Source organism: Aerococcus sp. Group 1 (assembly GCF_000193205.1).
Taxonomy (GTDB): Bacteria; Bacillota; Bacilli; order Lactobacillales; family Aerococcaceae; genus Aerococcus; species Aerococcus urinae_A.
The window spans coordinates 288,358-346,028 of sequence record NC_015278.1; the positions used below are offsets into that span (position 1 = coordinate 288,358).

The window sequence follows — 57,671 nt, forward strand, 5'->3', positions numbered from 1 at the left end:
AGATGCTAATGAAATCGAAGGCTTTAAAAGTATGACTGATTCCAAGTATAAAGGCATGCCAATGATCCCAAGTCCCTTGTATTCAGGAGCGGCTTCTCTAAACCTATCGATCTTGACCCAGGATGGTAATTTGGGTTGGGATTTCTATGAAGACCTTAAAGCTAACGATGTCTTTGTCGGGCAAGGGAATGGGACTGTTCGAGATGCGCTACTTAATGGTCAGCAAGGCATGGGGATGTTAGTGGATTATATGGCAATCCGCGCCAAAAACGATGGGGCACCTATTGAATTTGTTTACCCAGAAGAGGGAGCTCTCTATGTTACAGAGCCGATCGGAATTATTAATGGGGCGAAAAATGCAGAATTAGCCCAATATTTTGTTGATTTTATTCTTTCACAAAGAGGCCAAGAAGTCACTGCAGAAATTGGTTACACACCAGTTCGTGAAGGCGTTCAAGCACCTGAGGGGCTAAAAGGGGTTTCTGATATTAAAACCATGGGCTATGACTCTGATAAGGTATTGGAAACACGTGATGCAGATAAGGAAAGATTTGCAGAATTATTCGGTCAATAAAAATTATTTAATTGAATAGACAGAGGAAAAGGTTAAGGAAGGTTTTGTCTTTAGCCTTTTCTTTATATGAAAGAGTGAACATCATGCAAAAGCAACATTCCAAATTATCTTGGCGATTTATCTTTTCCTTTATTGCCTTAATAGTTTTTATCTTCCCCTTACTTACCATAATAATGAAGGGGATTGAGACACCAACCGGGCTTGGTTTTGACAATTTTTTGCTTATTTTCGAATCAAACCGTACATTTCAAGCCATTAAAAATACTTTAATATTAGGCATTGGATCAACCTGTATTTCCTTTATTTTGGGTCTATTGGTAGCCATCATTGTTGCCTATACCAATATTCGCTTTAAAAGAACTTTTGAACTATTAACCATTCTGCCATTTGTTATTCCGGGTTATATTATGACGCTATCTTGGACATCTGTTTTTGCCTTTAATAGTCCAATTAATAGCCTCTTAACTCAGTTAGAACTTCCTATTGTCAATTTGTATTCAATGGGGGGAATGATCTTTATATTAGGACTTAGTAATGCCGCTCTTGTCTATTTAAATGTCATTGATATCTTAAAGAAAATTCCTATTGAACAAGAATGGGCTTCGCGTGTATCTGGATATAACATGGTAGCAACGCTTAAAAATATCAACTTGCCCTCCGCTAAGTATGGAATAGCAAATGGGATTATTTTAGCCTTCTTAAGTGCTATTGATAATTTTGCTATTGTTTCTACATTGGGAACGCCTAGTGGGATTCCTGTGTTAAGTACCTATATTTACGAAAAAGCGATTGGTTTTGGGTCGCATAGCTTTAATGAGGCTGCCGTTCTCTCTATCATTTTGTCAGTTATTGGTTTTACTGGAGTAGCCTTTAGGGCTTATATGCTAAGAAAATCTCTTGTTATTGATACGCAGAGACCTCGCGCTAATGATCGTATTCAGTTAAGTTCTAAATATAGAAGAACGCTCGAAGGAATAATGTTTATCATTTTACTCACATTAAACATTCTTCCTTTAGTAACTATGTTCTTCTCATCCTTACAAGTTGGTTATAGCAGAAGTATTTTTGATATATCCAATATGGCTTTGGACAACTATGCCTTTATCTTCCAAACTCCTTCCATGTATAACGGCTTTTGGAACAGCTTTATCTTAACGACCTTAGCCATTTTAGTCTGTTTAATGTTAAGTATTTTTGCCACCTATTACAAGTCACGCATCGATTCAAAAGCAACATCCTTATTGGAGCTGGGCGCCTCGATTACTTATTCAACGCCTGGGATTGTTCTGGCTTTAAGCATGATTCTTTATTGGAGTAACATCCCTAATGTTTATGGCAGCTTATTGATCCTATTTATTGCTTACATCACACGCTACTTCCTGGTGATTTTTAACGGCTCATCCACAGCGATTACTAGTATTCCTTTCTACTTGGAAGAAGCGGCACAGATTTCAGGGTCAAAGAAGCCTCAAATTTGGCGCAGGATTATTTTACCCTTGATGAAAGGGCAACTATTATCGAGTTCCTTCTTAATGTTTAGCAGTGCATTGACGGAATTAACTTTATCCTCCTTGTTAGCTGTTGCCAATACGAAAACGATTGGATTAACGATTTATAATTTACAAACCAGTGGCGATGTCAATACTGCTCAAGCTTATTCTGTTTTACTGACCTTATTCATTTTATTACTCTTATATTGTAGAAATTATTTACTAGGCAAGGAGGAAAAATCAATTGACGGATCAAATGAAAATTACTCAGTTAAGTAAGACCTATGGGAATAATGTGGCATTGAATAATATATCTGTTTCATTTGATAAGGGTGAATTCATTGCTATTTTAGGGCCTTCAGGTTGCGGGAAGACGACCTTCTTACAGTCAATCGCTGGTTTTTTAACTCCAGATGCAGGCACCATTCAATTAGGGGATAAACTTCTCTATCAGGAAGGTGAAAGTGTGCCTGTGGAAGAAAGAGGGTTTGGCATGGTATTCCAACATTTTGCTCTTTGGCCACATATGTCAGTCTTTGAGCATTTACTATACCCATTAAATAGCTCTGTACTTGAGAAGCAATTTAGTAAGGAAGAAAAAAAGCAACGAATCAATAAAACTTTAGACATGCTCCAACTACAGAATCTTAAAAATCGCTATCCTCATGAATTATCTGGGGGACAAAAACAGCGTGTCTCTCTGGGAAGAGCTTTGGTTTCTGGCCCAAATGTTTTACTCATGGACGAGCCCCTCAGTGCCTTAGATGCCTATTTAAAAGATTCCATGATTCATGAAATTAAAAAATACACCAAACCGTTGGAGCTACTTTTCTCTACGTGACACATGATCAATTAGAAGCCATGGCTTTAGCAGATCGCATTGTCGTGATGAACAATGGCGAAATATCTCAAATAGATACCCCTTATAATCTCTATCATGCCCCGGCTAATGACTTTGTCGCCCAATTCATCGGGAGATCGTCCATAGTGAAAGGAACATGGAATAGGGGAGAATTCACCCCTGAAAATGGGGTAAAGGCCCTGTGGAAGAAAAAGCAAATTGATAATTATTTTGTTGAGCGTAATATCTATCCGGTTAAAGCAGAAGAATTTATTCTCAACAAGCAAGAAAAGGGGATCCCAGGAATAGTTACAGACAAGCAATTTATGGGGCAATATATCAAGTATTTAGTTCAGTTCAAATATGAGAAGGAAATGGTCGTTGAGGTTATTTCCTCTGCTGATGATATAGCTGTTGATGTCAATGACCTAGTATTTTTGGACGTGGAATAATGGTCAGTTACTGAATAGCTGCTAAAAAATAAACCAGCGAAGATCCTGAGACTTTTGCCCCAGACTCTGCGCTGGTTTTTATATTTTATTTTTCTAATTCATTTTTTACTTCTATTAAAGAAGCATAAACACCGACTAAATAGGCTTCATCTATCTGTTCCAAGTCTTCATCCTTTAGTGGAACTTCTGGCACATAATAAGTAGGAATCTTAGCCCGGGTACTTGCCAGTAAACCATTCAAAGAATCTTCAAAAGCAACTGCTTTTTGCCCGTTTAATTGGTAATGTTCTAAGACTTTGAGATAAATATCGGGATTTGGTTTGCCACCTTCAACCTGATCACCGTAAATTGCAAAATCGATATATGACATTAGACCACTGCTTTTTAAGACGCTTTCTCCGCGATCTTGTGGTGAAGAAGTCGCCACAGCAATTGGGATGGCTTTTTCTTTTAGATATTTCAATAGTTCTAAAGCTCCATCTTTACGGTCAATTTTCCCCTCACTAATAGCATATTTAAAGTAAACGTTCCGTTTTTCTCTTGCTTTCTTAGCTAAGTCTTCATTTCCGCCTAAGAGATTTTGAATAATATGATTATTGTGTTGGCGGTTTCCTCCCCGCATCTGATCCAGGATTTCCTGGCTAATACTTACCCCATAATCCTTTAAGACATGGCGCCAACCAGCGTGGTATATCTTCTCTGTATCTACTAAGGTGCCATCGAGGTCAAAAATGACTAATTTTATCTTCTTACTATCAAGCATCTTTAATTCCTTTTCTATAAATTGGCATGATTTAAACAAAACTATCCCGTTCATGGATAGCGGTCCAGTCGGCAGAAAAGTCAGTGACCGCTTTTTGAATGTTGGCGTTATCCACAAATTTATCCACAACGTCGTCCCCAACGGTCACGTATTGAGCCCCAGCTTCTAGGGCGCTGGTCACTTGGTTAATATTCTTAAAGGAGGCTGCAAGAATTTCGGTTGCACTATTGGTCCGTGCTAATTGATAAGATACGGAAGAAATCACTTCGTAGGGGTCGGTATCTAAATTGAGCATGCGGTTCACATAAGGCGCGAGGAAATCAGCCCCCAGTTCGGCAGCTAGGAGGGCTTGGATTTTAGAATAGATGCCGGTAGCGGTAATGCGGACACCTTCTGCCTTTAAGGTTTTGATGGCCTGCAAGCCTTCCTTATTCACTGGAATTTTCACACATACTCGGTCATTAACCGCTTCTAAGATATCATGGGCATCCTTCACAATGCCTTGGTAATCCTTAGCCACCACTTGGACATGGAGGTCTTTATCGGCACCAATCACTTCTTGGATGGCATTCAGTCGTTCGACCACATCAATTTTACCTGCCTTCTTCAAGATGCTGGGGTTGGTGGTGACGCCCTCTACAGGTAAATAGGCCACATAGTCTTTGATTTTATCTAAGTTGGCGGTATCTAAAACAAGTTTCATTCAACTCTTCCTTTCTTCGAATCCTTCAGAAAACTTCACTCGAAACCTTTCCCAAGCAAAGTTTCCCATCACTTCTATCTATAGTTTACTAAAAATATCAAAAATGTCAGCGCTTTTATTGAAAGGATTAGTCAAAGACTTTTTTTATCGCGGGAAAAAACCTTGTATTAATTTTGATAGCGCTTACCGCTACAATAATAAGCGTAAAGAAAAGAACAAAAAAATTTAGAGAGGTGAATCGATTATGGAAAATTGGTTAGGTATTGAAGGTAAAGTGGTTATTGTCACAGGGGCTTCCTCAGGGATTGGGGCAGCCGTGGTGGAAGAACTCTTGAATGATGGCTGTAAGGTAGCCAACTTTGACATTTCAGATAACCATGTCGAACACGACAACTTACTCTTCGTTCAAACCGACGTGTCATCACGAGAAAATGTAGAAGCCAGTGTCCAAAAAGTGGTGGACCACTTCGGTACTGTGGACGCTGTGGTTAATAATGCTGGGATTAATGTGCCCCGTTTATTAGTTGATCCTAAAGATCCTAAAGGAAAATATGAATTAAATGATGAATTATTTGATAAAATGGTAGCTATCAATCAAAAAGGTGTCTTCTTGGTTGCCCAAGCGGTGGGTCGGATCTTAGTAGACAAGGGTCAAGGCGTGATTATCAATATGGGGTCTGAATCAGGACTGGAAGGTTCCGAAGGCCAAAGCCCTTATGCAGCAACGAAAGCAGCAGTTTACTCCTTCACCCGGTCATGGTCTAAGGAATTAGGTAAGCATAATGTGCGCGTGGTTGGTGTAGCACCTGGGATTTTGGAAGCAACTGGTTTGAGAACTTTAGCTTATGAAGAATCACTTTCTTATACTAGAGGGATTACTGTGGACGACCTCCGTGCAGGTTATTCAAAGACCACAACAACGCCACTAGGCCGCAGCGGGAAACTGAGTGAAGTCGCTGATGCGGTAGCTTACTTAATCTCTGACCGTGCTTCTTATATCACAGGCGTAACCCTCAATGTCGCTGGAGGCAAAACAAGAGGCTAGTTAAGGAGTGGTGTTATGACACTTGTTGATCGTTGGTATGAAATTTTAAATAATTTATATATGCACCCCAAAATTTCCCAAGCGGAGTTTGAAGCGGGGCTGAAGACAAGTCGCCAAACCTTAAAAAAGAACATCCAACTTCTTAACCAGGAGCTGGAAGGGATTGCCACAATCACATTAGAAGATAAGGTCTATCATTTGACTATTGAAGATTTTGCTGCTTTCAAGAAAATTCTGGCAGGGAAATTTCGCCAAGAGACCGACTTTAATTCTTCGAATAAGCGGCAAGCCTATATCCTTAAAGAGCTGATTGAAGACCAAGAGCCAGTCATTATTGATGACCTGGCTGAAGTGACCATGGTTAGTCGTGGGACGGTGAATAATGATATCAACCACCTCCGCCAAATCCTGTCTGACTACAATCTCACCATTGTGGGGACGCCCAATAAGGGCTTGACCCTGGAGGGCGATGAGCTCGATATCCGAACGGCCTACGTTAATATTGTGCTTTCTTACTTCAAGGAAGACCAATTTATTATAAAAGATAAGACGCATTTGTTGAATTTGGCCCCTAATTTTAATATGACCAATTTTACCAAGGATTTACTCTTAAAAGTTGTTTATGTCACTCTACTCCGTGTCCGTCAAGGGCACGGTTTGATGAGTGAGATGCCTCATTACCAGAATTTCTTACAAGGACAAGAAGACTACGAAGTCTTTATTGCTGAAATTGAAGATTATTTCAACCTCACCCTAAGTCATTATGAATACCAGTACTTGGCCTATCCTTTTAATATTTACAATAAGGAAGACATTGTGCCGGATAGCTTTAACTCAGCCTTTGTTGACCAGGTTTACCAAAAAGTGCTCCAAGCGATTCAACGTGACTTAGCTATTGAATTTGACCAGGAAAAGTTATACCAAGCTATGCGCAATCATTTAATATTTCTTATTCATCGCTTGTTATTCCGGGTCAATAGTGATGATCTCTTCTTCCATGAAGTCCAGCAACAATACCCGCTATCCTTCACCCTGGCAGAGATTACTGGCCAGGTCTTGGAAGAAGTCTTAGACCGTGAGGTACCAGGCATTGAGCTGTCTTACCTGAGTCTTTACTTCGAATTGGTCATCAGCCGGCAAGTGAGTTTGAAAAGTCAAAAAATTGCCATTGTGTGTCACACCGGTAAGGGGACAGCTCGTTTGATCAAGATGCAGATTCAACGCATCTTAGGGACCAGTTTAGAGCTATCCACTTTCTCAGAAGGGGAGTTTAGCCAGGAAGATCCTAGTCAATACTTTGCCATCTTCACGACGATTCCCCTGGATAAGGCCAAGATCAAACGGCCCATCATCCAGTTAGATAACTTATTCGATGAGTCCTATATCCGCTCACAGTGGTATAGTGTCCAACGGCATAATCCTCTCTTCTCCCAGTTGGTTTACTTGGACTTTGTTACTTTAGACCAAGGGGAAAGTTACGAAGACTTGCTCCGAGTGATGACTGACCAGGTGATTGAAGAGACTGGGATTTCATCGGATTTCCAACAAGCTATTTTTGACCGGGAGGCCATTAGTGATACGGTCTTTGACCAGGGGATCGCCATGCCGCATACAGTGGTTGATGATTTTGGTCAGATTATCCTATTGATCGGCCAAGTGGAAGCCGATATCCAAGAAAAGGGTCGGCCCATTGACCTGGTCTTTCTCTTAGGAATTCCTAGTCAGACCAACCAAGTCATGGATGAGTTACTGATTAATATCTATGAAGCTATTTTTTCGGTGGCTAACAACCAGGACTTAAAGGCCTTATTAAAAACTACGCATTCGCTGGAAGACATTCAAGATATTTTACAAGGAGATGACGGATTGTGAGCTTTATGATCGTATTTGGAGGGATGGCCTTACTGGCCTACTTAGGCCAAGCCTTTCTTGGTTTTCTGCAAATCAAACACTTTAACCAAGTTTACCAAGACCTGCGTAAACAAGGCAAAGTCGCCATCGGGAGACGGTCTGGCAAGGTTCGCCAGGGCACGATCGTCATGTTTGCGGTCGATGACCAAGCCAAGATTCTTGATGCCTATAAGATGCAAGGGGTTACAGTTTTGGCTAAATTTAAACGTCTCCCCCAATATATTGGTCAAGATCTCTATCTGATCGATCGCAAGCATCCCTTGGTACAGAAAGAAAATAAATTAACTCAAATTGCCATGGAAGACGCCCGTGAAGTCTACATTCGGGTGGAAATCGGTGACTACAAGGAAGAAAAACCGCAATCCACCTTCAAACAATTAGGCAATTTTGCCACACAGATGAAATACACACTGTCAAATAAAGTTAAAGGACGTGGATAAAAAATGGAATATATTGTTAAATTTGCGGAAGGGTTCATGAACCTCTTCCAAACCGGTGCCGATAACTTCATCGCCTGGATGGGGTCCATTGTTCCCCTAGTATTAATGTTAATGGTTGCCATGAACGCTGTGATTAACCTCTTAGGGGAAGAACGCGTGACCAGCTTAGCCCGGGTGGCCTCTAAGAATGTCTTTACCCGTTACATGATCCTACCCTTTGTGTCTGCCTTTATGTTAGGGAACCCCATGTCAATGACTATGGGACGTTTCCTGCCTGAATTCTATAAACCCGGTTACATTGCCGCACAAATGCAATTCTGCCACACATCCAACGGGGTCTTCCCTCATATTAACCCTGGTGAATTATTCGTTTGGCTAGGGGTTGCCCAAGGGATTGAAGCTTTAGGCTTGAACCAAATGGAACTAGCGATTCGTTACCTCTTAGTGGGGTTAGTGATGAACTTTGTTGGTGGTTGGGTCACCGACTTTATCACCGCGCGTGTATGTAAACAACAAGGGATTACCCTTTCAAAAACCGTTGATGGGGACATTAATTAAGGAGAATTATCATGAGTGAATACAAAAGCATAAAAATTGTTAAAGGGTCAGGTGGCTTCGGTGGTCCCCTAGTCATCACCCCAACTGAAGAAAAACACAAATTCATTTATGTGGTTGGTGGCGGCGAACGTCCAGCCATTGTGGACCGTATTGAAGAACTTTCTGGGATGGAAGCGGTTAACGGTTTTAAAACCTCGATTCCTGATGAAGAAATTGCCCTAGCTATTATTGACTGTGGAGGAACCCTCCGCTGCGGGATCTATCCCAAGAAGGGGATTCCTACCGTTAATATTATCGCTACTGGGAAGTCCGGTCCTCTTGCCCAATACATCACTGAAGAGATCTATGTCTCCAATGTTGGCATCAACCAAATTGGCCTAGCCGATGGGAGTCAAGAACCAGTTAGTGAAGTAGCGGCTAGCCAAGCAGCTGACCAAGCGGAAGGCAGTGGAGAAAAGGCTGGCTACGACACCTCCAAGAAGATTACCGAACAAACTGAAAATCCTAGCTTTATCGCTAAAATCGGGATGGGTGCTGGTAAAATTGTTGCCGTCTTCAACCAATCCGCCCGGGAAGCCATTGAAACCATGTTACATACCGTGATTCCTTTCATGGCCTTTGTTTCCTTACTGATTGGACTTATCCAAGGGTCAGGGGTTGGTGACTGGATCGCCCGGGCCCTAACCCCACTGGCTGGGAATGGTATTGGTTTAGTAGTCATTGGTTTTGTCTGCTCCCTCCCATTCTTATCACCATTACTCGGACCGGGAGCGGTAATCAGCCAAATCGTTGGGACCTTAATTGGGGTGGAAATTGGTAAGGGCAATATTCCTCCACAACTAGCCCTACCTGCTCTCTTTGCCATCAATACCCAAAACGGTTGTGACTTTATCCCGGTTGGTTTAGGTTTAGCTGAAGCTTCTTCTGAAACCGTTGAAGTCGGCGTGCCTGCTATCCTCTACTCCCGTTTCCTAAACGGTGTACCTCGTGTCCTAGTGGCATGGTTAGCAAGTATTGGCCTTTATAGCTAATCGAAGAAGAATTGCGCTCATCAAACAAAAGTACAGAAAGGAAATCTACGATGACTATTTATCAAACAGAAGTAAAAAATATTGGTGCCGATGCTGAATTATTTAAAAGTGAAAACATGATCATCCTCTTTGGAGAAGACGCCCCCGCTGATTTAGCTGACTATTGCTATAATATCGACGTTAATCCTATCCAAGGGACTATTGAAGCAGGGCAAACCATCTCCTTTGATGACCAAGACTATAAAATCACTGCTGTTGGTAGCGTCGTAGAGAAGAACCTGACTGACTTAGGCCACATCTCCGTACGCTTCGATAATTCCACTGAAGCGGACTTAGCCGGAACCATCTATGTGGAACACAAAGAGCTTCCAGAAATTACCATTGGTACCAAAGTAACGATTCACTAAGAGAATTCAAAAAGTCCACTCATCCTTTGTTTATGAGTGGACTTTTACTTATTAGTAAATGGTAGAAGAAATCAAACCAACAAAAAACCAGCGCCCCCTAAGCTCATTCAAGCTTTGGCAGGCGCTGGTTTTAGGCTTTTATGCTATTTTAAGCAGCTCCAAGAAGTCTTCCTCACTGATCCTTCTAGTTGAGTTCAGACGCCAGTCTTGAAGTCGCTTCAGAAAATTCCAACGCACAGTGTCCTGTGCTTATGGTATTTTCCTCCAGCGATTCAAGCCTCTAGCGGCGTCCTCACATCCTATTTTAAAGCGTCTACAATGGCTTTGTTGAAGGCAGGAAGGTCATCTGGGGTCCGACTGGAGATTAAACCAGAGGAGTCGATCACCACTTCTTCATCAAAGTAGTTGGCACCGGCATTCTTCACGTCAACAGCAACTTGGGCAACGGAGGTAATGTCTTTACCGTGGAGCACATCCGCGTTGACTAAAAGTTGTGGGGCGTGGCAGATAGAGAAGATGGGTTTATGTCTGTAAGCGAAGTGACGGACAAAGTTTAAAACGTCTTCATACTTACGGATTTTATCTGGGGAGTAGCCACCAGGAATCAGTAAGGCGTCGAAGTCTTCGCCCTTGGCGGTGTCAATGCCCACTTCAATTTCCACCTCGGTTCCATCACTCTTACCGGTTACGGTAGCGCCTTTTTCTAAACCGACAGGAACCACTTGATGACCAGCTGCTTCGAGCGCTTCCTTTGGTGAGGTGTATTCAGAATCTTCGAAGAGGTCGGTCATAATACTTGCAATTTTTGCCATAAGTTTGTTTCCTCCTTATTGGTCTTTGTGCGTCAGTGATAAAACGTGTGCCACTGACAGACAGCTTGTCTTTTTACGACTACATTTTTATCCTAGCATGACTCACTTGTAATTGCGAATCATGTGCTTGGTGAAAGTTGGTGTGAAGTAGCTTAGCACAAACTAACCTCACTCAATATTAGTACTCACTTACTTGTTCTTTAATCGAATAAAGACATCTTTATGTTGTTTAATTTGCTTTTTAATTAATTTTAATTGACGTTTTTGTATAGCCCGTTTGCCTTCTTTAATTTTTGACATAATCAATCATCCTCCTCTAAAGAAGCACATCGAGGGCCCTTCATTTTGTTAAATTCTTCTCAGTAGAAGGCATTGCTAAATATTTTAATGAGCTTGTTATTAGTCCAATAGGTTTAGTTAAATGGATCTTCTTTATCTCATTATATGTATCACTGGATAAAACCACAACAACAAGGCTTTACTATTTTTCGTTATTAATACTTAAGATGTTTACCTAATTCTTAAATTCCAAGTTTTTCTTTTCTTTTGCAGAAAATTAATTCATAATAAAGAAAACGCTATCTTAGAAAGGGTGGATTTGATGATTGAATTGCTTAAAGGAGTGAAGGTAGTTGACTTTACAACCATGGTGGCAGCGCCGGCAGCGGCTAAGTTAATGGCGGACTGGGGTGCTGATGTGGTGAAAGTGGAGGCTCCCGGTGGGGAAGTCCTCCGTGTCCTTGGAGCGAGTATGGGGGCACCAGCCAAGCCGGAAGAAAATCCAATTTTCGATCTCTATAATGCTAATAAGAAGGGCATGACCTTAGATTTAAAAACTGAAGCCGGCCTAGATGTGATGGTTAAATTGATTGCATGGGCGGATGTTTTTATTTCCAATGTGCGTTTAGAATCGCTCAAGAAGTTAGGCTTAGACTATGAGACTTTGTCTGCTAAGTACCCCTCTTTAGTATGGACCCATTTTTCCGGTTATGGCTTACAGGGAGACGAAGCAGGACGTCCGGGTTACGATATGGCGGCCTATTGGGCTCGTGGAGGCTTTGTGGCGGACCTGTCCCCTAAAGGAGAACACCCTCTCCACCTACCAACAGGGATTGGGGATGGCATTTGTGGCCTAGCACTTCTTAGCGGTACTCTTGCTGCCTTGCGTCAAGCTGAACAGACAGGTCTGGGACAAGAAGTCCGGGTCTCCTTATATGGAACAGCTATTTATGCTAATGGCGTTCAAGTGATTTCCACCCAATATCAAGATGTCTTTCCTAAGCCTTACCACCGGCCAACTAGCCCACTCATGCATTCTTACCGGACTAAGGATGGTGAAATTATGGTCATTGTTCTTCCGGTTCATGATAAGGGGTATCCGCAATTGATGAAGCTATTAGACCGTGAGGACCTGATTGATGATGACCGCTATGCAACTCAAGCGGCTATGGCTAATCCCCAACATAAGGAGGAACTGACTCATATTTTAGAAGAGGCTTTTGCGCAATTTGACAGTCAGACTCTTTCCGAACGCTTTCTAGCTGCTGATATTACTTTTGAACGAGCACGTCACTTTGAAGAAATTGCCCACGACCCTCAAGCTCAGGCCAACCACTATCTCTACGATTACCAATTCGCTAATGGTCATCGGGCGCAAATGCCAACTTCTCCAGTACACTTCTCTGATAATTTGGATATGCCTTACCATGCCGCTCCACTAGCGGGGGCTGATAACCAAGCTATGTTAAAAAAATTGGGTTATGGAGAAGCAGAAATTGAAGCTTTGAAAGAACAGGGCGCTTTCGGAAAAGCTAAAAAGTAGTGAGTGAACTCTTTTATCCCGCTGCCCACTTTCCCTTAACCTCCCATAACAATATAGTTATCTCAAGGCTCTAAACTTACTATTTTACATGTTGTGAATATAAGCACATAATAGAATTGTTAGAACTATTTCTTTTACAGTATAAAATTGTTGACTAAAAATCTTAAAAAGGAGAGATTGCATGAACCGAGTTTGTGAACTATTAAATATTGAATACCCAATTTTCCAAGGTTCCATGGCAGGTGTAGCGGAAGCTCCCCTAGCTGGCGCTGTTTCTGAAGCGGGTGGTTTAGGAGTTATCGCCACTGCTGGCCGCAAGGGTGACTGGTTACGTGAACAAATCAAAGCTGTTCGCGAAATCACTGACAAGACTTTTGCTGTTAACTTAATGTTAATGTCTCATAATACTGAAGAAATCATGGAAGTCATCATTGACGAAGGGATTAAGGTAGTTACCACTGGTGCGGGTAATGCCGCACCTTTGATTGCGCCTTTACATGAAGCGGGGATTAAAGTGGTTCCGGTTGTGGCTAACGCCCGTCAAGCCAAGAAAATGGAAGAAGCTGGCGCTGATGCCGTGGTCTGTGAAGGGACCGAAGCAGGAGGCCACGTTGGTGAAGTAACCACCATGCCTTTAGCCCGTGCCGTGATTGCTGCTGTGGATATTCCTGTGATTATTGCTGGTGGGATTTCTGACGGCCATGGTTTAGCAGCTGCCTTTGCTCTCGGTGGTGAAGGGGTTCAACTAGGGACTGTCTTCTGTGCCAGTGAAGAAGCGCCAATTGCTCAAGGGTACAAGGAAGCCATTGTTAACTGTGGTTTAACCGATACCGTGGTTGTGGGCCGTTCTATTGGGGCACCCGTTCGTTTAATCCAAAACGACATGGTCGCTAAACTCCAAGAAGAAATCGACAACGGCTCTACCCGTGACGAATTCGAAAAATCCAACCTCCAAATGTTACTGACCGCCATCACTAAGGGGGACACCGAAAACGGTATCGTTACCATCGGTCAAGTAGCCGGTAACATCACCGAAATTCGCCCAGTCAAAGAAATTATTGACTCCATCGTTGAAGAAGCCCGTCAAGCTCTGAAAAATATGCCGAGTATCTAAAGGATGTGAGGAAGGAATAGGGAGGGAGATTCCTTGGAAGAAAAGATGAAAAGACCAGTTTACTGGGCGTTCAACTTTTCTGAAAGGACATTCCCTCACCCTTCCGAACTCAACTAAAGAGTGTGACAAGCGCAAAAAGGACTAGGAAATTTCTCCTAGTCCTTTTCTTGTAGCAAAAAGTTTTATTCGATATCTTCTTCCAGTAAAAGATCAGTTTGTTTACAATCGTCAGCAAATTTTAAAATATCTGGATTTTCAAAAATATTCTCTTTAACTGGAGTATACACAATGGCACCATTATCAAGACATTCCACAGAAAATTTCTTCCCTTCGGCAATATTAAAGTAAGAGGGCACCGTCACTACCATTGAGCTCCCAACCTGTCTAACTTTTACTTCCATAATACTCACCTCATATACATTATATATATAACGAATTACAAGAGAATCACTATTTAAGGATGGCTGCTAACTCATTAAGAAGTTATAAAACCTGACGGTGGGTTTTTATACCAAATTTAAGGATAATATCTATTCTATTTCCTCCCCAATCAGCCCAGCTTGATAAGCTTCAATCAAGGCTTTGAGAGCTTGGACCTGGCAAGTGAGTTGCTTACCGATGTCAGTTTCTCTAACTGAAATCCGTTCTAACTCCTTGTCCACGACGCGGCGGGTGGATTCAATATCGGTTTCGTATTTAATGGCATCCTCCTTGCCGTGGAAGGGGTGGTGGGCCACCAGCTGCATACCATAGGAATTATAGAGTAGGGTAAAGCCGCCCAGTCCGGTGGTCTTTTGGTAGGCCTTAGCAAAGCCACCGTCAATAACGATCATCTTGCCATCCGCCTTAATGGCGTCCTCTCCATCTTTAGCCTTGATAGGGGTGTGGCCGTTAATGATGTGGCCCTTGTCGGGATCGATGCCGAACTCTTCTAAGACCCGGCGGACAAAGTCAATATCTTCTCGCCAGGAGTAATAAACATTGCGGTGTTCCTGGTGGGTCTCCTTATCGGCGATAAAGTAGCGTTCAAAGGTAGCCATTTGTTTCTTTCCGAAGAGGGCTGACCCTTCCCCTTGCCAGAGATACCAGGCAAAGTCCAGGTCGGGGTTTTTACTTTCATCACTTTGGCGTTGGGCATACATGCGCCGGACTACCTGGTCAAACTTGTCGAGGAGGACTTGGCCAGCCAAGGTTTCCCCGTCGATAGTAGCTGCCATGAAAGTGCCGTCCTCATTCATGGGGATACAGCCGTGGAACATGAGATTATTGTTATAAATCTTATACATGGATCCTTTGTTAATCAGGAAGGCCACGTGCTTTTGTAGGCGTTCACTGTCTAAAAAGGCGGCTTGCAGGGCTTCCATGACTGCGCCCTCTTCTTCAGTCAGGGCATAGGGATCTTTGGGATCCACAGTGGGGAAAGAGGTATTGACTAAAGGATAGGTCTTGCCCTGCCAGTTAATGGTTCCGGCATGGTAGTCGATCTTATCTAAAAGCAGGCGGTTGTCACAGCCAAATTCAGGATGGCGGCGGATGACTTGGGCCTCTAACTTAAACTGGATAATGGCCATAGCCAGCTGCATGCGGGCTAATTGCTCGACTTCGTCATGGTGGTAGTCATGGTCCTCAGCTAATTTAGGCATAAAACCGGTCAAATCAGCATCCTTGTAGACGGTGTCAGCCAGGTTGACAAGAGGACGGAGCGGGATTCCGTAGGCGTGTTCAATCACAGAGAGATTGTCATAGCGGGCCTGGATCCGGACTACATTGGCAATTAATGCTTTGGACCCCGAAGCGGCGCCCATCCAAATCATGTCATGGTTGCCCCATTCAATATCCAGCGAATTCTTCTCCATTAAGAGGTCTAAGATCTGGTCGGGAGCGGGTCCGCGGTCATAGATGTCGCCTAAGATGTGGAGGTGGTCGACCACCAGTTCCCGGATCAATTCCGCCAGGCAGGTAATCAGCCGGGGCGCTTCATCTAGATCAATGACCGATTGAATGATGCGCTTATAATAGTGTTCCTTGTTGGAGAGGATGGAGTCCTTGAAGATCAACTCATCCATGATATAGGCCATATCGGGATTCATGGCCTTGTGGACCTTGGAGCGGGTGTACTTGGAGACCACAAATTGGGTCAATTCCACCAGCCGGCTGGTGGTCAGGGTATAGAACTCATCAATTTCCGCCTGCGAGTCCATTTCCTTAGTCAGGGCGCGGAGTTTTTCTTCGGGGTAGTAGATAATGGTCGCCAGTTCGGCCCGGCGCTTAGTGGACAGGCGGTCGCCGAAGATTTCGTTGATTTTTTCCTTGATATTCCCCGACCCGTTGCGGAGGACATGGTTAACGGCGTCGAATTCCCCGTGCAGGTCGGTCATAAAGTGCTCGGTGCCCTTGGGGAGGGACATAATCGCTTCTAGGTTAATCATTTCCGTGGATGCGGCGGCCTTGTTGGGAAATTTTTCGGCCAGTAATTGTAAGAATGCAGGACTAAATGCCATGGGACTTTCCTTTCTCTCTGAGCGCCCAGGGAGCTTGATGAACTCGCTGGCGCTGTTAATCTCTTTCTATTCTAGCTGAAAGCGTTATCGATTTGCCTTTACAGGGAATGATTTAAAAATTATTTAGAGATTATAGCATTATTTCGAAAATTTGGGTAAAATATGGGTGAAAGCGTTTTTAAATGAACAATGAAGCCAAAAGGGGGCGGTCGGCTTTCTTTTCTAGGTAAATGGATAAGCTGTTAAGCTTTGGAAAGGTAAGTGATTCAATGAGTATTGTACAAGGCCTGCTGGGTCTACTGGTCATTTTTGGCTTATGTTATTTTCTGTCCTTTGACCGGAAAAATATTAAGTATAAGAATGTGGCCATTATGTTAGTTGCTGAAGTGGTCTTGGCCTTAGTCCTTTTTCGGACTAGCTTAGGTTTGACCATCTTAAATGGGATTGCTAGTGGGATGGACTGGCTGATGGCCCAAGGAATTGAAGGGGTCAACTTCGTCTTTGGCGGGATTCAACTGACCGCTGACGGCTTTGTCTTCTTCCTCCACGTCCTCGCGCCCCTGGTCTTTATTACCGCCTTGATCGGGGTTTTAAACTGGCTGGGCGTCCTGCCCTTTGTGGTCAAGTGGGTTGGTTTTGGGATCAACAAACTGACCGGGGCTGGGGAATTGGAGTCCTACTTCCCGATTGCCTCCACCGTCTTTGGGACCCCGACCAACTATCTGTCGGTTGTCGACCAAGTCAGACGGGCTAGTGAGAAGCAATTATTTACCCTGGCAGTCATTCCCATGTCCGTGGTCACGGTCTCCATGTTGGCGGCCTATATGAAATTAGTCAAGCCCCAATACGTGGTGGTCGGTGTCCTCATGCAACTCCTGTCGGCCTTAGCGGTTTCTGTGATCGTTAACCCTTATAATGACAAGGAAGAGATTGCCAAAGGAACCCAGGCCTACCAAGAACGGGAAGGCATTGAAGGCGACCAAGCTGAAGAAGCTCAAGGAGAAAAGGAAAAAGAACCCTTCTTCTCCATGCTGAGTGACTACATGGTAACCGGATGGAATACGGCCGTGATCGTGGCTGTTATGCTGATTGGTTTCGTGGCTTTGATTTCCATGTTGAACAGTCTCTTTGAAGGGCTGATCAACATTTCCTTTACCGAATTAGTTGGCTATGTCTTCTCGCCATTCGCTTTCTTGATGGGCGTTCCTAAAGAAGACATGGTCCAAGCCGGTTCAGTCATGGCCCAAAAAGTCCTGGCTAACGAAGTCGTGGCCATGACTTCTCTCTCGGCCCTAGAAGGTTTAAGTGAAAAGACCGCCGCCATTATGGGGACCTACTGCATGAGCTTCGCCAACTTCGGAACCCTAGGCATGGTCATCGGCGGTGTCAAAGCCATCGACGCCCACCAAGGAAACGTGGTAGCCAAATATTCGCTAAAAATCGTCCTCGTCTCCACCCTAGCTTCCATGGTTACCGCAACGATAGTAGGGTTCTTGTTTTAAGAAAAGAGTGCGACAAGCGCATCAAAGAGCAAGACTATTGGAAGAATAAGGCGTAAAAATTCTCAAGGAGAATTTGTCGTCATTTTTTTGAAATGGAGCTCATCTCGCGCTTGGAACAGGTTTAGACAATTTAATAAGTTATGAATTGAAAGTTACTTAGTATTTACAAGGAGGAATTTTTTCATGGTAAGAAAAGTCATTTTTGATACAGACCCCGGAATTGATGACGCGATTGCGACCGCTATTCTCTTGAATTCGGACCAGGTCCAAGTGGAATTGATCACTGCTGTGGGTGGAAACGTGGCCTTAGAAAAGACCTCCACCAACGCCTTAAAATTAGTTAACTTCTTTGAAAAAGATATCCCCGTGGCTGCTGGGAACCACGGACCGCTCTTGACCGAATTTACCGATGCTTCTGAAGTCCACGGCGAATCCGGTATGGATGGTTACGACTTCCCTGAACCGGACAAGAGCCAACTCTTAGACGATCACGCCGTATTAGCCATGCGTAAGGTCTTAATGGAAAGCGATGAAAAAGTCACCATCGTTGCAGTAGGCCCACAAACCAACGTGGCCTTGCTCTTGACCATGTATCCTGAAGTTAAGGACAAGATTGAAGAAATTATCATCATGGGTGGGTCCTTCACCCGGGGCAACAAGCATGTCATGGATGAATTCAACATCGGAACTGACACCGAAGCTGCCCAAATGGTCCTCCAATCCTCAGTCAAGACCGTGATGGTGGGCTTAGATATTGGTTACATTGCCACCATTGGTCTAGAAGAAGCTGCAGAACTGGCGGAGAAAACTGAAACTGGGAAGATGATCCATTCCATGCTCCAACACTACCGGTCAGCTCAAACCAACCAAGAATGGGAAATGTATGACCCAACCGCCATCGCCTACCTCTTAGAACCAGAGATGTTTGAAGAAGTAGAATGTAACGTCGAAGTCGAACTCGGCAGTCCCTTAACCTACGGGCAAACTGTCGTCGACCTCGACCACAAAACCGACCGTCCCGTAAACTGCGTCGTCCCAACCACTATCGACCGCAACCGCTTCAAAGAATGGTTCAAGGAAAGCATCTTGAAATGTAAGTAAGGATGTGAGAATGCCGACGAAAACTTGAACCGCTACGCATACTATATCTGTCACTTGCTTGCGCGTCGAACAGCTATAGCAATTGGAAGAAGTAGGCAGTAAATCCTCAAAATGGGTCTTCTTTGAAAAAACTTTCATACTTACATTCTTTTTAAGGTATAATCTAAGTTAAATTCTTATGAGGAGGTTTTACCTATGCCAGTTGTAAACATTCAACTTATCGAAGGACGGTCCCAGGAAGTCAAGGCGGCCATTGCTAAGGAAATCACCGAAAGTATCTCTAAGCACGCCAAGACTCCTAAAGACCATGTCCACGTGATCTTTAACGACATGAAAAAAGGCGACTACTACAACAATAATTAAGCCTAAACTTAAAAACAAGCCCGGGAGCTTTTGATTGGCTCCTGGGCTTGCTTTCTTTTCTGGGAGATTTAATTTTCTGGATAGCGGACGCTCACCGTATTGTCTTCACCATTGAAGTGGATAGGGTCGCGTCCCTCACCAATTTGATGGATAAAGGGTTCGGGTTTGGCAGGCTGACTGGTGCTTTCTTCAGTAGCCAAGTCGTCAAGGTCTTGACTTGCTGGAATTTCCAGACTGCGCCCATTAATCGTGGCTTGGGAATAACCGTGGTTAAAAGAGAGTTTGGCATTGGCCTCTTCTACGGTCATATCTACTGCCACATCCTCGCCACTAAAGGTCATCGGAAAGGTGGATGGGCTCTTGATGGTGACTTGGCCGTCGTAAACTTCCCAATAGAGGTCCTTGAGGGCTTGGTTGAGACTGAGATCAGCGTAGTTTCCGCTGGCGTTAAGACGACTTTGGGAGAAATCCGGGCCAGCAATTTGGATCCGGATAGGATGGCGACGGAATTGTCCAGTGCCGAGAATTTTTTCATTGATTTTTAAGAAGGCCCCATCATCTTGGACATCGAAGAACTTGGTATCATTAGGAATTTCGTCATTATCCAAGTCCTCGCCTTTAACGTCCCAGATCTTGATGGAATAGCTATCGGCAGGGATGACTTCGATTTCACTGTGGTCTCTAATATCGATTTCCATCAGATCAAAGCCCGTGTCGAAGTTTTCCTCATAGACCAGTTGGCGGTGGTCAGCGTTTTGTTCGACCTGGTAGGCTTGAATTTCACTAACGATATGGTCATAGTCAAAGTAAAAGAAGGACATGAATCCTAAAACCAGGGCCAGAAAAGCGACCCCACAGAGGGTCCAGATACTACGAACGACAGTATTGCCTTGTTTTTTCATTAGTAATCACCTCGTTTGCGCCGCCATTGAATGGCATACCACGTTTTCTTGATCAGATTCCAGCAGCCCTTCACCAGCCTAAAGGCCAGGTAGATCAAAATGATGGTCATACAAAAGCAGAAGATGACCGCAAAAACCTTGGTTAAGGGATGGAGCGTATTCAATAAGCCCAGTTGGATGGGTCCACTGATAAAGGCTTGGGGGTTAACTAGGCTGGCTAGCAGGGTGATAGCGACCACAAAAATGGTAAAAACCAGGGCCAGAAAGCCGGTGAGTAGTCCCAGGACCCCTCCGCCTAGACCTAAGAGTGCACCTAAGATCAAGGGCAGGCAGACGATCACCAAGAGGGCGATTAAGAGATTGCGCCGGGTTTTGTGGCTGGTGGGCTCTTTTGGTGGACGTTCATCGATAAAGACCCGCTCATTGTCTAAGTATTCCTTGGCGATTTGCTTGGGACTGCCCAGTTCCTGGCAGATTTCTTCTTCCGACTTGCCTTGATTCATAGCGATTTGGAAATGTTCCTGGTAGTCACTCAGGATATCATTAATGACTGAATTGGGCAGTTTATGTAAGTAGAAACGTAGTAAGTCAATAAATTCTTCTTTTTTCATGAGCTAACCTCCTTCAAGGATGGCATTGACTCTTTGGACGAAAGTTTGCCATTCCGCGATCTGTTCTTGGAGCGTGGCCAAACCCTGGCTGGAAATTTTGTAGTACTTCCGGGGCGGACCTGATTCGGATTCCTTCAGATAAGTTGTTACCAGGGCTTCTTTGTTGAGGCGGCGTAGGAGTGGGTAGATGGTGCCTTCAGAAATCGCGATGTGTTCTGAAATTTCTTGGACCAATTCATAGCCATAGCAATCCCGCTCTCGTAACTGCTGGAGCACCAGCATTTCCAAAACGCCTTTTTTCAATTGACTGTTCACATGGACAACTCCCCTCACTATTTTATTTCAATTAGTATCTTGCAATGCCTAGTACCTCTTCAAGTAAAGTATAGCACACTAGCTTGCATTGCACAATAGTTAGGAAGTAACAAAAGCAACTTCTCGGAACCGCCTAATTACTGAACTTTATTTTAAATCTTGTTAGTATTATTCGCTTTACTCACCAAAATTTCACTTTTACTTAAAACTTACGATAAATTTACAGCTTTTTTACAATGCTTTGCTATAGTGAGGGCAAGTTAGACTTACATAAAGTAAAAATGATATTTTGAAAGGAGATACAGTCCGTATGCATTGGGATGATCGTATCAAGAAAGTGGGGCTTTTGCTGACCTCGATTTTTGTCTTGGGGGCCTGCGCTGAAACGAATGAGAACAGCGATAATGCTTCGGCAGATAGTGCAGTCGAAGAGAGCGTGGCTTCAGAGGACAAGGGGTCAGAAGAAAGCGCTAAGGAATCCAAGGATTCTAAAGCGGGAGAAGAGGCTGAGGAAGTTGACCCGGTCTACGGCGAAGAGAATGGCTTAGACTTAATCGAACTTCAAGACGACAAACCCGAAGTGGCGCCGGTGCCTGTCAATAATGAACCCAACCGGATTGCCACCAACCTCCTGGAAGAAACCACGGATGCCATGGGCTTCAACTGGTATACCACTGACAAAATGCCAGATGCCAAGGTGAAAGTGTCCAAGTCTGAAGATATGTCCGATCCAGTTGAATTCGCAGCGGAAGCGACCGAAGTGACTTCTGAATACGCCGAGCGCGACAAGGATGGCTACTATATCTATGCGGCGGCCACTAAGGACGAAGACGGTAACTTCATTGTCGACGAGAACGGGAAGCCGGAAGAAGTTGAAGGTTACTTCACCGACGAACAAATTACCACCGATAACACCCAATGGACTTCTGAAGGGAGCTCCTTAGGTTACTTGGAACTCCAAGATGTGACCGAATACTCCTATAAGGCTGAGGCCGATGACCTCGAACCCGACACCCAATACTACTACCAAGTGGGGTCTGACGAAGGTGGCTTTTCCAAGGTCGGTTCCTTTAGAACTTCCGGTGAAAAGGGCCAGCCTTTCCAATTCATCCACTATACCGATACCCAGAATGCTTATTGGAATGCCAATGTCAACAACGAGGCCGCTTACGGGGCCGACACCCTTTCCCATGCCCTAGAAGTGGCTCCTGACGCTGACTTTGCCCTCCATACTGGGGACTTTGTTGAGGTGGCCGAAGTGGAAGATGAGTGGGTAGACAACTTGGACATGTCCCAAGACCAAAACCTTCATTTGCCTCATGCCTACACCCCAGGTAACCACGATGAATACACAGTTCTAGGGGATGAAAAGGACTTAACCGCCTTCAACGAACATACCAATGTCCCAGTGACCAATGACGTAGTGACAGGTGGCTCTTACTATTCTTATGACTACAACGGCGCTCACTTTGTGGTCCTAAACACCAATGACAACAAGGAATCGGAAGATAATCCTGAACAAGGCGCCATCGGTAAGGAACAGATGGAATGGGCTAAGCAAGATATTCAAGAAGCTCGTGATAATGGGGCTAACTGGATTATCCTGGCCTACCACAAGCCTATCTACTCGGCTTCCTACCATGCCCTCCAAGATGAGGATGTTCAAGTCACTCGGGAAGAATTCGCTAAACTAGCGGATGAACTCGATGTCGATGTGGTTCTCCAAGGTCACGACCACAACTTAACCCGGACCAAGTCCCTAGTTTACACTTCCGATAACTTTTCTTACGGTGAAGTCGAAGACACCGAAAAAGTCGAAAAAGATGGGGTAGAATACCACGTGAACCCAGAAGGCGTGACCTACATCATCCCGAACACCTCAGGAACCAAAGCTTATGACGCCATCTATATGAAGGGGGCTGACCATGTCCACAAGGTTCGTCCTAAATTAGATTGGATGACTGAAGACGATGTGGAACTTTGGAACGGTCTCTTCGATGTGGCTAAGCAACCCGATGACTCACCAAAATTCGACCACAAACACGAAAACTACCGTCAATCTCAAAATCAAAACTTCGCGGTTTATACCGTCACCGAAGATGAATTCTTAATTGAATTCTATGAAATGAGTGGTAACCTCCACGAAGGTGAAGAACGGACCGTTGAATTAGTTGATTCTTACGGGATTAAGAAGGATAAGTAGAGTGTAACTGGAACACGTTTTAAATAGACTGTGACAGCAGTCAAATTCATTAGAGTCGCTGGCAAAAGTCAGCGGCTTTTTTTGTGGTGGCATGGGCGCAGCCGATATTGTTGAAATGGATTAAAAATTAGAAGAAAAAGGTAAATCATGGATAAGGTTGGAATTTAACCTCCTGATCTCTTTTTTGTAATTTTAAGAGTGGATGAGTTATATTTTGTAAAAGCTTTGTGAGGCTGCGATAAAGGGAGATCATGAGAAAAAAGGATTTACTAGAAAAGTTGAATCCTCTTTCTTATATATAATGAATATATCGATTGCTTTCGAGCAAGATATAATTTTTAGGCAGGGAGATGAATTGATGGAAATATCGAAATTTTATGATTTAGTGTCGAATGGTGAAAATGATAGAGTGGATTATAAAAAGAAGTGGTACACAAAAGATAAGAAAATTGATTTAGTGATTGATATCTTAAATTTTGTAAATACAGTTCATCATGAAGACTGTTATATTATTATTGGAATAGAAGATGAATCGAAGGAGATTGTAGGAATAGATACCAATGACGAAAACCGATTGCAGGCAGAAGATGTTACTGATCATTTAAGAAATTTATCTTTATCCGGAAACTATATCCCTGAAATTGAAGTGTCATCAATAGAAATTGAAGATAAAATTTGTGACATTATTACTATATATAATACAGATCATACGCCTATTTATTTAATGAAGGACTATCGTAACGGAAGGAGAATTATAGGAGCAGGGCAGATACTATCACGAAATCAGGGGTCAAATACACCAATTGATCGAACAGCTCCAGATTATATACTTGAAAAATTGTGGAGAAAAAGATTCCATTTGGATAAAGATATAAAAGATCGATATAACTCAGTTTTAAAAGATTATAATAATTGGACGTTTGTTGATTCTTTTAATGGTAATCCAGCAAGATTTATTTACAATCTAGATCCAAATTTTTATATTGATTTAATAGATGATATGTCAGGAAGAGATCAGTTTCAGCCTATAAGTTTGAACGCTGTTCGACTTAAAATTACATGGAAATTAGCTCGTCTTAAATATAATCATCTAGAAATTGAATCTAAATTAATATACTGGATGGATGATGCTCGTTTTCTCCAGGTATGCCCATATACAGGTTTTGTTTCTGGAGCTCAAGAGTCTTTCAGCTATGAATATTTTATTGCAGATAGCATAGCTTTTAACCTGAATGAATTGCTTTGGAAATGTCCCTCATCGCTAAATCATCATTATTTGTATGAGCAGAAAAATAGAATTATGAAATCAGTTGTCATTTACTCTAGCCTAGAAGAAAAGCGGATAGTAGAGAGTGATGTTTCAGCACAATTTAATTTACAGAAAAATATTGAAGCAACTGAAGAAGAAATTAAGACGGTTGAAGAAAGGATAGATATAGATATCAATAATGCTAATAACGAATATAATTGGGCTAAGAATTACATTGAGCAGAATAAATTAGGAAGACTTATAAACAGTTACATGGAGGAAAATGATGATTCTAAAAAATAGTTAGTAGATAGTGATTTAGTTTGGGAGTAGGGGGAGAACCTATGGATGATACTTCTTTTTTATTGACGTCGTCCCTTGAGGAAATTATTTCTTCTGGATTGATAAATGAAAAACGTATTTTATTTGATTTCAATGAAGAACATCAAAATGCATTCTTATCAAATAAAATTCCCTCGGGAAAATATAAGCTTAATAGTATAATGGATTTTTCTAAAGCCAAGATTATTAGCAAAAAGATAATGAAAAGCGGGTATGTTAATATTAGTTATATGCTATCTCTAGACTCGAATGTACTCGGTGACTTAAAAAAATCTCTAGAAGAAAACATAAATACTGATTTGTTATCGATGATAACCCTGGCTAAAAATGAAAATATGGTATTGGATTTTAATCCATATTTAGTAGAAAGTATTCTCAATAATTATATTTTTGAAGATGAAGTATTGTATAAAAGTATTGAAGCATTTAATACGGCTGATTCCTTTAACCCTATACGTGAGGATTGTTTACGGGATACTTATGAACGTCATCGAGAGTACATATTGAGAGATACAGAATCTAAGTTTAATGCAATAAAAAAGAACTATAATCCTAGTAATTTAAAGGCTGTACGTGACTATTATTATTATGCATATGTTCTTTTATTAAAAACTTTTTTAATTAAATTTGATACTAAAATAAAATCGAACAATAAAAAAATAGATGCATTAATTGAATTCATTACGAGTAACTTAGGGATTTACGGTGAAAACGAATTTGTGATTGCTGTATTTGGAATTAGAAATCATAAGACATTATCTAAATTTCTATCACTACAGCTTAATTCAAAACATAAATTAGACAAAATCCGAGGAATGGCTTGGGATCTAGCACATATAAGATATTTAGAAATGATGATGATGGCAAAGACTAATATTCAAACTATTTGTCTACCTTATTTTTTATCAGCAGATAAAGGCTTATCTCAATCTATTAGCTTAAATCCAGTAAAGCGAATCATAATTACACTTTCCAATGAGGGTAATCGAGCAACCTTTAGACGAAGGTATAATGCTGAAAATATTGGTTTAAAGAAACCACAAATTGATAAAATCAAAGAATGGCGATTTTCTAAGAAAGAACAACTGACTATTTCAGAATATAAGACTCTTTCGTTAGAATTAGAAAAAGAATTTGATGCTATATAATTAAAGGAGATATAACATGACAAAGCATGTCCCAAGTGGGTCACCAGATCTTACTCAAATGAATATTAATAAGTTGAAAGAATTATTCCCAGAAGCCATTACAGATGGTGGAAAGATCGATTTTGAAACTTTGCAAACCATTCTAGGTGAAGAAATTGATGATGAAGGGGAAAGCTATTCCTTTACTTGGCCAGGTAAACGTGAATCTATCTTAGGATCACAGCTCCCTTCTAAAGGGACATTGCGTCCTAACATTGATAAGAGTAAGGATTTTGACCATACGGAGAACCTTTATATTGAAGGGGATAATTTGGAGGTTTTAAAACTCTTGCAAAAATCTTATAACAGTAAGGTAAAAGTGATCTATATCGATCCACCTTATAATACGGGAAACGATTTTATTTATAAGGACAACTTTCGTGAGGGAGTGAAGAATTACTTAGAACAAACAGGTCAGGTAGACTCCAATGGTAATTTACTTTCTACTAATTCGGAAAGTAATGGGCGTTTTCATACGAATTGGTTAAATATGATGTATCCAAGGCTTCGGTTAGCACGAAATCTTTTGACCATGGATGGAGTAATACTTATATCAATTTCAGATAAAGAAGCGGCAAATTTGAAGCATATTTGCGATGAAATATTTGGAGAGAAAAATTTCATAGAAAATTTTGTATGGGTAATATCAGGAAATACCGATAACCAAGACCCTATAATTAGAAATCATGAATATATACTATGTTATGCAAAAAATGCAAAAAAAGTAGCTATAAACAATGTTATTGATCCAAATATACCTGAAAATTCCAAAGTCAGAAGAAATTTTGTACAAAATTCTATTATTAAAAATGGTTCTAAAAATCCACCAAGTTTGATTAAATTACCTAAAGGTTTTCCTGCGAGAATAGAAAGTAAAGTTTTCAAAAAAACTGATAATTTAGAGCAAGTAATAAAAGAAATAAATCGAGTTGGGTATATTTCAAGGAGTATAACTAAAAAGTTTAAATTACACTATCCTTTACATTCTGAAAATTTAATAATCGAGAACTTTAAGTTACAGAATGATATTGATGTATATTCTGGCTGGGCAAATAATAAAAAATTGGAAGAATTTATCGATAATAGCTGCAAACCAATTTTAAATGAAGATGGAAGTGAAATAGAATTTTATTTAACAAGTACTGGCACAATTGAATATATGAAGAAAGGAAGAGAATCGCAACACATCTTAACAGTCTTACACAATATGGGAACAACAGAAAAAGAAAAATACGAATTGGAAAATATGGGGTTATCATTTGATTTTCCAAAGCCAAAAAACTCATCGAATATCTATTATCGATATTTTCAAATTCTAGCGATATAATTCTTGATTTTTTTTCTGGTTCAGCAACCACAAGTCAAGCCTTAATTAATTTAAATATTGAAGATAAGAACAGCAGAAAATTTATTTGTGTGCAAATGTCTGAAAAAATAGAAGAATCCGATAATGAGTATAGTTCACATATTTCAACCATCACCGATATCGGTTCCGAACGTATCCGCCGCGCTGGTGATAAAATAATTGATGAACATCCAGAACTAGCTGACACTTTGGATATTGGTTTCAAATACCTTCAACTCGACAAGTCTAATATACGTGAATGGAATCCAGATTTTGAGGATTTAGAAAATGACAAGGTAGATTTATTTGAAGATGTTTTTATAGAGGGACGATCTGAATTAGATATTGTCTACGAGATCATGTTGAAGAATGGCTTGGAATTGACTCTACCTGTAACTACTTTCGAAGTTGAGGGCAAGACAGTTTATGATATTGCTCATGGTTCACAGTTTATCTGCTTGGCTAATGGAATAGATATGGATGTGGCTGAAGCGATTATTGCCAAGCGTAATGCCTATGATCCACAGCTGATTTCAGGTGTTGTGTTTAAAGATAAAGGCTTTTTAGGAAATGATGCGATGAAGTTGAATGTTATCCAAGCTTTGGTTGATGCGGATTTCGCTGAAGAAGCTATTCAAACGATTTAGGAGGTAGAACATGAAAATTCAATTTGAAGACTTGGACTACCAAAGACAGGCGATTGATTCCATTCTTCATGTTTTTGATGGGCACAAGGCTCGGCAATCAAATTTTACGATTGGAGGAAGCTATGCTCAATACCATCTCTTAAATGAGTATGGGGTCAGCAATCAGATTATTTTTAATCCTAATCGTTTACTTGACAATGTCCAGCAGATCCAGATTGCCAACCAGCTTCCTCTAACTGAGCGGGTACCCGCTGGCTTTCCCCAATTTAATATTGAAATGGAAACTGGAACGGGAAAGACCTTTGTTTATTTGAAATCTATCTTGGAGATGAATCAGAAATATGGATTTACCAAATTTATTATTGTAGTCCCTTCAATTGCAATAAAGGAGGGGGTCTTTAAGTCCATTGAGATGACGCGTGAGACCTTCAAGAAGACGATGAATGGGATGATCTACCGGGCCTTCATGTATGATTCAAGTAAACTAGAGAATGTGGGTGGCTTCGCTCGAAATGAGACCGTAGAGATCATGGTAATTAACATTCAATCCTTCTCTAAGCGTGGAAAGGCAAATGATAATCTAAATATTATCTACCGAGATGATATGGATAGTATGAATGGAATTCGTCCGATTGATCTGATTGCAGAGACCAATCCAGTGGTTATTATTGATGAACCTCAGAGTGTGGATAATACGGAAAATGCCAAGGAGGCGATTGCGGCTCTGAACCCTTCTGTTGCCTTCCGTTTTTCAGCCACTCATAAGCAAGAATTTCCCTTGCTTTATAAATTAGGTCCTGTGGAAGCTTATCAGAAAGAATTAGTGAAGCAAATCGAAGTAGCTGGTTTTAGTGAGGATATCGACCCAAATGAAGCATATTTTAAACTGGTCGATATAAAGGCGACAAAGAAAACCATTAGCGCTACAGTAGAAATGAATGTGCGGACTAAGAATGGTGTCGAACATAAGCAGAATGTTAAACTCAAGCAAGATGACGACCTCTATCTCAAGTCTAAACGGCTAGAGCCCTATGAGTCACTCGGTTTTGTGCGGGCAATTTCAGCAGAACCTGGAAACGAATATATTGAATTATCTGGCGGGAAGGAAATTTATCGACTAGATGAAGCTGAGCGAGATGACCGATTGCTTAAACGAGCTCAGATCCAGAAGACGATCGAAGAACACCTCGATAAAGAGCTACAATTAAATCCAAAAGGAATTAAGGTTCTAAGCCTCTTCTTTATTGACCAGGTAGATAAGTATCGTCAGTATGATGAGAATAATGAAGCGATTAAGGGAGAATATGCTAGAATTTTTGAAGAAGAGTATCGAGCTCTTATTCAAAGAGAGAAGTACCAAAGCTTAAGAGATCGTGAAGTGCCAGTAGAAGAGGTTCATGATGGTTACTTTGCGGTGGATTCAAAGCAACGGATTAAGAACACAGGCGGTGCTTCTAAAGATGATGAATCTGCCTATCAAATTATTATGAAGGATAAGGAAGACCTGCTCACCTTCTATGACGAGAAAAAAGGAAATACTAAACGTGCGAATAAATTACGTTTTATTTTCTCCCATTCAGCGTTGAAGGAAGGCTGGGACAATCCCAATGTCTTTCAGATCTGTACTTTAGTAGAAACTAAGGATACGTTGACCAAACGACAAAAAATTGGTCGTGGCTTAAGGATTGCAGTCAACCAAGAAGGCGAACGTGCACCAGGTTTTGAGACCAATGTTTTGACTGTTATGGCCAATGAAAGTTACCAGCAGTTTGCGACTGACTTGCAGCAAGAATATGAAAGTGAAGGGGTTCAATTTGGTCTCTTTACCGATAATATCTTCTCTTCTTTAATTGTGGAAGAGCGTGCTGACGGAACCAAAAGCGCTTTAGGACTAGAAAAATCTCAACTTCTTGTCCAGTATATGCAAGATGAGGGATATATAGATAAGAAGCGCAAGGGAACAGAGAAATTAGCCCAAGATCTTAAGGATCAAAGTTTCAAGGTTCCAAAAGAAATTGCCCAATTAGCAACAGGCATGTCTAATCGAGTGATTCAGGCCATTGAAGAGAAGTTTAATTCTGATAAGGTTGAAGTCAAGGACCGACGGAAACGGGTATCTGTTAAACTAAACAAGCAGGCATTGACAGGCCCCTTCCTTGACTTATGGCGACGTATTAATGAAAAAACACGCTATTCTATTTCATTTGATTCTGAACGCTTTATTAAAGAAGTCTCTAATGAATTATCGCTCGAGTTACAGGTGAAACGCCGCCGAATCGACTATTCTAAAGCCCAAGTTGGGATTGCTGAAGCAGGGATTGATTTCGTTGAAGAAGAATCAGGAGCTTATTCGAGCGTAGACAAGGTATACACAGAAGTCCCTGATATTTTGACTTATCTTCAGAATGAAACACGGTTGACACGGCAAACGATTATTAAGATCCTTAAGAAAAGTGATACCTTGCGTGATTTTAAGCGGAACCCTCAAGAATATATGACAGAAGTCGCTCGCATTATTAACGCTCATAAACGAGTGGTAATGGTAGACGGCATTAAATATGAAAAAATAGGAGAGACCTACGATCAAAGTTTGCTGAAAGCTGATGAAATTGACCAGTATGAAGATAATACACTAAAAGTACATGATGATCGCTATCCTTATAATTATGTTGTTTATGATTCAAATATTGAGCGTAATTTTGCCTTGGAATGTGAGCGAGACAGGAACGTGAAGTGTTACATCAAATTACCGAGTAACTTTAAAGTTCCAACACCACTAGGTAACTACAATCCCGATTGGGCGGTCTTGATAGAGCAGGATGAAGAAGATAAGTTATACTTTGTGGTAGAAACTAAGGGAACAACCGACCCCACTCAATTGCGTTCAGCAGAACTTGCTAAAATTAAATGTGGCCGTAAGCATTTTGAAGTATTAGATTCGGGATTAGCTTTCAAAGTGTCTACTAACTTTAAGGGACTTTATTGACCAATGTACTAAATGATTTGAATAAGTTTATAGTATAATGTGGTAACCTTAGACTCTAAGAGACATAAGCTTATCGAAAAAATAATGCTTTTTTCAAGTAGTGTTTGAGAATTTTAATAGTAATGTCATATCTCACAAAGGTATGGCATTTTTATTTGCACCGATAGTCGCTAGAAAGAATAAAAAGATTATCGCAGGAATCTTTTTAGCCCGTGCAAATCTAATTTATTTAAAATGATATGTTTAAAATATCCAATGATTTCTACCTTTCTGTCTCTTGGTTGGATTGTAGTTTCAGTATAGGTCTTCTATGGCTTTTATATTTTAAAAAAGTGTCGGTGAAGAGCCGGGTGCTCTCATCAACACCAAATCTTATAGCTCTTTTTTATTTAACTTTTTCACGACCAGGTATAGGATCTCATTCTATTGTCGCATTATTAAATTGCTTTACCATTCTTCATAAAGCCCAGCATTTGATAGAAGGCCCTAATCTTATCTTTCAAATTATTCTCTTTCTTGGTGATTTGGATCGTTTCATTGTCAATTTTTAATTCGAGTTGATCACCAATTTTAAAGTGTGATAGTTCTGAGGCCGTTTTACTTAAACTAATCGCTTGGCTATTACCGTTTTTAATGACCTTAGCGGATAATACATTCGTCATCATAATATAGCTCCTTATGTTTCTTATTTTTAGTATAGTAATAAATAGTACAATTGCCATACATCATTAGATTGATTTTAAACACTTATTTGCTTCTATTGCTTAATATGAAATAATTGATTATATATTATATGATAGACAAATCTAGGGAGGTAAGGCATGAAGAATATTTTAATCCATGGCTTAGGTCAGGATAATACAAGTTGGGATCAAGTAAAAAGATATTTGGATGAAGCAAACATAGTGGCTGATTGTCCTAACCTCTTTGAATTGATCAAAAAGGATACTTCTACCTACCAAAACCTATATAAGCGCTTTGAAGCATACGTTAATAATAAGGAGGACAAGGTTAACTTGTGTGGCCTTTCCTTAGGGGGGCTACTGGCTTTAGACTATGCTAAAAATAATCCTGACAAAGTTAATACCTTAATTTTAATCGGCCTTCCCTATAAAATCACTAAATTCCTCATGACAGTGCAGGCCATGGTGTTTAAGCTGATGCCAAGAAGAACTTTTATCCCCTTAGGTCTCACCAAGGATGAATTTATCCGCTTGATCCACTCAACCAAAACGCTCAACATCGCGACTCACTTAGAAAAAATACCTTGCCAAACCCTCTTAGTCTGTGGAGAAAACGATCGATTTAACCTAAAAAGCAGCAAACTCTTTCAGGCGGATATTAAGAATAGTCAATTGCGACTAATCAAAAATGCCGGCCATGAAGTCAATATCGACAACCCTAAAGCATTGGCTGAATTGATCTCAGAATCTTGGAAGGCTTAGAACCGACTAGCTAAGCTTATTTAGCTAGGAGATGGAAAAGTTATTTCTTGAATTGCCAATCAGGGCTGGTTTCACTTAGCCTATCTAGCTAATATCTATGCTATAATAAAAGCGAAAACTTGTCCTTTTGTTTATAATTAAGGAGTGATCCAATGACTACTCTAGATAAGATAAAGCATGAATTGAACCATTTAGATGAAAAACAACTGAAAAATATTCTTTCTTTGATTTACTATTTGCAAGATAAAGATCTCTATGATGGAGAAGGTCAGGTCATTGTTGATGACTTTTACCGTGATTTAATTGCTGAAACGGATGAAAAAGATCCTGGACAGGTTTTAACCGAAGCCGACTTGCGCAAAAAGTTAGCCCTGTAGCATGAAAGAATTTATCTTTAAGAAAAAAGCTTTGAAGTTTCTTCAAAAGCAGAGTAAGAATGATCAAGATCGTCTCATCACAGCTATTTATCAGATCCCTAGTGGTGATATTAAAAACATGGCTGGATATACGCATCTCAAGCGTTTGCGAGTAGGGAAGTTTCGTGTTCTTTTTAATGATGATGATAAAAAGGTTTATATTCTGAATATAGGAAGTCGTGGAGATATATATATAAATAATCTATTTTACGAAAGTTCTTTCGATGAAGGTCACCCACTAGGCGCGACTGGAGCAATTATAAACTGCAAGGCTATGAGTTATCTTCAAGATGCTGGCGGGAAATACGGCTTGTTCACTATGTGTGTCGGTGGTGGCATGGGTGCTGTGGGAACTATTGAAATGACTGATTGATCTTTGGATGTTTTATAAACGTTTTAAAGATAGCTTAAAAGGCTGATCCTTTTCTAGATGATGAAGAAAAGAGTCAGCCTTTTTGAGATCCTTGCCCTCGCTTGAGCTAGACAAAGTTTTTCTTATTTGTCGAGATAGTCCTGAATACGGCGATAGGCAAGGGCTTCAAAGCGACAGTCGGTTGTTGACCCACATTGAGCGATGAGGTCTTTACCGCTTTCTAATGCCTGTCTGGCTTGGTCCCAATCCTTATCGCGGACGATTGCTAAGAGGGCACGGATGCGGTAATTGCTGGCGGTTGGCTGTTTTAACCGCTTTCTAAAGGTCTTATTGTCCAGGATAGCCTCGATGCTGGTTTGGACATCGGTAAATTTTACTTGTCCTGTGACTACCTCCATGAGTAGAGTCCCTAGGTAAAGTTCATCGATAGCGACTTGATGGATGGGAATGGCTTGGTCCTTTTCTTGGCAAAGTTGCTTGAGGAATGAGGAGGCCACTTCAAATTGTCCGCTTTCATAGAGACCATGGGCCTTTACCAAGGCATTACTGGTATTGGTGATGTGATCGCGACTAAGTGGCAGTGTAAAAGGATAGTCAGCCGCCAATTGATGGTAGGGGGTTCCTTGATTCAGTTGCTCTTGCAGTTTCATCGCTCGAAAAAGCTCACTTGGAGTGTAGTGACCCCCAAAAGTTGGACTAAGAATTCAACTTTTGGGGGTTATTTTTATGTCTAAATATTCATTAGAATTTAAACTGAATTTAGTAGGAGACTATATTGCGAAAAAAGGAAGTTATCGAACCTTAGCTAATAAAGCAGGAATAGATCCTTCTATTTTACGAAGGTGGGTTAATAACTATTATGAATTTGGTGTAGATGGTTTAAAGAAAAGGCGGACTCAACAGGTTTATACTGTTGAATTCAAATTAAATGCGATAGAATTGTATGAAAGTACGGAAATGAGTTATCGCGAATTGGCCAATTCATTAAACATGAATAATCCAAGTCTAATCGCTAATTGGCGAAGAGCTTATCATGAAAGAGGACTCGATGGCCTTTCCGCGAGGAAAGGAAGGCCACCTAAAGTGTCTAAAAAGAAATCACAAATCAATCAAATAAAGGATAGCAGCGAAACCAATCAGTTAAGTGAAGCAAAAATAAAGGAACTTGAACAACGGATTACGGATTTAGAAATTGAGAACAAATTTTTAAAAGGATTGAGGAGACGTGTGGCTCAAAGAGTCAAGCGAGAAAAGAAGAAATAGTGACCGAAATCACACGTCTCCATGATGAAAAATATGCTTTAAAAGATATTCTTAGCGTTTTAAAGTTTCCTAAATCGACCTACTTTTATTGGAAAAATAAAGATGAGGAAATTGATAAGGATGCCGATTTAAAAGAGGAAATGAAAGACATCAGAGAAACCCATAAGGATTATGGTTATCGAAGAATGCGAGCTGAACTGCTTTCCCGTGGTTATAAGGTCAGTAAAAACAAAGTTCAACGCCTAATGAAAATTATGGGGATACAGGTCACTAGCTATACTAGAAAGACAAGAAAATATAATTCCTACAAAGGAACGATTGGAGAGATAGCGCCAAATCGTATCAACCGGCGGTTTGATTCGACCATTCCTTATCAAAAAATAACAACAGACACAACAGAATTTAAATACTACTATGCCGATGATTCTGGGAATTATCAAACTGGAAAACTCTATTTAGATCCTTACATGGATCTATTTAATCGAGAAATTATTTCTTTTAAGATAACACATCAGCCTAATGGACAAAGCATGTTGGAGGGGCTACAAGCTGCCATTGAAGCAAGTAAATTATGTCCATACAGAAGAACCTTTCATTCTGATCAGGGCTGGGCCTATCAAATGAAAAGTTACACCCGGCTCTTGAAGGATCACCGAATTTTTCAAAGTATGTCTCGTAAAGGAAATTGCTTAGATAATTCGCCAATGGAGAATTTCTTTAGTCTACTAAAACAAGAAGTCTACTATGGTCGGACTTATCATTCCTTTGAAGAATTAGCACAAGCGATTGAAGATTTTATAATCTATTACAATGGTGAAAGAATCAAAGAAAAATTAGATTTTAGGAGTCCTATAGAATTTCGTCTTCATCACGCTTCTTTCGCCGCTTAATGATTACACATAAACTTTAAACTTATCAAGAGCCGCTACGCTCTTCCTCTTGACAAGTTTAAATTTCTGAGTAAATGTGTCGGCAAGAAATAAGCAAGAACTGTAAGCAACAAAAAAGAGCTGGCCAAAGGCCAACTCACTATATATAAAGTCCAACTTATTGGGGTCACCATAGAGCCTTGGGGTCTTTTAATAATTGCCAAACATGGGCCCCATCGCTATAGGGAATGGTTGGCAAAAGATTTACCAGGCCAAGCAGCCAGGCGGTCGCTCCGCCGATCAATAGGCCAAGATTCCAGGGCCGAGAGCTAGTGTAGGCCCATACAATCAGTAGAGCGCCGAGGATAAAGTTCATGGCCACCCCACCTAGCAGATAGAGGATGTAGGCCGGTCTACTGCCTGGACGACTAGATTGACCCGGGACCATCAGGGCTTGGCCACCGATACCATCTACATACTCACGGCCATGTTGCCAACCCTCAGGGGACCGATACCAAACATGCGAGCCCAGACGAAAAAGAATCAAGTCCATGCCGACCAGCCAGCCGGCTAGGACATGGCCGCCTTCATGCAAGACAATCTGAAGCAAGAAGCTACAGGCTAACACCCAGATAATGACTGCTATATCAAGCAGGCTGATGTCAGCAAAATGGCTTAATATACCGTTACTAGCCAGCCAGTAACCTAAAAAGAAACCTCCAATAACAATAGCCATAAAAAGCAAGAATTTACCTATTTTACTCATTAACATCCTCCTTTAAGAAAATCTCCCTTAGTTGTTTTGAATAGACAAGGGCCTCGGCTAAAATTTATAACCAGTATAGCAATAAAAGCTTGGCATCACACGAGTTTTAAGTCAAGAAATTTCCCGCTAAAGGAAGAAATCCTGCCTCATCCAGAGCAGGAGGGAGGCGCTTTTACTTCTTACTTATAAGAGGCTTCATTCGCCTCATCCTATCGGCTGATCTTAGTCCTATCGCTTTAATTCTCGGTCAGGGCTGGTTATAATGAAAGGTGCACCTGGCCTAGACGAGCGGCGGTTGAGTGAGCTTTTCTAGGTCTCAGACTGAATCTATGGTAAACTATTCAACGAACACCTGTTTGTATAAAAGAAGTGAGCCAAAAGCCGAGTGATTAAGTGGCTTTTAGCTCAATGAAGGAAGTGACCGATTTGAAAGAAGAAATTGTCGTGCGTGGGGCACGATCTCATAACTTGAAAGATATTAATGTGACTATTCCCCGCAATAAAATGGTGGTGATCACGGGATTATCAGGGTCAGGTAAGTCCTCCCTGGCCTTCGACACCCTCTATGCGGAAGGTCAGCGCCGGTATGTGGAATCCCTGTCGGCTTTCGCCCGCCAATTCCTGGGCAATATTAAGAAGGCGGATGTGGATTCCATTGATGGCTTGAGTCCAGCCATTTCCATTGACCAAAAGACTACCAACCGCAACCCGCGTTCAACCGTGGGGACCATCACTGAAGTCAATGATTATCTCCGTCTCCTCTTCGCCCGGGTGGGACATCCCATTTGTCCGAATGATGGTACCCCCATCCAAAGCCAGTCCATCGACCAGATGATTGACCGGGTCAAGGGCCTGGAAGAACGGACCCGGATCCAAATCCTGGCGCCCATCGTTTATGGTAAGAAGGGCCAACACAAGAAGCTCTTGGAAAAGGTCCAACAACAAGGCTATGTCCGCGTCCGTATTGACGGGGAAATGTATGATGTGGAAGACCTGCCTGAATTAAACAAGAATAAGAAACATGATATTGATGTAGTCATTGACCGCTTAGTCATTAAGGAAGGCATTCGGGCACGTTTGGCCGATTCCTTGGAAACTGCCCTGCGTCTGACGGAAGGCTATGCCTTGGTGGATATTATTGGTGGGGAAGAAATCCTCTTCTCTGAACACTATGCCTGCCCCCTCTGTGGCTTTACGGTGGGGGAATTGGAACCCCGTCTCTTTTCCTTCAACGCCCCCTTTGGCCGCTGTCCGGAATGTGACGGAATCGGCTCCAAGATGAAGGTGGATGAAGATATCGTGGTGCCCGACCGGACCAAGTCGCTAGAGGAGGGGGCCTTAGTCCCTTGGTATAACAAGGCTTCCGGCTATTATCCAGCTCTCTTAGACCAAGCCTGCCAGGCTTTTGATATTCCTCAAGACAAGCCTTTTGAAGAACTCAGTGAAGACCAACAAAACCTGCTCCTCTACGGGTCAGGCGACCAGACCTTCCATTTTAACTATCAAAATGAGTTTGGTAATGTCACCGACAAGGACATGGCCTTTGAAGGGGTGGCGAATAATGTTGAGCGCCGCTACCACAATTCCTCCTCCAATATGATCCGGGAAAGCATGCGCCAATACATGGCGGAACTGCCTTGCCCTAAATGTCACGGCAAACGGCTCAATGAGCAGGCTTTGGCGGTTAAGGTGGCTGGCTTGGATATTGCTGAGGTGACGGAAAAAGCCATTGGCCAAGTGATTGCTTTCTTTAAGGATTTAGACTTAGAAGACCAAGATGAAAAAATTGCCCGGCCTATTATGGAAGAACTTCATGCCCGACTAGGTTTCTTGGATGAAGTGGGCTTGGATTATTTGACCCTGGACCGTAATGCTGGCTCCTTGTCAGGCGGGGAGGCCCAACGGATTCGCCTGGCCACTCAAATTGGGTCCAACCTATCCGGAATTATGTATGTACTCGACGAACCCTCCATTGGTCTCCACCAACGCGATAATGACCGCTTGATCCGGTCTTTGAAGCGGATGCGGGACCTAGGGAACACTTTGATCGTGGTGGAACACGATGAGGATACTATGCGCCAGGCTGACTATTTAATTGATATGGGGCCAGGTGCCGGTGCCCATGGGGGAGAAGTGGTTTCCGCCGGGACACCTGATCAAGTGGCCCAAGATCCTGATTCCCTGACCGGCCAATACTTATCCGGTAAAAAAGCCATTGAAGTGCCTAAAGAACGCCGGAAGACCGACAAGGGTTGGTTGGAAGTCAAGGGCGCCGCGGTCAACAACCTAAAAGGCGTTGACGTCAAGTTCCCGCTGGGCTGCTTTAACCTGATTACTGGGGTATCCGGTTCAGGAAAGTCCAGCCTGGTTAATGAAGTGGTCAAGAAGTACTTACTCCGCCACCTCAACCGGGCCCAAGTGGTGCCTGGAAAGGTGAAAGCCATTGAGGGCTATGAGTCGCTGGACAAGGTCATCGATATCGACCAAAGTCCCATTGGTCGGACGCCACGGTCTAACCCAGCCACCTATACCAGCGTCTTTGACGACATCCGCGACCTCTTTGCCCAAACTAATGAGGCCAAGTTACGGGGCTACAAGAAGGGCCGCTTTTCCTTTAATGTTAAGGGTGGCCGTTGTGAAGCCTGCAAGGGCGACGGGATTGTCAAGGTAGAGATGAACTTCTTGCCGGATATTTATGTGCCTTGTGAAGTCTGCAAGGGGACCCGCTACAATGCCGAGACTCTGGAAGTCCACTACAAGGGCAAAAATATTGCTGAGGTCTTAGACATGAGGGTGGACGAGGCCTTGGAATTCTTCCAATCCATTCCGAAGATCCATCGCAAGCTCCAAGCCATTGCTGATGTAGGACTGGGTTATGTGGCCTTGGGTCAACCAGCGCCCTCCCTGTCTGGTGGGGAAGCCCAACGGATGAAACTGGCCAGTGAACTGCAAAGGGTGGCTAGTGGCAATACCATCTATATCTTGGACGAACCGACCACTGGGCTTCACAGCCACGACATTAAGCGCTTGATCGGCGTCCTCCAACGTTTGGTCGATGAAGGCAATACCGTCCTTGTCATCGAGCACAATTTGGATGTGATTAAGACCGCTGACTATATTGTCGACTTGGGACCAGAAGGCGGAGACGGCGGTGGAACCATTGTCGCCACCGGAACCCCGGAAAAAGTGGCTAAGAATAAGAAATCTTATACTGGACAATATCTCAAGCCACTATTAAATAAAAAATAATTAACATTTATGTTTAAACGAGCTCTCCAAGTGGAGAGCTTGGTTTTTCTTGAGAGTGTGACAAGCGGACGCTTGCTCTGCGCTTGGAGCAGGTTTTGATTAGATAGTTCGTATTTTGAAAAGAGGAGCTGACCCTATGAAAATTATCCATACTTCCGACTGGCATATTGGGAAGATTGTTAATGACCGGTCCATGTTGGCTGACCAGAAAGTGGTCCTCCACCAGCTGATTGACGAGTTCAAGGCGCTTGAGCCGGACTTGGTAATTATCGCGGGCGACTTTTACGACCGCTCGCTTCCCAGCCGCGATAGCGTCCGCTTGGCCAATGACTTGATTGACCGGATGATGGTGGAGTTAACATGCCCGGTGGCCATTATTGCTGGTAACCACGATGCTGGCGAACGGATTGCCTATGGGGCGCGGGCCTATGAACGCCAAAATGTTCATCTGGCGGGTTTGCCACAAAAACAGCCTCAAACCGTTGAATTAGACGGCGCCCGGGTCTATCTCCTTCCCTATGCCGACTACCAGGTCATCCGGGAGCTCTACCAGGATCCGACCATTGACAGCTTGGAAAAGGCCGCAGCCAAACAGGTCCAAGCCATCAAGGACCAGGAATCCTTTGATCCTGAACGCCTGAATTTGATTGTCTACCACGGCTATGTGACCTCCTCTAGCCTGGAGGAAGCTGGGGCTGACTTAGAAGAATCGGAGTCGGAGCGGCCCTTAAGTATTGGGACCACCGAATATGTGCCTAGCCGAGTCTTTCAAGACTTTGACTATGTGGCTTTGGGTCACTTGCACGGGGCTCAGCGGGTCAAGGGCGAACAGGTCCGCTATAGTGGCAGTCCGCTCAAGTACTCCAAGTCGGAAGCCCACCACCATAAGCAGTATTTGGAGGTGGATTTGACCAAGGAATCAATCCAGGTCACCAAGCATATGATCCAGCCCCAACATGATGTCTGCGTGATTAAAACGAGTTTTGACCAGGCCTTAACGGGGCAGTCGGATGACTATATTTACTTTGAACTGACTGACCAGACCCCGGTTCATGACGGGATGAATCGGCTGCGGGATAATTATCCCAATATTATGAACCTGGAATACGTGAATATTGGCCAGGTCAGCGCCCAGCTTGAGGGAAAAATCAGTAAAGATAAGCTTAGTCATCAAGTGGCTGACCCCTTAGAGCTCTTCGCCGACTTCTACCAAGAAACCCTGGGCCAGACTTTGACTGAAACGCAAAATCAGGCGGTGGAGGCGGCCTGGTTAGCGGCCCAAAAAGACCAGGAAGCTGACTAGCTGACTGAGAAAGGAAGTGGACCATGATTCCCTTACGTTTAGAAATGAATGCCTTTGGCTCTTATCGGGATCTGACCGTGATTGACTTTGACCGGGTCCGGCCCTATGGCTTGTTTATGATTTCAGGAGATACTGGGGCGGGTAAGACCACTCTATTTGACGCCATTACCTATGCCCTCTACGGGGGCGCTTCGGGGTCGAGTCGGGAAGCCAGCGAGCTCAAGTCCCGTTTTGCCACCGACTTGGACCTGGCCTATGTGCGTTTTACCTTTGACAGTGATGGCCACCACTACCAGGTCTACCGCCAACCCAAACAGACAGGCCCGGGAGCGGTGGAAGGGCGGTCCAAGGCCTATCCTTCTGAAGTTTTGGAAGTTAATGTTGACGGCAAGTTGGTGTCAGGTAAGAAAAATGAGCTAGAAACTTATCTCAAAGAGGCCATCGGTTTAGATAAGTCTCAGTTTACTCAAATCGTCATGTTGCCCCAGGGTGAGTTCAAGCGCTTGCTGGAGGCCTCAAGCCGGGACAAGGAGGAAATTTTTACCCACATCTTCCATACCGAGGCCATTAACCGTTTCCAGGACTACTTGCAAGACCAATACAGCCAGGTCAAGAGCGACTTAGACCGCCTTAAGAAAAATCATGATGCGGCCCAAGCACGCTTAAAGACTTTGCTTAGTTCAGAAGACCAAGCGCTTTTAGAAGTCCGTTTAAAAGACCAGGGGGAGGCTAAGCTAGGCCAGCTTTTGACTGACTTCTTAGCGACCAAAGAAGCAGACTTCAAACAAGCCAGCCAAGCGCTGGAAAAACTGGAAGCCCAGCGAACCCAACTTAGCCAAGTCCTAGACTACTTTGATGCTCAAGCCAACCTGGCCCAAGAAAAAGACCGCCTAGAAGCCAAGCAAAGCCAGATGGCTGATTTAAAAAGGGCCTATCAAAACTATCAGGGGTCTTTATCCTTCTACCAGGCCTTAAAAGACCAAGCCCAGGCCCAAGTAGAGGCTAAGGACCTAGACCAAAGTCAGACCCAACTTGACCAGGAAGAGAAAGACTACCAAGCCGCCCGAGCTGACTATGACAAGGACTGGACGGCGCAAAAAGAAAACTTGGAGCACTTGCCGCAAATTAAAGAAGCCATCAACCAAGTTCAAGCTGGCCTCAAGGACTGGGCCACTTATGAAAGCACCCAAAAAGAAGTTCAAACTGGTCAGGCTGAATTAGAAGACCTGGAAGCTAGCTACCAAAAGGGCCAAGACCAAGTGGCTAGTCTAGAAGAAGCCATCAGCCAAGGGCAAGCCCAAGTGGACCAATTAAGCCAGGCCATTTTTGACCCCGACAGCCTGAACCAAGAAAAAGAAGCGGTCAAAGAGTCCGGCCGTCAATTGACCGACTTAAAAGGTGGGCTCGACCAGGTCCAATCCTTTGACCAAGCCATTCAAAAAGGAGAAGCAAACTTCCTCCAGGCAGAAAAGACCTGGCAAAAAGCCAACCAGGTCTATCTGGAAGCCAAGCAGACCTATCAACGCAATCTGGCCGGGATCATGGCTCAAGACCTAAGTCCGGGCAGTCCCTGTCCAGTTTGCGGGAGCTTAGACCATCCTGACCCGGCCCAAGTCAGTGCCGACAGGTCTGCTGAAGACCTGGACCAAGGCCAAGTGGACCAGTTAGAAGCCCAGGCTCAAAAGGCTAGCCAAGCCTACCAAAAAGCCAGCGAGGCCATCAACTACCACAAGCAGAGTCGGGCCAACTTGTGCAGACAATATGGTTTTGACCCTAAAGCCACTATCACTGACTGGCAAGACCGGCTGGACCAAGCTCAAAGTGCCTATAAGCAAGCCAGTTCGACCTACCAAGAAAAATACGACAAAGACCAGGCTAATCAAAAAGCCCTGGCGGAAGAAAAGGAAAGGGTCAAAGGCCAAGAAACTCAGCTGCAAACCCTTAAGCAGGGACTTTCTAAAAGTGAAGGCCAGGTCAGCCGGCAAAAAGCTTATTTGGATCAAGTGAAAGACCGACTCAAAAAGGCTCAGGAGCTCTTAATTGGAGACTCCAAGGAGGCTTTAAACCAACAAGCTCAAGCTCTCAAGACAGAAGCAAAAGACTTGGAGGCCTTAGCGCAAAGATTAGCCCAAAGAGAGCAAGCTTTGAAAGAAAAAGCTGCCGTTTTAACCACCAAGCGGGACTACCAAGAAGCGGCGGTCAAGAAAAACCAAGCACAGTCTCAGGCCATTGCTGAGCGTTTAGCCCAAGCCCGAAGAGAATCGGAACTCAGTGATGACCAGGTCAAGGCCCTCCACCAAAGTGACCGTGACTGGCAGGCCATCAGCCAAACTCTATCTGCCTATTCTAACCAGGTCTATGCCTATAAAAAGTCGCTTGAGGCCTTAAAGGCAAATGCAAAAGACTTGGCTATTGACCAGGACCAAGCCACTTATCAAAAGGAAAAAAGCGAGCTCGACCAAAGCTATGACCAAGCCGCTAGCCAGTTAAGTCAGGAGCGGGAAGATTTAATTCGGCTCAAGGACCAAGTCGCTCTCCTGACTGACTTATGGCAGAACTACCAAGACCGCTACCAAAGCTTTGGCGACTTGAAGAAATTGTCGGATGTCGCTAACGGGAAGCTCAACAAGAGCCAGCGGATTTCCTTCCAACGCTATATTTTAGGAATTTACTTGGATTGGATCGTCGAGCGGGCCAACCAGCGTTTCTATCAAATGACCAATGGCAAGTATTACTTTAAGCGGGCGGAGGACGAGATTGGTGGCAACCAGGCTAAGGGACTTAACCTCAATGTTTTCGATTCCTATACGGCTAGCGAGCGCAGCGTCCACTCCCTGTCAGGAGGCGAAAGTTTCCAAGCCTCCCTGGCCTTAGCTTTGGGACTTAGTGATGTGATCCAGGAAGAAGCTGGGACGGTTGACGTGGGTATGCTCTTTATTGATGAAGGATTCGGAACCTTGGACTCGGAAACCCTTCAACAGGCCCTTGATACCCTGGTGGACCTCCACCAACGTTCAGGCCGCTTGATTGCTGTCATCTCTCACCGGGAAGAACTGAAGCAGGAATTGCCCATCCAGTTAGCGGTCGAAATGACCCCTAGCGGCAGTCGTTGTCACTGGCAAGGTCTTCCGGGGGCAGAGGAGTAGGGAATCTCTCCCCCTGGTCCTCCCTCACATCCTTCAAAACGTGTTCCAAGCGCAGAGCAAGCGTCCTCTTCACAAAAAGTCGACGAATTCCCTCCGTGAATTCTTACGCCTTTTTGCTCCAGAGATCTTGCTCTTTGATGCGCTTGTCGCACTCTTTAGTTGAGTTCGGAAGGGTGAGGGGATGTCCTTTCAGAAAAGTTGAACGACCAGCGAGTCGGTCTTATCATCTTTTCTTCCAAGGAATCTCCCTCACTGGCCCTTCCTCACATCCTTCATTTCTTTAGAATCCTTTAAATTCGCTGTTTGTCAGGCAGGGAGAGTCGAGTCTTGAGCGTGCTTATGGTAAAATATTCTTACATCCCGCTATCTAATACCTAATTTTGTTTATATCTTAGTAGCGATTTCTCAATCGTTTGAACAGCGGTATCGATAGTACTTGTTTGAATCAAGATAAGGAGAGATTTTATGAAAGCATTGAAACGTTCCTTAACCAACCGTGTGTTTGCTGGGGTTTGTGGTGGTTTCGCTGACTACTTTGGTATTTCCGCAGTTTGGCTCCGGATTGCCTTTGCGGTGGCTCTTTTTACCCCGCTACGCTACCTGGCAATTTTTATCTACCTGGCCCTGATGGTTTTAATCCCTAATGAAAGTATCATCAACTTTAAGCGGACTTTCTTTGGAGGAGGACAAGGGACTAGACAGCGGACGAATCCGCGTCAAGAGGCCTACACACAGCGTGAAGACGATGTGGAACCGGTCTATCGGGACTTAAACAAACGTCAAATTAAGGAAGTGGAGAAGGTTAAGGTCGACCATGATTAGAAATATTATTCGTCTCTTGATCCAAGCCATCCTCCTCCAAGGACTGGGCCGGATTTTCTGGCCGGCGGTTTATATCCAAGACTTTGCCTCGGCGGTGATTGTGGTTTTAGTCATCGCTATTCTCTACAAGTTGGTTTATCCGATTTTGAGAATTTTAGCTTTGCCGATAAACTTTCTGACCCTGGGCTTATTTAACCTGGTCTTGAATGGTTTTATCTTCTGGCTGGCTTCCTCCCTGATGGGGACAGCTTATTTCTGGATATCTTCCTTCTTCTACTGCATGGTGCTGGCCCTGATTTATGGCCTGGCTCAAGAACTCTTGAAGAAGATATTTGATCCTTACCGAAGCGACTATTAGAGAGTGCGACGGGAGAAGGCTTTTACTTAAATGTTATTAATCGTTAAAAGACTGCGACGCCTGTTGCAGTCTTTTTTCTTAGTTAGCCTTGGTTCAGGATTCTTTTTGGCTTTTGGTGCTCTCGTCGCACTCTCAAGCCTTACTAATGGGGTGGGCCTATGGTAAAATGAAGTGAGATTTAAAAAGAGAAAGGAAACAATTATGGAAGCAGTAACCGTTAAAGAGCTCAGGGACCAGCTTGGGCTAAAGGTGCTCCAGGGAGAAGAGTATTTAGACCGTTTGATTAAAACCAGCGACATTTCCCGTCCGGGTTTGGAATTATCGGGTTATTTTAACTATTATCCCTCGGAACGGGTCCAATTGTTTGGCCGGAATGAGCACTCCTATTTGAAGAAAATGACTAGTGATGAGCGGCTCTTGATTATGCGGCGGATGTCTCGGGAAGATACGCCGGTCTTTATTTTCTCCCGCGACTTGATGCCGGAATACGAGGTCTTTCAAGCGGCCGAAGAAAATAAAATCCCTATTCTCCAGGGGAGTGCGGTGACCACCCGGCTCTATTCCAATATTACTACCTACCTCCAAGAGCGTCTGGCGCCCCGGGTGTCCAAGCATGGGGTCTTTGTGGATGTTTATGGTTTAGGGATTATGATTATTGGAGACAGCGGGATTGGTAAGTCGGAAACCGCCTTGGAATTAATCAAAAACGGTCACCGGCTTGTGGCTGATGACCGGGTGGAACTCCATAAACGCGATGACTATTCCATCGTGGGCGAGGCGCCGGCCATCTTACAAAATATGATCGAAATCCGCGGCCTGGGCATCATTAATGTCCTCACCCTCTTTGGGGCCGGGGCGGTTAAACAGGCCCAACAACTCCACTTGATCGTCCGCTTAGTCATGTGGGATGATGATGAAGACTATGAACGTTTAGGTTCAGAGCCGGAAATGGTTTCCCTCCTCGGAGTAGATGTCCCTCAAATTACCGTGCCTGTCCGCACTGGGCGAAATTCTTCTAATATCGTGGAAGTGGCGGCTATGAATCTTCGGGCCAACAATATGGGCTACAATGCCGGTAAGGAATTCGAGGAAAGACTGACCCATTTAATCCAAGCCAACCAGGAAGCGGATGCCAAGACTCACGCCGAAAACGACCAGGCGGAAGCGGGCGATGAGTCATGATAACGACCTTACTTGGAAAACTTTTACCCAGCCTTAACCTGCTGGCCATTGATCCAGTGGCCTTTTCCTTTTTAGGGATTGAGATCCGTTGGTACGGGATTATTATTGCCCTGGGCATGTTCTTAGCGGTGGAACTGATTCTGAAAGAGATTGAGCGCAAGGGTTTTGATAGTGACCAGGTCATGGACATGATCATGTGGGCGGTGCCCATCGGTTTTATCGGAGCCCGGCTCTATTATGTGATCTTTGAGTGGGACTACTACCGGGAAAACCTGGGCGAAATTATTGCCATCTGGCAGGGCGGCATCGCCATTTATGGGGGTGTCCTTGCGGGCGCCTTGACCGCGATTATCTATGCCAAGCGCCATAATATGAAGGTGAGTTTCTTGGCAGATGTGATCATGCCTTACTTACTCCTAGCCCAAGGCATTGGTCGCTGGGGGAACTTCGTCAACCAAGAAGCCCACGGTGGCCCGGTTAGTGAAGGATTCTTACGGGAGACTTTGCACTTACCTAACTTTATCGTTGAACAAATGTATATTAACGGTCAATACTACCATCCCACCTTTCTCTACGAATCCCTGTGGAATTTATTGGGGGTAGGGGTCTTACTCTTCCTCCGTCACCGTCATAAGACCTTAAAACTCGGCGAGACCGGGCTCTTATACCTGATTTGGTATGGGACGGGACGCTTCTTCATTGAAGGTTTACGGACCGATTCCCTCTACCTGGGGCCAATCCGGGTCTCCCAAGCCTTGTCCTTAGTCCTAGTGGTTGTGGGGATTGGACTCTTTATCTACCGGCGCACCAAGCAAGGAGACCTGCCTTATTACAGCGACTATAACTATTTAGCTAAGCGGCGGGCCCAAGTGAAGCAGGAGAAATCAGCCTAGGACAAGTCAATGTGGATAAAAGCAAATAAAAGGAGAAGATAATGGTAAAACAAGCAGTTAGCTTACTCGGTGCTGGTTCCTGGGGGACGGCCTTGGCCATGGTCTTAGCAGAAAATGGCCACCAAGTCACCCTCTGGACCCACCGACAAAATCAGGCGGATGAAATTAACCAAAGCCATACTAACGCCGCCTATTTAAAAGAGGTCACTTTGTCCCATGATATTGTTGCAACGAGTGACCTAAAAGCAGCGGTAAAAGGCGCCCAAGTGATCGGCTTCGTGGTACCGACCAACGCGATCCGCGGGGTAGCCGACCAAGTGGCCGCTATTTTACAAGCCGAGGATGCACAGGCAGCCCCGCCTCTGATCTTCCATGCGGCTAAGGGTCTGGAGTTAGAGACCCATGAGCGGGTCTCGGTGATCTTGGAAGACAGTTTTAAAGACTTGGCTATCCAAGGGCCGGTGGTCTTATCAGGACCCAGCCATGCCGAAGAAGTGGCCCGCCGTGATATCACTGGTATTACCGCTGCCTGTGAGGACCTGGAAGCGGCAGAAGCCCTGCAAGCCCTCTTTATGAATGCTTATTTTCGGGTCTACACCAATGACGACGTGGTCGGGGTAGAACTGGGGGGCGCCTTAAAAAATATTATTGCCCTCTGTTCCGGCGCCTTGGCTGGTTTGGGTTTTGGCGACAATGCCAAGGCCATCTTGATGACCCGAGGCCTGGCGGAAATCACCCGCTTAGGCGTGGCTTTAGGAGCAGACCCCTTTACCTTTGCCGGTTTGAGTGGGATTGGCGACTTAATCGTTACCTGTACCTCACCCTTTTCACGGAACTGGCAGGCGGGCTACCAAATTGGCCAGGGCAAGTCAGTTCAAGAGGTCCTTGACCAGATGGGGATGATTGTAGAAGGGGTTCATACCACCAAGTCGGCCTATGAATTGGCCCAGTCGGTAGGGATCGAAATGCCCATCACCCAAACCACCTACCAGGTCCTCTATGACCACAAGGATTTAAGAAAACTTGTCGAGGACCTCATGAAACGCCAAGGCAAGCAAGAAGTCGGCTTAGACCGCCTGGCCTTAGAACAGTCCTTGGCTAAACAAGCCCGTTTGAACGAGTAATTAAGTTTTTAACAACGGCCACCGGGGACTTACAATCGATAAAAAAGTGATAAGAATCCCCCTAAGGCTTGCTAAATTGCTAAACAACTTTTACATTAAGAGAAGAGACTAGTGACCAACTGTCACAATAATTACCGTGAAGACCGATTCACGAATAAAGGAGTAGCTATGACGAAAGTAAGAAAAGCCATTATCCCTGCAGCTGGTTTAGGAACCCGTTTCTTGCCAGCCACCAAGGCCATGGCCAAAGAAATGTTACCAATTGTTGATAAACCCACCATCCAATTCATCGTGGAAGAGGCCCTGGCCAGTGGGATTGAAGATATTTTAATCATTACTGGGAAGAACAAACGCCCCATCGAGGACCACTTTGACTCCAATATTGAACTGGAAGAAAACCTCCATGCCAAGGGTAAGGACGACTTACTGGAAATTGTCCAAGAGACTATTGGCTTAAACCTCTTCTTCAAGCGCCAATCCTATCCCAAGGGACTGGGAGACGCGGTTTTACAGGCCAAGGCCTTTGTTGGCGATGAACCCTTTGTGGTCATGCTTGGCGATGATTTGATGGAGGATGCAGTTCCTTTGACAAAACAATTGATCGACGCTTATCATGAAACCCATGCCTCTAATATTGCCGTTATGCGGGTGCCCCACGAAGATACCAGCAAGTACGGCATTATCGATCCGGAAGCCCAATATAAGGACGGCATCTATAATGTTCGCCAATTCGTGGAAAAACCTGATCCTAGCGAAGCGCCGAGTGACTTGGCTATTATCGGTCGTTATCTCCTCACTCCAGAAATCTTTGACCTCTTGGAAACCCAAGAACCTGGGGCCGGAAACGAAATCCAATTGACCGATGCCATTGACCGTCTGAATAAAACACAACGGGTCTTTGCCCTTGAGTTTACCGGCCAACGCTATGATGTCGGCAATAAGTTAGAATATATGAAAACCTGTATTTCCTATGGTCTCCGCCATCCAGAAATCAAAGACGACTTACGCGCCTACCTACTTGACTTAGAGAAGGACTTGAAATAATCTCTCAGTCTCCAAGTCCCAGCGCACCGGTTATGTGGAGGCTGGGAATAAAGTGTGACTAAAGCGAAAAAAGTGGAGGAATCAACGTGAGTGAAGAAGTTAAGACTTATGATGTGATTGTTATCGGTGCCGGTCCAGCCGGCTTAACCGCAGCCCTGTATGCGTCGCGAGCTAATTTACAGGTCGCTGTCTTGGAACGGGGAGTCCCTGGTGGGGAATTGATTAATACCGCCACGGTGGAAAACTACCCCGGCTACAAGAGTATTGCTGGGCCTGACCTAGCCAATAAGATGTACGAAAGTGCCATGCAATTTGGAGCTGAGTATGTCTTTGGCAATGTGAAAAAAGTGACCCCCGGTAAGCCTTACCACCTGATTGAAACCGATAATGGCGACTTCAAGGCTAAGGCTATCGTTATCGCTACCGGGTCAGTGCACCGGACCTTGGATGTGCCGGGGGAAGAAGAATACAATGGCCATGGGGTTTCCTACTGTGCGGTTTGTGATGGGGCCTTCTATAAGGGCCGCGACATCAAGGTGGTCGGTGGGGGCGATTCGGCCGTGGAAGAGGGCAGTTATTTGACCCAATTCGCCAACACGGTTGATATTATCCACCGCCGTGACCAACTAAGGGCCCAAAAAATTCTCCAAGACCGCGCCTTTGCTAATGACAAGATTTCCTTTACCTGGGACAGCGTGGTCAAAGAAATTAAAGGCGACGGCAAGCAAGTCACCAGTATCTTGGTGGAAAATGTGAAGTCCCATGAAGTGACGGAAGTCCCAGCCGGTGGGGTCTTCATCTATGTGGGCCTCTTGCCTAATAGTGAAGCCTTCCGTGATTTAGGGATTACCGATGAAGAAGGCTGGATCTTAACTGATGAGAATATGGCTACTGCCGTGCCCGGTATCTTTGCCTGTGGGGACGTCCGTAAGAAGAAATTACGCCAAGTCTCCACTGCAGTTGGTGACGCCGGCAGCGCTGGCCAAGAAGCCTACCAATACGTGGAAGCCTTGAATGATTAGGAGCTGTTAAGCCTTTGCCAGCTTCGAAAAAGCTGGACCTACTCTGTCTATGCAATTAAAAATTTGAATGCTTATTAAACTAGGTGAATCATCTCGCCTAGTTTTTTTCTGCCCTCAGAAAAGAAATGTTCAGCTTGAATCGGTCTGGAGAATTTTTGCTGGGACAAGGGGGGTGAAAGTTTTGCCCGATTATAGTTAATCGGCTTAAATTTTCAAGTAGAAAAACAAATTTAGGTAATAAAACGAAAAATAGTTTAGTTATTTATAAATAATCTTGTAGATAAAAACAATAAAATGTTTTTAGATTATTATCCTATCGAAAAATATATACCATAGCTAAAAGAGAAATCCGAGTAAATCAAGCTTTCTAAGCTTTTTTAACTAGGTATACTTTTTTACTTTAAAAAAATCGCTAGTTTTTTAATTATTTTTTTGCTTAACTAATAGCAAATTTTTATATCTTTTAAAACATTATTTTTATTTTTGTGATGAGAAACTAAGAAAAATGTAAAGAGGGTAATTAAAATATGCTAGGAAAGAATAATGTCAAATTATATCGTGAAAAGATGGCCAATAAGTGCTATCGCTATTCTATTAAACGTTTAAATATCGGTGTCGCTTCAGTGGCTGTTGCTGTTGGTTTGCTCTTTGTAGGAGACGCTGCGGTAGCTCAAGCCGCTGTTAATGAAGCAGCAGTCGCCGAAACGAAAGTCACTCTTCCAAGTAGTCAGGACCAAGGATTAAGCTCAGCTCAAGGACAAGGCAGTCCAGCAGACTTAGCTAGTCAAGACAAGGCCCAAGTCGTTGACAATAAGGCTAAAGCAAGTCAGCCAGCCAGTCCTCAAGGCAATGAAAACCAGCCAAGCGCGCTTGCCCTAGCTGAAAATGCTCCAGCTAGTCCCACAGCGACCGCGCTTCCAGAAGCGCCAAAGACTGAAGCGGCAAGCCCAGCAGTGTCAAGGACAGAGCCAGGTCTAAGTTCGGCAGAAGTAAGCCCAATCCCAACCGAAACACTTGCGACCACTTATGAAGCGCCCGAAAATGCACAACCACCTGTGGTTAGGGATAGACAAGATAATTCATTAAGCATTGTCAATGAAAATCTTGAAGGCGATAAGAATGGCCACCGTTACCAAGATTACTTTGGTGGTCACGCTGAAGCTGGGAAAACGATCAAGGCGGTTTATATCCATGATGGGGTGGAAACGCCAATTGGAGAGACCCTTGCCGAGTCCGATGGTTATTGGAAAATTCCTTTGGCTAGCCTTAAAGTCTTACAAGATGGCGACAAGGTACGCGTAAGCGATGGGAAGAACACTCAAGAAGTTCCGGTTGATAGCCAATATGGAGGCATTATCGAAACTTCTCCCCAACTGACTAATGAAAAAGGTAACGGGAATTTAACCTTAGCCAGCAAGAAATTTTATCTCTCTTTTTTGAATGGCGAACGCGACTACCTAGCAGCTGTAGGTGCCAAGGCGGTCATTACTTATCCAGGGTCAGAAAAACCACAAGAAGTGCCGATAAATAATGGGGATGATAAAGTAACGATTAATATTCCTGCTGAGCACTTGCCGTTAAAGGTTATAGATGGCACGAAATTGAATGAATCTGCCAATTCGGGAATCGAAATCACCTATGTCGACCGTAATGGCAAACCGATTGTCACTGCTAGCGGGCTGAATAGAGAGTCTATCCACAGAACTTATACCGATGAGAAACGCTATTTCAATGTTTTAGATGCTGACCCAGCCGCCAACGTCCCACAAATTGTTGACATCTATAAAATTTCTGGGACGGTATACGATGACCGTAATGGGGATGGAACAAGTAGGGGAGACAAATCCCTCAACAACATCAAGGTGAACCTCTACAACCCTGCTGATGGGAAATTGCTGGCCAGCACAACCACCGACCTGAATGGGCATTATAGCTTTGAAAATTTACCTGGATACAACGGTTATGTGGTGAAGTTCGAAGAACCCAATCGTTTCGCTACCGTGAAGGCAGGCAAGCAATTTGTCGGAAGTGAAAAACTCATTCGAAATCTTAAGAAAGATGAAGTGGTCGACACAGCCTTCCGCAAGATTAAACACTATGAAGTTCGTACTGAAACCGACAAGCATAGGTCAACGGTTGAGACGACTCCATTGCTTCCTAAGGGTGTCCGAGTAGTCAAACAAAGTGGCCATGACGGTGTCAACCGCGTGATTTATGAACAAAGTCGTGATGTCTTAGGTGACGAAAACTTAACCGAAGAAAACTTTAATGATTACTACACCAAGAAAAATTCCAAGACCCTAATTGAGCGTCAGGATGAAGTCATCCTTGAAGGCACCGGCCCAGCTCTTCCAGATCTAGCCATCGATGTCCAAACCCAACCCGGTGAAAAAGATGGCAAAAAGGGAACCTATGTCACCTTTACCTATCCGAAATATGATCAAGAAGGCCAGAAAACCACTGAAACCAAAACTGCCTTCATCCCAGACGGTGCCAAAGGTGACACCGGTGCCCAAGGTCCAAAAGGGCAAAAGGGTGATAAGGGAGCTCAAGGCGAACCAGGTAAAGATGGTGGAACGCCACGGCTAGCCATTGTTAGAAATGAGAAGAAAAAAGCTACAGAGCCTAATTCCTATACCATAAAGATTACTAACCCCGATGGCACCAGCCACCAAGCGGTTATTACAGATGGTAAAGATGGTGAAGATGGTAGGTCTCCTGAAATTGACTGGGTGGATAATAGAGATGACACCTATACCGTAAAAGTTAAAAATGTTGATGGGACCACCCACTCAGCCACTATCCGAAACGGAAAAGATGGTAAAAGCTTCGCACCAGTTATCAAAAAAGACAAAAACGGTGTAACCACCATCAAGTTCTACCCAGTGAACCCAGAAACCGGCCAGCCCGATACCAGCAAAGAAGCTGTTGCCACAGGTGAAATCAAAGATGGTGAACGCGGTCCCCAAGGGGGAAAGAGGTGCCCAAGGTCCAAAAGGTGACAAGGGTGATCAAGGAGAAAGAGGACTACAAGGCGCAACCGGTGCCCAAGGTCCGAAAGGAGACACCGGCGCTCAAGGGGCACCAGGCGAAAAAGGAAAAGATGGCAAGGATGGCCAATCCCCATCTATTTCAACCAAGGATAACGGTGACGGTAGCTACACACTAACAATCACCAATCCAGATGGTTCAACCAATAGAACCGTGATCAAGAATGGTGTCGATGGTAAGGACGGCCTTGAACCAACAGTAACGGCTAAGCGTAACTCAGATAATAATGGTGTCACCCTAACTATCACTCCACGGTCTCGCGATGAAAAAGGCAATATCGTAGATGGAACGCCACAAACAGTGGAGATTAAAGATGGAGCCAAAGGTGAAAAAGGTCTAAAAGGAGACACCGGCGCTCAAGGGGCACCAGGCGAAAAAGGTGCAGACGGTAAATCACCAGAAGTTTCAACCACTGAAACAAAAGATGGACATACCATTACTATCAAGAACCCAGACGGCAGCACGACTTCATTCGAAGTAAAGAATGGTCAAAAAGGTGATAAGGGAGACCAAGGTGAACGTGGCCCTCAAGGCACAGCCGGCGCAGACGGTAAATCTCCAGAAATCTCTACAAACGAAAACTCAGATGGCAGCCACACTATCACCATCAAGAATCCAAATGGTACGACCACTTCATTTGTCGTGAAAAACGGCCAAAAAGGTGATGCCGGAGCCCCAGGTAAAGATGGCAAATCCCCAGTTGTTTTTGCCCAACGTGGCTTCTCTGACAATAGCAAGAAAGTTTCCGGAACCTGGTTACGAATTAAGAATCCAGAGACCTTAGAAACCACCAACAATATCTTTATTCCAGACGGTGCTAAAGGTGAAACCGGAGCTCAGGGTCCACAAGGTGAACGTGGTGTTGCAGGTGATAATGGTAAATCTTTCGTCCCAGTGCTCACAAAAGACAATAATGGCACAACTACCATCAAGTTCTATCCAGTGAATCCAGAAACCGGTAAAGCTGATACCAGTAAAGAAGCCGTTGCTACAGGCGAAATCAAAGATGGCGCTAAAGGCGACAAGGGAGAACAAGGTGAAAGAGGTTTACAAGGTGAACGTGGCCCTCAAGGCACAGCCGGCACAGACGGTAAGTCTCCAGAAATTTCTACCACCGAAAACGCAGACGGCAGCCACACCATTACTATCAAGAATCCAAACGGCACGACAACTTCATTTGTTGTGAAAAACGGCCAAAAAGGTGAAGCAGGAACCCCAGGAAAAGACGGGAAAACCCCAGTTGTTTTTGCCCAACGCGGCTTCTCTGATAATACCAAGAAAGTTTCCGGAACCTGGTTACGAATTAAGAATCCAGAGACCTTAGAAACCACCAACAATATCTTTATTCCAGACGGTGCCAAAGGTGATAAGGGTGACACCGGTGCTCAAGGTCCAAAAGGCGACCAAGGTGAACGCGGTGCCCAAGGTGTCGCAGGGACTAACGGCAAGCTGGTAAATCTTTCGCTCCTGTTATCATAAAAGACAATAATGGCACAACTACCATCAAATTCTATCCAGTGAATCCAGAAACCGGTAAAGCTGATACTACTAAAGAAGCAGTTGCTACAGGCGAAATCAAAGATGGAGCCAAAGGTGCTCAAGGGCCACAAGGCGAAAAAGGTAAGGATGGTGCAGACGGTAAGTCCCCAGAAATTTCAACCACTGAAACTCCAGACGGACACACAATCACCATTAAGAATCCGAACGGTACGACCACTTCATTTGTTGTGAAGAATGGTGAAAAAGGTGCTAAGGGGGACAAAGGTGATACAGGTGCGGCTGGCGTAAACGGTCAAGACGGCCTTGCACCAAAAGTCACTGCCGTTCGTAATAAGGCAAATGACGGTGTCACCCTAACTATCACGCCGCAAAGTCGTGACGAAAAAGGGGAGGTCGTAGATGGTACCCCACAAATTGTGGATATCAAAGATGGAGCCAAAGGTGAAGCTGGCGCCCAAGGACTTGCTGGAAAAGACAGTCTGGCACCAAAAGTAACCGCTGATCGGAATGCAGCCAACAATGGGGTCACTTTAACCATCACCCCTCAAATCCGTGATGAAAAAGGCAATGTCGTTGACGGTAAACCACAGACTGTGGAAGTCAAGGATGGTCAATCTTTCGCCCCAGTCATCACAAAGGACAAAGATGGCGTAACCACCATCAAGTTCTACCCAGTAAACCCAGAAACCGGTAAGGCTGATACCAGTAAAGACGCTGTTGCTACAGGTGAAATCAAAGATGGCGCTAAAGGTGATAAGGGTGAAAAAGGGGATAAAGGAGACCGTGGAGAAACCGGCGCTCAAGGAGCTGCAGGGACTAACGGAAAAGATGGTAAGAACGGTGTAGACGGTAAGTCGCCAGAAATTTCTACCTCAGAAAACCCTGATGGCAGCCACACCATCACCATCAAGAATCCTAATGGCACGACAACTTCATTTGTTGTGAAAAACGGTGAAAAAGGTGAAGCAGGAACCCCAGGAAAAGACGGCAAATCCCCAGTTGTATTTGCCCAACGTGGCTTCTCTGACAATACCAAGAAAGTTCCAGGAACCTGGTTACGCATCAAGAATCCAGAAACCTTAGAAACGACCAACAATATCTTTATCCCTGATGGTGCAAAAGGTGACAAGGGAGAACGTGGTGCTGCAGGGACCAACGGAAAAGATGCTGCGCCATTAACTGTCACTAAAACCGAAAAAGACAAAGATGGCAATACCATCGTTACCTTATCCGACGGCACGGTCCTTAACATCGCAAAAGGTGATAAGGGGGACCAAGGTCTTCCAGGTGAAAAAGGCGTCAAGGGAGATAAAGGTGACAAAGGTGCAGCTGGAGCCAACGGTAAAGACGGTGTAGACGGCAAATCTCCAGAAATCTCCACCACTGAAAATGCTGATGGTAGCCATACAATTACCGTCAATAACCCAAACGGTACCACCACTTCTTTTGTTGTGAAGAACGGCGAAAAAGGTCAAGCCGGAACCCCAGGAAAAGACGGCAAATCGCCAATTGTTTTCGCCCAACGCGGCTTCTCTGATAATACCAAGAAAGTTCCAGGAACCTGGTTACGCATCAAGAATCCAGAAACCTTAGAAACGACCAACAATATCTTTATCCCTGATGGTGCAAAAGGTGACAAGGGAGAACGTGGTGCTGCAGGGACCAACGGAAAAGATGCTGCGCCATTAACTGTCACTAAAACCGAAAAAGACAAAGATGGCAATACCATCGTTACCTTATCCGACGGCACGGTCCTTAACATCGCAAAAGGTGATAAGGGGGACCAAGGTCTTCCAGGTGAAAAAGGCGTCAAGGGAGATAAAGGTGACAAAGGTGCAGCTGGAGCCAACGGTAAAGACGGTGTAGACGGCAAATCTCCAGAAATCTCCACCACTGAAAATGCTGATGGTACCCATATAATTACCGTCAAGAATCCAAACGGCACCACGACTTCTTTAGTTGTGAAGAATGGTGCACCAGGAGCTAAGGGTGACAAGGGAGATAAAGGTGATACAGGAGCAGCTGGCGCAGATGGTAAGTCACCAGAAGTCTCAACTACTGAAACTCCAGAAGGTCATACTATTACTATCAAGAACCCAGATGGCAGCACCACTTCATTTGAAGTGAAGAATGGCCAAAAGGGTGACCAAGGTGATAAGGGAGACCGTGGCGAAGCTGGCCCTCAAGGTGCCGCTGGAACCAATGGAAAGGACGCTGTACCACTAACTGTTACCAAAACCGAAAAAGACAAAGACGGTAATACAGTCGTTACTTTATCTGATGGGACAGTTCTCAATATTGCAAAAGGCGCCAAGGGAGATAAAGGTGTAACCGGCGCCCAAGGTCCACAAGGTGAAAAAGGTGCAGACGGCAAGTCACCAGAAGTTTCAACCGCTGAAACGCCAGACGGCCACACCATCACCATCAAGAACCCAGATGGCAGCACAACCTCATTTGAAGTGAAGAACGGCCAAAAAGGTGAACGCGGCGCTCAAGGAGCAGCCGGCGCAGACGGTAAATCCCCAGAAATTTCAAGTTCTGCAAATTCTGATGGCAGTCACACAATTACTATCAAGAATCCAAACGGTACTACCACTTCATTCATCGTGAAAAATGGTGAAAAAGGTG

General features: G+C 43.8%; 49 protein-coding genes and 1 pseudogene (2 of these 50 only partly in view). 39 read left to right on the top strand and 11 right to left on the bottom strand.

Annotated elements, in window-relative coordinates:
- From HMPREF9243_RS01375 to HMPREF9243_RS09730, 4 genes are all read left to right on the top strand, one after another.
- Nucleotides 1–574, top strand: partial view of an ABC transporter substrate-binding protein gene (locus HMPREF9243_RS01375; RefSeq protein WP_013669987.1) — the 3' portion only. The gene continues 479 nt to the left of window position 1, outside the view; the window shows 574 of its 1,053 coding nt (coding positions 480–1,053); its start codon lies beyond the left edge, outside the window; its stop codon occupies nucleotides 572–574.
- 83 nt (nucleotides 575–657) lie between these two features.
- Nucleotides 658–2,343: an iron ABC transporter permease gene (locus tag HMPREF9243_RS01380; RefSeq protein WP_013668678.1), complete on the top strand. Its 1,686-nt coding sequence runs from the start codon at nucleotides 658–660 to the stop codon at nucleotides 2,341–2,343.
- Nucleotides 2,309–2,905, top strand: a complete 597-nt coding sequence (locus HMPREF9243_RS01385) for an ABC transporter ATP-binding protein (RefSeq protein ID WP_155811968.1) — start codon at nucleotides 2,309–2,311, stop codon at nucleotides 2,903–2,905. The genes HMPREF9243_RS01380 and HMPREF9243_RS01385 overlap by 35 nt, the downstream gene beginning before the upstream one ends.
- On the top strand, nucleotides 2,902–3,357 hold the full coding sequence (locus tag HMPREF9243_RS09730) for a TOBE domain-containing protein (protein ID WP_049776714.1): 456 nt from the start codon (nucleotides 2,902–2,904) through the stop codon (nucleotides 3,355–3,357). The genes HMPREF9243_RS01385 and HMPREF9243_RS09730 overlap by 4 nt, the downstream gene beginning before the upstream one ends.
- Nucleotides 3,358–3,442: 85 nt before the next feature.
- Here HMPREF9243_RS09730 and HMPREF9243_RS01390 read toward each other — a convergent pair whose 3' ends face one another.
- Both HMPREF9243_RS01390 and HMPREF9243_RS01395 read right to left on the bottom strand, forming a co-directional pair.
- On the bottom strand, nucleotides 3,443–4,120 hold the full coding sequence (locus HMPREF9243_RS01390) for an HAD family phosphatase (protein WP_013669795.1): 678 nt from the start codon (nucleotides 4,118–4,120) through the stop codon (nucleotides 3,443–3,445).
- Nucleotides 4,121–4,151: 31 nt separating this feature from the next.
- Nucleotides 4,152–4,823 (bottom strand): fructose-6-phosphate aldolase, encoded by a 672-nt coding sequence (locus HMPREF9243_RS01395; RefSeq protein ID WP_013668667.1) that lies wholly within the window; start codon nucleotides 4,821–4,823, stop codon nucleotides 4,152–4,154.
- Nucleotides 4,824–5,067: 244 nt separating this feature from the next.
- Here HMPREF9243_RS01395 and HMPREF9243_RS01400 point away from each other — a divergent pair, with 244 nt between their 5' ends.
- Genes HMPREF9243_RS01400 through HMPREF9243_RS01425 form a run of 6 tightly spaced genes read left to right on the top strand, consistent with a single transcriptional unit; the run spans nucleotide 5,068 to nucleotide 10,215 of the window.
- Nucleotides 5,068–5,868 carry an SDR family oxidoreductase gene (locus HMPREF9243_RS01400; protein WP_013668910.1) on the top strand — a complete coding sequence of 267 codons (801 nt, stop codon included), beginning with the start codon at nucleotides 5,068–5,070 and terminating at the stop codon, nucleotides 5,866–5,868.
- Between the two features lie 15 nt (nucleotides 5,869–5,883).
- Entirely contained in the window at nucleotides 5,884–7,740 is a 1,857-nt protein-coding gene (locus HMPREF9243_RS01405; RefSeq protein ID WP_013668538.1) for a PTS sugar transporter subunit IIA, read from the top strand.
- Nucleotides 7,737–8,219, top strand: a complete 483-nt coding sequence (locus HMPREF9243_RS01410; protein WP_013669146.1) for a transcriptional regulator GutM — start codon at nucleotides 7,737–7,739, stop codon at nucleotides 8,217–8,219. Before HMPREF9243_RS01405 ends, HMPREF9243_RS01410 begins: the two co-directional genes overlap by 4 nt.
- Nucleotides 8,220–8,222: 3 nt before the next feature.
- The gene (locus HMPREF9243_RS01415) at nucleotides 8,223–8,777 is read left to right on the top strand and encodes a PTS glucitol/sorbitol transporter subunit IIC (RefSeq protein WP_013668738.1); all 555 of its coding nucleotides are present in this window, start codon (nucleotides 8,223–8,225) and stop codon (nucleotides 8,775–8,777) included.
- Between the two features lie 11 nt (nucleotides 8,778–8,788).
- Nucleotides 8,789–9,808 (top strand): PTS glucitol/sorbitol transporter subunit IIB, encoded by a 1,020-nt coding sequence (locus HMPREF9243_RS01420; RefSeq protein ID WP_013669786.1) that lies wholly within the window; start codon nucleotides 8,789–8,791, stop codon nucleotides 9,806–9,808.
- A 50-nt stretch (nucleotides 9,809–9,858) separates the two neighbouring features.
- Complete coding sequence (locus HMPREF9243_RS01425) at nucleotides 9,859–10,215, top strand: PTS glucitol/sorbitol transporter subunit IIA (RefSeq protein WP_013669789.1); 357 nt, start codon at nucleotides 9,859–9,861, stop codon at nucleotides 10,213–10,215.
- Nucleotides 10,216–10,514: 299 nt separating this feature from the next.
- Here the strand turns inward: HMPREF9243_RS01425 and HMPREF9243_RS01430 are convergent, their stop codons facing one another.
- Nucleotides 10,515–11,027, bottom strand: coding sequence for a type 1 glutamine amidotransferase domain-containing protein (locus HMPREF9243_RS01430; RefSeq protein WP_013669593.1), 513 nt, complete (start codon nucleotides 11,025–11,027; stop codon nucleotides 10,515–10,517).
- A gap of 601 nt (nucleotides 11,028–11,628) precedes the next feature.
- Here HMPREF9243_RS01430 and HMPREF9243_RS01435 point away from each other — a divergent pair.
- Nucleotides 11,629–12,849, top strand: coding sequence for a CaiB/BaiF CoA-transferase family protein (locus HMPREF9243_RS01435; RefSeq protein WP_013668570.1), 1,221 nt, complete (start codon nucleotides 11,629–11,631; stop codon nucleotides 12,847–12,849).
- A 181-nt stretch (nucleotides 12,850–13,030) separates the two neighbouring features.
- Entirely contained in the window at nucleotides 13,031–13,963 is a 933-nt protein-coding gene (locus HMPREF9243_RS01440) for a nitronate monooxygenase family protein (RefSeq protein ID WP_013669264.1), read from the top strand.
- Nucleotides 13,964–14,145: 182 nt separating this feature from the next.
- On the opposite strand, the gene mazE is transcribed toward HMPREF9243_RS01440, so the two are convergent.
- Nucleotides 14,146–14,364, bottom strand: a complete 219-nt coding sequence (gene mazE / locus HMPREF9243_RS01445; protein ID WP_013669978.1) for a type II toxin-antitoxin system PemI/MazE family antitoxin — start codon at nucleotides 14,362–14,364, stop codon at nucleotides 14,146–14,148.
- Nucleotides 14,365–14,493: 129 nt separating this feature from the next.
- Complete coding sequence (locus HMPREF9243_RS01450; protein WP_013669020.1) at nucleotides 14,494–16,464, bottom strand: fructose-bisphosphatase class III; 1,971 nt, start codon at nucleotides 16,462–16,464, stop codon at nucleotides 14,494–14,496.
- A gap of 269 nt (nucleotides 16,465–16,733) precedes the next feature.
- Between HMPREF9243_RS01450 and HMPREF9243_RS01455 the strand changes: the two genes are divergently transcribed.
- From HMPREF9243_RS01455 to HMPREF9243_RS01465, 3 genes are all read left to right on the top strand, one after another.
- Complete coding sequence (locus HMPREF9243_RS01455; RefSeq protein WP_041706403.1) at nucleotides 16,734–17,966, top strand: NupC/NupG family nucleoside CNT transporter; 1,233 nt, start codon at nucleotides 16,734–16,736, stop codon at nucleotides 17,964–17,966.
- Nucleotides 17,967–18,149: 183 nt separating this feature from the next.
- Nucleotides 18,150–19,067 carry a ribonucleoside hydrolase RihC gene (gene rihC, locus HMPREF9243_RS01460; protein WP_013669246.1) on the top strand — a complete coding sequence of 306 codons (918 nt, stop codon included), beginning with the start codon at nucleotides 18,150–18,152 and terminating at the stop codon, nucleotides 19,065–19,067.
- Between the two features lie 195 nt (nucleotides 19,068–19,262).
- The gene (locus tag HMPREF9243_RS01465; RefSeq protein WP_013669234.1) at nucleotides 19,263–19,430 is read left to right on the top strand and encodes a 2-hydroxymuconate tautomerase; all 168 of its coding nucleotides are present in this window, start codon (nucleotides 19,263–19,265) and stop codon (nucleotides 19,428–19,430) included.
- 68 nt (nucleotides 19,431–19,498) lie between these two features.
- On the opposite strand, the gene HMPREF9243_RS01470 is transcribed toward HMPREF9243_RS01465, so the two are convergent.
- From HMPREF9243_RS01470 to HMPREF9243_RS01480, 3 genes are read right to left on the bottom strand one after another with little or no spacing between them, the layout of a single operon-like run.
- Nucleotides 19,499–20,332 (bottom strand): hypothetical protein, encoded by an 834-nt coding sequence (locus HMPREF9243_RS01470; RefSeq protein WP_013669953.1) that lies wholly within the window; start codon nucleotides 20,330–20,332, stop codon nucleotides 19,499–19,501.
- Nucleotides 20,332–20,943, bottom strand: a complete 612-nt coding sequence (locus HMPREF9243_RS09735) for a DUF1700 domain-containing protein (protein WP_013668514.1) — start codon at nucleotides 20,941–20,943, stop codon at nucleotides 20,332–20,334. The genes HMPREF9243_RS01470 and HMPREF9243_RS09735 overlap by 1 nt, the downstream gene beginning before the upstream one ends.
- A gap of 3 nt (nucleotides 20,944–20,946) precedes the next feature.
- Entirely contained in the window at nucleotides 20,947–21,258 is a 312-nt protein-coding gene (locus HMPREF9243_RS01480) for a PadR family transcriptional regulator (RefSeq protein WP_013669698.1), read from the bottom strand.
- 310 nt (nucleotides 21,259–21,568) lie between these two features.
- Here HMPREF9243_RS01480 and HMPREF9243_RS01485 point away from each other — a divergent pair, with 310 nt between their 5' ends.
- The 7 genes and pseudogenes from HMPREF9243_RS01485 to HMPREF9243_RS01510 all read left to right on the top strand — a co-directional run bounded on the left by HMPREF9243_RS01485 (nucleotide 21,569) and on the right by HMPREF9243_RS01510 (nucleotide 31,217).
- Entirely contained in the window at nucleotides 21,569–23,461 is a 1,893-nt protein-coding gene (locus HMPREF9243_RS01485; protein WP_013669613.1) for a metallophosphoesterase family protein, read from the top strand.
- 358 nt (nucleotides 23,462–23,819) lie between these two features.
- On the top strand, nucleotides 23,820–25,013 hold the full coding sequence (locus HMPREF9243_RS09740) for a helix-turn-helix domain-containing protein (RefSeq protein WP_013669910.1): 1,194 nt from the start codon (nucleotides 23,820–23,822) through the stop codon (nucleotides 25,011–25,013).
- Between the two features lie 41 nt (nucleotides 25,014–25,054).
- On the top strand, nucleotides 25,055–26,200 hold the full coding sequence (locus HMPREF9243_RS01495; RefSeq protein ID WP_013669211.1) for a hypothetical protein: 1,146 nt from the start codon (nucleotides 25,055–25,057) through the stop codon (nucleotides 26,198–26,200).
- A gap of 16 nt (nucleotides 26,201–26,216) precedes the next feature.
- On the top strand, nucleotides 26,217–27,566 hold the full coding sequence (locus HMPREF9243_RS09745) for a site-specific DNA-methyltransferase (RefSeq protein WP_049776715.1): 1,350 nt from the start codon (nucleotides 26,217–26,219) through the stop codon (nucleotides 27,564–27,566).
- A pseudogene (locus tag HMPREF9243_RS11010) lies at nucleotides 27,566–27,622 on the top strand (hypothetical protein); the annotation flags it as partial. The gene HMPREF9243_RS09745 and the pseudogene HMPREF9243_RS11010, both read left to right, overlap by 1 nt.
- Before the next feature lie 33 nt (nucleotides 27,623–27,655).
- Nucleotides 27,656–28,231, top strand: a complete 576-nt coding sequence (locus HMPREF9243_RS01505; protein ID WP_231286956.1) for a hypothetical protein — start codon at nucleotides 27,656–27,658, stop codon at nucleotides 28,229–28,231.
- Nucleotides 28,232–28,241: 10 nt separating this feature from the next.
- On the top strand, nucleotides 28,242–31,217 hold the full coding sequence (locus tag HMPREF9243_RS01510; RefSeq protein WP_013669738.1) for a type III restriction-modification system endonuclease: 2,976 nt from the start codon (nucleotides 28,242–28,244) through the stop codon (nucleotides 31,215–31,217).
- A 437-nt stretch (nucleotides 31,218–31,654) separates the two neighbouring features.
- Here HMPREF9243_RS01510 and HMPREF9243_RS01515 read toward each other — a convergent pair whose 3' ends face one another.
- Nucleotides 31,655–31,882, bottom strand: coding sequence for a hypothetical protein (locus HMPREF9243_RS01515; protein ID WP_013669464.1), 228 nt, complete (start codon nucleotides 31,880–31,882; stop codon nucleotides 31,655–31,657).
- Between the two features lie 156 nt (nucleotides 31,883–32,038).
- Between HMPREF9243_RS01515 and HMPREF9243_RS01520 the strand changes: the two genes are divergently transcribed.
- From HMPREF9243_RS01520 to HMPREF9243_RS10180, 3 genes are all read left to right on the top strand, one after another.
- Nucleotides 32,039–32,662 (top strand): alpha/beta fold hydrolase, encoded by a 624-nt coding sequence (locus HMPREF9243_RS01520; protein WP_013669291.1) that lies wholly within the window; start codon nucleotides 32,039–32,041, stop codon nucleotides 32,660–32,662.
- 152 nt (nucleotides 32,663–32,814) lie between these two features.
- On the top strand, nucleotides 32,815–33,039 hold the full coding sequence (locus HMPREF9243_RS01525; RefSeq protein ID WP_013669670.1) for a hypothetical protein: 225 nt from the start codon (nucleotides 32,815–32,817) through the stop codon (nucleotides 33,037–33,039).
- Nucleotide 33,040: 1 nt separating this feature from the next.
- Nucleotides 33,041–33,451, top strand: a complete 411-nt coding sequence (locus HMPREF9243_RS10180; protein WP_013668759.1) for a type II toxin-antitoxin system RelE/ParE family toxin — start codon at nucleotides 33,041–33,043, stop codon at nucleotides 33,449–33,451.
- A gap of 122 nt (nucleotides 33,452–33,573) precedes the next feature.
- Here the strand turns inward: HMPREF9243_RS10180 and HMPREF9243_RS01535 are convergent, their stop codons facing one another.
- Entirely contained in the window at nucleotides 33,574–34,101 is a 528-nt protein-coding gene (locus HMPREF9243_RS01535) for a hypothetical protein (protein ID WP_013669713.1), read from the bottom strand.
- A 76-nt stretch (nucleotides 34,102–34,177) separates the two neighbouring features.
- Between HMPREF9243_RS01535 and HMPREF9243_RS10185 the strand changes: the two genes are divergently transcribed.
- Nucleotides 34,178–35,604, top strand: a protein-coding gene (locus tag HMPREF9243_RS10185) for an IS3 family transposase (RefSeq protein ID WP_101560582.1) whose coding sequence is annotated in 2 segments (ribosomal slippage) — nucleotides 34,178–34,688 and nucleotides 34,688–35,604 — 1,428 coding nt in all. Because the reading frame shifts where the segments join, the coding sequence is not laid out codon by codon here.
- 166 nt (nucleotides 35,605–35,770) lie between these two features.
- Here the strand turns inward: HMPREF9243_RS10185 and HMPREF9243_RS01550 are convergent.
- Nucleotides 35,771–36,349, bottom strand: a complete 579-nt coding sequence (locus HMPREF9243_RS01550) for a hypothetical protein (protein ID WP_013670071.1) — start codon at nucleotides 36,347–36,349, stop codon at nucleotides 35,771–35,773.
- 408 nt (nucleotides 36,350–36,757) lie between these two features.
- Here HMPREF9243_RS01550 and uvrA point away from each other — a divergent pair, with 408 nt between their 5' ends.
- The 13 genes from uvrA to HMPREF9243_RS01615 form a co-directional block, all read left to right on the top strand.
- Nucleotides 36,758–39,598, top strand: coding sequence for an excinuclease ABC subunit UvrA (uvrA, locus tag HMPREF9243_RS01555; RefSeq protein WP_013669114.1), 2,841 nt, complete (start codon nucleotides 36,758–36,760; stop codon nucleotides 39,596–39,598).
- A gap of 136 nt (nucleotides 39,599–39,734) precedes the next feature.
- Complete coding sequence (locus tag HMPREF9243_RS01560) at nucleotides 39,735–40,901, top strand: exonuclease SbcCD subunit D (protein ID WP_013670106.1); 1,167 nt, start codon at nucleotides 39,735–39,737, stop codon at nucleotides 40,899–40,901.
- 23 nt (nucleotides 40,902–40,924) lie between these two features.
- On the top strand, nucleotides 40,925–44,047 hold the full coding sequence (locus HMPREF9243_RS01565) for an AAA family ATPase (RefSeq protein ID WP_013669769.1): 3,123 nt from the start codon (nucleotides 40,925–40,927) through the stop codon (nucleotides 44,045–44,047).
- 465 nt (nucleotides 44,048–44,512) lie between these two features.
- Nucleotides 44,513–44,869: a PspC domain-containing protein gene (locus tag HMPREF9243_RS09750; protein WP_013668992.1), complete on the top strand. Its 357-nt coding sequence runs from the start codon at nucleotides 44,513–44,515 to the stop codon at nucleotides 44,867–44,869.
- Nucleotides 44,862–45,227 (top strand): phage holin family protein, encoded by a 366-nt coding sequence (locus HMPREF9243_RS01575; protein ID WP_013669792.1) that lies wholly within the window; start codon nucleotides 44,862–44,864, stop codon nucleotides 45,225–45,227. The genes HMPREF9243_RS09750 and HMPREF9243_RS01575 overlap by 8 nt, the downstream gene beginning before the upstream one ends.
- Nucleotides 45,228–45,428: 201 nt before the next feature.
- A complete protein-coding gene (hprK, locus tag HMPREF9243_RS01580) occupies nucleotides 45,429–46,409 on the top strand; it encodes an HPr(Ser) kinase/phosphatase (RefSeq protein ID WP_013668849.1) in 981 nt (326 codons plus the stop codon).
- On the top strand, nucleotides 46,406–47,302 hold the full coding sequence (lgt, locus tag HMPREF9243_RS01585) for a prolipoprotein diacylglyceryl transferase (protein WP_013669993.1): 897 nt from the start codon (nucleotides 46,406–46,408) through the stop codon (nucleotides 47,300–47,302). Before hprK ends, lgt begins: the two co-directional genes overlap by 4 nt.
- Before the next feature lie 41 nt (nucleotides 47,303–47,343).
- Nucleotides 47,344–48,426: an NAD(P)H-dependent glycerol-3-phosphate dehydrogenase gene (locus tag HMPREF9243_RS01590; protein ID WP_013669051.1), complete on the top strand. Its 1,083-nt coding sequence runs from the start codon at nucleotides 47,344–47,346 to the stop codon at nucleotides 48,424–48,426.
- A gap of 168 nt (nucleotides 48,427–48,594) precedes the next feature.
- On the top strand, nucleotides 48,595–49,470 hold the full coding sequence (galU, locus tag HMPREF9243_RS01595) for a UTP--glucose-1-phosphate uridylyltransferase GalU (protein ID WP_013668583.1): 876 nt from the start codon (nucleotides 48,595–48,597) through the stop codon (nucleotides 49,468–49,470).
- 86 nt (nucleotides 49,471–49,556) lie between these two features.
- Complete coding sequence (gene trxB, locus HMPREF9243_RS01600) at nucleotides 49,557–50,492, top strand: thioredoxin-disulfide reductase (protein WP_013669357.1); 936 nt, start codon at nucleotides 49,557–49,559, stop codon at nucleotides 50,490–50,492.
- A 527-nt stretch (nucleotides 50,493–51,019) separates the two neighbouring features.
- A complete protein-coding gene (locus HMPREF9243_RS01605) occupies nucleotides 51,020–53,494 on the top strand; it encodes an SdrD B-like domain-containing protein (RefSeq protein WP_041705834.1) in 2,475 nt (824 codons plus the stop codon).
- The gene (locus HMPREF9243_RS01610) at nucleotides 53,442–55,022 is read left to right on the top strand and encodes a hypothetical protein (RefSeq protein ID WP_041705837.1); all 1,581 of its coding nucleotides are present in this window, start codon (nucleotides 53,442–53,444) and stop codon (nucleotides 55,020–55,022) included. Before HMPREF9243_RS01605 ends, HMPREF9243_RS01610 begins: the two co-directional genes overlap by 53 nt.
- Before the next feature lie 38 nt (nucleotides 55,023–55,060).
- Nucleotides 55,061–57,671, top strand: partial view of a hypothetical protein gene (locus HMPREF9243_RS01615; protein ID WP_041705841.1) — the 5' end (the start) only. It continues 2,822 nt past the right edge of the window; the window shows 2,611 of its 5,433 coding nt (coding positions 1–2,611); it begins with the start codon at nucleotides 55,061–55,063; its stop codon lies off the right edge, out of view.

Coding starts and splice junctions, on each gene's coding strand:
- HMPREF9243_RS01380 (WP_013668678.1), top strand. CDS start 658: ATGCAAAAGCAACATTCCAAATTATCTTGGCGATTTATCTTTTCCTTT.
- HMPREF9243_RS01390 (WP_013669795.1), bottom strand. CDS start 4,120: ATGCTTGATAGTAAGAAGATAAAATTAGTCATTTTTGACCTCGATGGC.
- HMPREF9243_RS01395 (WP_013668667.1), bottom strand. CDS start 4,823: ATGAAACTTGTTTTAGATACCGCCAACTTAGATAAAATCAAAGACTAT.
- HMPREF9243_RS01400 (WP_013668910.1), top strand. CDS start 5,068: ATGGAAAATTGGTTAGGTATTGAAGGTAAAGTGGTTATTGTCACAGGG.
- HMPREF9243_RS01405 (WP_013668538.1), top strand. CDS start 5,884: ATGACACTTGTTGATCGTTGGTATGAAATTTTAAATAATTTATATATG.
- HMPREF9243_RS01415 (WP_013668738.1), top strand. CDS start 8,223: ATGGAATATATTGTTAAATTTGCGGAAGGGTTCATGAACCTCTTCCAA.
- HMPREF9243_RS01420 (WP_013669786.1), top strand. CDS start 8,789: ATGAGTGAATACAAAAGCATAAAAATTGTTAAAGGGTCAGGTGGCTTC.
- HMPREF9243_RS01425 (WP_013669789.1), top strand. CDS start 9,859: ATGACTATTTATCAAACAGAAGTAAAAAATATTGGTGCCGATGCTGAA.
- HMPREF9243_RS01430 (WP_013669593.1), bottom strand. CDS start 11,027: ATGGCAAAAATTGCAAGTATTATGACCGACCTCTTCGAAGATTCTGAA.
- HMPREF9243_RS01435 (WP_013668570.1), top strand. CDS start 11,629: ATGATTGAATTGCTTAAAGGAGTGAAGGTAGTTGACTTTACAACCATG.
- HMPREF9243_RS01440 (WP_013669264.1), top strand. CDS start 13,031: ATGAACCGAGTTTGTGAACTATTAAATATTGAATACCCAATTTTCCAA.
- mazE (WP_013669978.1), bottom strand. CDS start 14,364: ATGGAAGTAAAAGTTAGACAGGTTGGGAGCTCAATGGTAGTGACGGTG.
- HMPREF9243_RS01450 (WP_013669020.1), bottom strand. CDS start 16,464: ATGGCATTTAGTCCTGCATTCTTACAATTACTGGCCGAAAAATTTCCC.
- HMPREF9243_RS01455 (WP_041706403.1), top strand. CDS start 16,734: ATGAGTATTGTACAAGGCCTGCTGGGTCTACTGGTCATTTTTGGCTTA.
- rihC (WP_013669246.1), top strand. CDS start 18,150: ATGGTAAGAAAAGTCATTTTTGATACAGACCCCGGAATTGATGACGCG.
- HMPREF9243_RS01465 (WP_013669234.1), top strand. CDS start 19,263: ATGCCAGTTGTAAACATTCAACTTATCGAAGGACGGTCCCAGGAAGTC.
- HMPREF9243_RS01470 (WP_013669953.1), bottom strand. CDS start 20,332: ATGAAAAAACAAGGCAATACTGTCGTTCGTAGTATCTGGACCCTCTGT.
- HMPREF9243_RS09735 (WP_013668514.1), bottom strand. CDS start 20,943: ATGAAAAAAGAAGAATTTATTGACTTACTACGTTTCTACTTACATAAA.
- HMPREF9243_RS01485 (WP_013669613.1), top strand. CDS start 21,569: ATGCATTGGGATGATCGTATCAAGAAAGTGGGGCTTTTGCTGACCTCG.
- HMPREF9243_RS09740 (WP_013669910.1), top strand. CDS start 23,820: ATGGAAATATCGAAATTTTATGATTTAGTGTCGAATGGTGAAAATGAT.
- HMPREF9243_RS01495 (WP_013669211.1), top strand. CDS start 25,055: ATGGATGATACTTCTTTTTTATTGACGTCGTCCCTTGAGGAAATTATT.
- HMPREF9243_RS09745 (WP_049776715.1), top strand. CDS start 26,217: ATGACAAAGCATGTCCCAAGTGGGTCACCAGATCTTACTCAAATGAAT.
- HMPREF9243_RS01510 (WP_013669738.1), top strand. CDS start 28,242: ATGAAAATTCAATTTGAAGACTTGGACTACCAAAGACAGGCGATTGAT.
- HMPREF9243_RS01515 (WP_013669464.1), bottom strand. CDS start 31,882: ATGATGACGAATGTATTATCCGCTAAGGTCATTAAAAACGGTAATAGC.
- HMPREF9243_RS01520 (WP_013669291.1), top strand. CDS start 32,039: ATGAAGAATATTTTAATCCATGGCTTAGGTCAGGATAATACAAGTTGG.
- HMPREF9243_RS01525 (WP_013669670.1), top strand. CDS start 32,815: ATGACTACTCTAGATAAGATAAAGCATGAATTGAACCATTTAGATGAA.
- HMPREF9243_RS10180 (WP_013668759.1), top strand. CDS start 33,041: ATGAAAGAATTTATCTTTAAGAAAAAAGCTTTGAAGTTTCTTCAAAAG.
- HMPREF9243_RS01535 (WP_013669713.1), bottom strand. CDS start 34,101: ATGAAACTGCAAGAGCAACTGAATCAAGGAACCCCCTACCATCAATTG.
- HMPREF9243_RS01550 (WP_013670071.1), bottom strand. CDS start 36,349: ATGAGTAAAATAGGTAAATTCTTGCTTTTTATGGCTATTGTTATTGGA.
- uvrA (WP_013669114.1), top strand. CDS start 36,758: ATGAAGGAAGTGACCGATTTGAAAGAAGAAATTGTCGTGCGTGGGGCA.
- HMPREF9243_RS01560 (WP_013670106.1), top strand. CDS start 39,735: ATGAAAATTATCCATACTTCCGACTGGCATATTGGGAAGATTGTTAAT.
- HMPREF9243_RS01565 (WP_013669769.1), top strand. CDS start 40,925: ATGATTCCCTTACGTTTAGAAATGAATGCCTTTGGCTCTTATCGGGAT.
- HMPREF9243_RS09750 (WP_013668992.1), top strand. CDS start 44,513: ATGAAAGCATTGAAACGTTCCTTAACCAACCGTGTGTTTGCTGGGGTT.
- HMPREF9243_RS01575 (WP_013669792.1), top strand. CDS start 44,862: ATGATTAGAAATATTATTCGTCTCTTGATCCAAGCCATCCTCCTCCAA.
- hprK (WP_013668849.1), top strand. CDS start 45,429: ATGGAAGCAGTAACCGTTAAAGAGCTCAGGGACCAGCTTGGGCTAAAG.
- lgt (WP_013669993.1), top strand. CDS start 46,406: ATGATAACGACCTTACTTGGAAAACTTTTACCCAGCCTTAACCTGCTG.
- HMPREF9243_RS01590 (WP_013669051.1), top strand. CDS start 47,344: ATGGTAAAACAAGCAGTTAGCTTACTCGGTGCTGGTTCCTGGGGGACG.
- galU (WP_013668583.1), top strand. CDS start 48,595: ATGACGAAAGTAAGAAAAGCCATTATCCCTGCAGCTGGTTTAGGAACC.
- HMPREF9243_RS01605 (WP_041705834.1), top strand. CDS start 51,020: ATGCTAGGAAAGAATAATGTCAAATTATATCGTGAAAAGATGGCCAAT.
- HMPREF9243_RS01610 (WP_041705837.1), top strand. CDS start 53,442: ATGGTGAACGCGGTCCCCAAGGGGGAAAGAGGTGCCCAAGGTCCAAAA.